Here is a 57,671-nt window from a genome sequence, read left to right as displayed (position 1 = left end):
AGCCTCGAAGCCATCTCGTCGGTAAAAATCTCGGCGCGATTCCGGCCATTCCGTTTGGCGTGGTACAAAGCCAGGTCCGACTGGGAGAGCAGCTTGGCAAAGTCTCCGCTCATGGCGCTGGCAACGCCAATGGAACACTGCACGCTGAGTGCCTGGTCGACACCAGGAAGCGGGCTTTCCAGGCGTCGCTGAATATGATCGAGCACCGCCCTCGTCCTGTCGGGCTCGTCTTCAGTGACGATGACTGCGAACTCATCGCCGCCGAGGCGCGCTGCGACGTCATCTGCGGAAATGGCCTCCAGAAGAATCTCGCTGACATGACACAGAACGAGGTCGCCGACCGCATGCCCGAAGCGATCATTGATCTCCTTGAAATGGTCCACGTCTATATGGAGAAGCGCAACCTTGACGCCCTCCTGCCTGGCAAGCTCGGATAGGGCGAAATCGAAACTACGCCGGTTCAAGAGACCGGTGAGGTGATCGTGATCGGCCGCGAACCGAGCTTCCGCGCGGCTCCTCTCCAGTTCCTTGTTGAGCAGGACGTCGTCGGTCACGTCCCATTCGGCGCCGACAAAGCAGGGGTCGCCGGCCACATCGACGAAATAGCGAGCGCGCGAACGCAGATAGCGGATCGCTCCGTCTGGTCGAACAATGCGAAATTCCGATGCGTAATCCGATCTGGTTTCGATCGCCCGCAGAAATATTTCATTGGTCGCCGCCAGATCATCGGGGTGGACGCTGTCCAGCCAGATAACATCAAGCGGCGCTTTCGGAACGCCATAGATCAGCTTGAGCTGCTCGTCCCAGCGCGTCTGATTTTTTGCGATATTGTGCTGCCAGATGCCAATCCTGGATGCCTCAAGAGCCAAGCCAAGCTGGCGAAGCAGATTTTCAAGTTCGACATTCGTTCTGGATCGTTTGCTGCTCAAGGCAATCTCGCTGTTACGTTCGCCCGAGTGTCGCATTGAATATCTTAAAGAGTGCTAATCGAACGAAGGCCAAAGACCCTGTTGGCCAATCAGTCAGCCGATAAACGGCCAGTGCGATGCACAAATATAACGCTCTTGCGAATGCCACCGCCCTGGTAACAGCACAAATACTAATCACATATTCAGACTGCCCAGGAAATAAGCAAGCTGGAACTGACCTAATTTTGCCTTTCAGCTCATGAAGTTACTGCCGTCGCTTTGGACTTGGCACACCGATTGCAGGCCTTCAATGTGCATCGGTCAACGGCGACCGCTGCAGATGGGCGCGACATAAGCGCTTACGTTAGACATCGACGTCGCAAGGATTGCCATCCGGGATGCACTGATCCCGTGGACGCATTCCGGCGGCGTTTTTTTGCGTCCGAATTCACCAAGCAGAGGGGAACCTGCAGATGAAGAAGATTTCGACGACTGCGATATCGGCAACCGGCATCACCCGCCGGAGCATGCTCAAGACGACTGCAGCGGCCGCCCTCATCGGCGCCGTCAAGACCGCCTTTCCCTCCGGCGCCTTTGCGGCCGGGGCAGGCCCTGAAGTGAACGGCATCAAGCTCGGCTTCATCGCGCTCACGGATTCCGCGCCGCTGATTATCGCCAAGGAAAAAGGCCTGTTCGAAAAATATGGACTTCCGGAAACGGATGTCGCCAAACAGGCGTCCTGGGGTGCGACGAGAGACAATCTTGTGTTGGGCGGCGCAGCCAACGGTATCGACGGCGCTCACATCCTCTCGCCGCTCCCCTATCTCATGCACACCGGCAAGGTGACGCAGAACAACAAGCCGGTGCCGATGGCAGTCCTTGCCCGGCTCAATCTCGACAGCCAGGGCATCTCCGTCGCCAAGGAATATGCCGAAACCGGCGTCCAGCTCGATGCCTCGAAGCTGAAGGCGGCCTTCGAAAAGAAGAAGACCGAAGGCAAGGAGATCAAAGCCGCCATGACCTTCCCGGGCGGCACCCACGACCTCTGGATCCGCTACTGGCTTGCCGCCGGCGGCATCGACCCGAACAAGGACGTTTCGACCATCGTCGTGCCGCCGCCGCAGATGGTGGCCAACATGAAGGTCGGCAACATGGACGTTTTCTGTGTGGGCGAGCCTTGGAACGAGCAGCTCGTCAACCAGGGCATCGGCTTCACGGCAGCCACCACGGGCGAGCTCTGGAAGGGCCATCCCGAAAAGGCGCTGGGGCTCCGCGCCGAATGGATCGAAAAGAACCCGAATGCCGCCAAGGCCCTGCTGATGGCCGTCATGGAAGCGCAGCAATGGTGCGACAGCATGGACAACAAGGCGGAGATGGCGGAGATTCTCGGCAAGCGTCAATGGTTCAACGTTCCGACCAAGGATGTGCTCGGCCGCCTGAAGGGCGATATCAATTATGGCAATGGCCGCGAGGTCAAGGCGACCGATCTCTACATGAAGTTTTGGAAGGACGGCGCCTCATACCCGTTCAAGAGCCACGATGCCTGGTTCATGACGGAAAACATCCGTTGGGGGAACCTGCCGGCGACGACCGATGTGAAGGCGCTGGTCAACCAGGTGAACCGCGAGGATATCTGGCGCGAGGCTGCCAAGGATCTCGGCATCGCTGCTGCCGACATTCCCGCATCGTCGTCCCGCGGCAAGGAAACCTTCTTCGACGGCAAGGTCTTCGATCCTGAAAATCCCTCCGCCTACCTGGAGAGCCTTTCGATCAAGGCCGTCTCCTGATCCCGCCTCCGGCGCGCGAACGGCGCGCCGGCCTTCCATTCCCGTGAGGAGCGCGCTGATGTCCGCCCTGGCAAATAAAGAAAATCCCTCGATCGTCGCCTCTGCAAAGCCGGCGGCGAAGGTTCTGTCATTCTCCGGCAAGCAAGCATCGCGGATCGATTTTCGCCGCGCGGCGCTGACCGCACTTCACAATGTCGTTCCGCCGGCCGTCGTGCTGGCTCTCGCCCTCCTCCTCTGGCAGGCGCTCTGTTCATCGGCGGACGCCTCTCTGCCTTCGCCGCACCAGGTCTGGCAGGATAGCTACGACCTCATCGCCTATCCGTTCTTCAACTACGGCTCCCAGGATATCGGGCTCGGCTGGCGGGTGCTGGTCTCGCTGCAGCGCGTGGCTTATGGCTTCGGCCTTGCCGCAGTCACCGGCGTCATCATCGGGGCGGTCATCGGTCAATCGGTCTGGGCCATGCGCGGCCTCGATCCGATCTTCCAGGTGCTGCGCACGGTGCCGCCGCTCGCTTGGCTGCCGCTGTCGCTCGCCGCATTTCAGGATTCCAGCCCTTCGGCGATCTTCGTCATCTTCATCACCTCGATCTGGCCTGTCATCATCAACACCGCCGTCGGCGTCCGCAATATTCCGCAGGATTATCACAACGTCGCCAAGGTGCTGCGGCTCAACCAGCTCGAATTCTTCTGGAAGATCATGCTGCCGTCGGCGGCCCCTTACATCTTCACCGGCCTCAGGATCGGCGTCGGCCTTTCCTGGCTCGCCATCGTCGCGGCCGAAATGCTGACCGGCGGCGTCGGCATCGGCTTCTTCATCTGGGATGCGTGGAACTCCTCGCGCCTTCCCGACATCATCGTCGCGCTCGCCTATATCGGCATCGTCGGTTTTGCTCTCGACAAGCTGGTGGCCGCGCTCGGCAAACTCGTCACCCGCGGCGCCATGGCCAACTGAGGACCATATCGATGAACGCCTATCTCAAGCTCGATCATATCGACAAGCATTTCGATCGCGGCGGCGTGCGCGCCGAAGTCCTGAAGGACATCAACCTGACGATTTCTCAGGGCGAATTCGTCTCGATCATCGGCCATTCCGGTTGCGGCAAGTCCACCCTGCTCAATCTCATTGCCGGCTTGACTCCGGTTTCGGCAGGCGCCGTGCTTCTGGAAAATCAAGAGGTCAACGAGCCGGGCCCGGAACGCGCCGTCGTTTTTCAGAACCATTCGCTCCTGCCCTGGCTGACGGTCTATGAGAACGTGAATCTCGCCGTCTCCAAGGTCTTCAGCCGAACGAAGACCAAGGCCGAGCGACATGACTGGGTGATGGCCAATCTCGACCTCGTGCAGATGGCCCATGCCAGGGACAAGCGGCCCGCAGAAATCTCGGGCGGCATGAAGCAGCGAGTCGGCATTGCCCGCGCGCTTTCAATGGAGCCGAAGATCCTGCTGCTCGACGAGCCGTTCGGGGCACTCGACGCATTGACCCGCGCCCATCTTCAGGATGCGGTGATGGAGATCCATAGCCGGCTCGGCAACACGATGGTGATGATCACCCATGATGTCGATGAAGCGGTGCTGCTGTCCGACCGCATCGTGATGATGACCAACGGCCCGGCGGCCCGCATCGGCGAAGTGCTCGACGTCACCATGCCCCGCCCCCGCAACCGCATCGAGCTCGCCTCCGACCGGACATATCTCAAATGCCGCGAGGCCGTGCTCAAATTCCTTTACGAACGCCACCGCTTCATCGAAGCCGCGGAGTAAATCCCGCGGAGATTGCCAATCGGGCCGCGTTACGCATACTGGCCTGATGCAGCAATCAGAAAATCAACCGGCCGCCATCGATGTCGTGCTCTGGAAATATCCGAAGAACGACAGCGGCGAGAAGCGCTGGATGCAGTGGCTTTCACCGAATGAGCGGGAGCGCGCCGCGACCTATCGCTTCGAGCGCGACCGGACCTCGTTCATCGCCGGCCGCTGTCTGCTGCGGCAAGTGCTGAGCGCGCATACCGAGACGCAGCCTGACAAGCTGCTGTTGCAGGCGGATGCGTACGGCAGGCTGAGGGCCGAGGGTCGCGACGGGCTGCAGTTCAGCCTTTCCAATGCCGACGGGCTGGTGGCCGTCGCCGTCACTTCAGAATGCGAGCGCGTCGGGATCGACTGCGAACGCGCCGACGCCGAAATCGAAGCGGCGGCGTTGGAGAGCTATTGCAGCCTGGACGAACGGCAGTGGCTCGATCAACTGCCTCCGGGCGAACGATCGCGTGCAGCCGTTGCCCTTTGGGCGCTCAAGGAGAGCCATCTCAAGGCACTCGGGGTAGGCTTGCGTGAAGATCCCCGCAGCGTCGCCTTTTCCTGGCAGGACGGCATCCCTGTCACGGTTCAGAGCGGCGCACCGGACCGGCAATGGCATCACCGCCTGATCGAGAGCGGCAGCCAGCACGTCGCCGCGCTGGCCGTCCACTCACAATTTCGCGCCCCCAGCATTCATGTCCTGACGTTTCAGGATGACAGCATGCCGTCCGAATGGCCGGCCCGGAGCTGATGCGACATGGCAGAAGCTGCCTCCGTCGCCCAGACCAGTTGGGCATTGTCAGGCTCGGCATCGAAATGCTGCCGGCCGAGAAGCGTGTTGACGATCTTGGCGCTACGCCACGCCATGAGGCTGAGCTGCGAGTCGGCTATGCCGTGCGAGTATCGGCCGGCGTTCTGCGCAAACAGGCGGTTGGTCCTCGGGCCTGTCCACTGCATCGTGTAGTCGTCGTTCAGGGTGGGATAGCCGTTTCTGTCGAGGCTGATCCTTTCGCTTAGCGATCCGAGCGCATCCGGCAAACGGAACCTGTAGCCGGTTGCCAGCACCACCGCATCGGCATGCAGCACCTCGATCCCGCCATCGAAATGGTTGCGGACGATGAGCCGATAGGCATTGCCGTTCCGCTCCATCTGGATCACGTCGCGGTTCGGCGACAAAGATGCATTCAGCGTGCTCTGCTCAAGGTAACGCAGCGCATAGAGGCGGCGGTAGATCGAGTGGATCGTCGAAATCGACAGGCCGTCACTCGTCAGGATCGAGTTCTTCAGGGCCGCCTGCTTCTGCTCGCTGCTGAGCTTCAGATAGGCCTGCACATATTCCGGCGAGAAGACCTGGTTCGAAAACGGCGTATCGTTGATGGGCTCGAAATTATGGCGCCGGCTGATCCAGGTCAGTTCCGTCATCGAGCCAGGGTCCCCAAGCAGCGCTTCCACCACCTCGCCGCCGCTCTGGCCGCCGCCGACCACGACAATGCGGGAAGCGCCGAGATCGATGAGGCGCGATTTGGCCTCGCTATTGTGGAAGCAATCCGCACCCAGGAAGGGTTTTGCCCAATCTGGCACGAAGGGCGAGGACCCGGTGCCGATCAGCAGATTGCGCGCTTCCTCCTGGCCGTTGTCGAAGCGCAGGACGAAGCGGTCGTCGCGGTGCTCGACGTCGCGAATTTCAGTCGAAAAGCGCAAACCGTCTACGCCGTTGGCAACCCAGGCGAGATAGCGTGCAAACTCCTGCCGCGGAACGGCCTCGTAATTGGCGTTCAGGAAGGCGTAGAGCCGCTTATGCGCGACCAGATAGGAGATGAAGGACCAGCGGCTGGTCGGCAGGACCGGGGTGACGAGGTCCTTAAGGAAGGACGATTGCAGCTCGACGCCGGGCATCATCATGCCGGGATGCCAGTCGAAGGCGCCGCGCCGCTCGAAGAAGCGGCTGCGGACCTCGGGCACGGATTCGAGCAGGCAGGCAAGGCTCAGATTGGAGGGACCGATGCCGATGCCGGCAAGATCGAGCGACTCGTTCAGGGCATCCCTGCGGGTAAGAGCGACGGTCATGCGTTGTCCTTCTCTGTTTCCTTGAGACGCAGGGCAAGCCTTGAGTGGAAGGCCGGAGACCCGATCATGTGCAGGTGGTTGGTGCCGGTAATGATTTCGGCCGCGTGCGCCCTCGGCGACAGGCGGCGCCAATCGATCAGGTTCAGGCCGCGATTGAGGCTGTCGTCGGCTGCCCAGGGATAGATCGGCACGTCATGGGGAACGAGCCGATGCTTGCGGAAGATCAGGGCATTGTCGATCAGCACCCAGAACGTATGTTCGCGGCTGCTGATATCGGGCCCGTCTGTGGGAAGCGGGTCCTTCTCGTCGCCGACGAAGCGCAGGAACTGCTCGTAGGTATCGGCGTCCATCGTCGAAAGTAGCCGGTCCCATTCCGGGCGCATCGCGGTCTTTTGCAGCCATGCCTGCACGTCCCGGTGAAGCGCGTCGCGCTCGTCCGGCCGGAAGCGCGGCTTGGCGCCGATCGCGAATTCCGATCCGAGATCGCAGACATCGACCATCGCCATCATCCGGACGTCGACCTCGTTGGCGAGAGTGCGGGCAGCCTCATAGGCCAGAAGCCCGCCCCAGGACCAGCCGAGAAAGTAGCAGGGCGCACCTTTACTATGCGTTCTGATGTAATCGACATAGCTCTCGATGATCTCTTCAACGGGCGCGCCGACTTCCTTCTTCTCGGACAGCGAGTGGCAAATGAAGCCAGTCGCCGGCTGGTCGGCGCCGAGATAATCGACGAGTTTCACATATTCGCGGGTGCTGACGAGAAGCCCCGGGAAGCAATAGAGCCGCGGCTTGGCCCCTGAAGCGCGCAGCACGATCACCTCGGAGAGATCTCGCTCCTCCCCCTGTTCCATCACGCCGGCAAAGGCGCGGATGGTCGGGTTGTTGAAGATATCGGCAACGGTGAGCGGAACCTTCGGCCGGCGCTGCCGCAGCTGCGTGAGGATGCGGATCGCGCCCAGCGAATTGCCGCCGATCGCGAAGAAATTGTCCTCGACGCTGATCGCTTCCAGCTTGAGAACCTGGCGCCAGACATCCAGCACCTCCTCTTCGAGCGCAGTCGCCGGCTCGACGATGGCGCGCTTGACGGGCTGGGGCGCGGGCAGCGCGAAGCGGTCGAGCTTGCTGTTCGGATTCGTAGGCATCTTCTCCAACTCGACCACCGCCGCCGGCACCATGTAGGACGGCAGGCTGCGTTCGAGGCCGGCGCGGACCGTCCCGACGTCGAGCCTCTCGTCCTTCTTCCGAACGACATAGGCGACCAGCGCCTTTTCGCCGGCATCGTCGTCGCGCAGCACGACCAGGGCTTCGCCGACGCCGGGCTGCTGGAGGAGTGCTGCTTCGATCTCGCCGAGTTCGATGCGATAACCGCGCAGCTTCACCTGATGATCGACGCGGCCGACGAATTCAACGGTTCCGTCCTCGCGCCAGCGCGTCAGGTCGCCGGAGCGATAGAGCCGGCCGCCTTCCTTGGAGAAGGGGTCGGGAATGAAGCGGTCGGCCGTCGTATCCGGCTTGCCGAGATAGCCGCGGGCGATGCCCTCGCCGCCGATATAGAGCTCGCCGGTCACGCCGATCGGGCACAGGTTGAGATAGGGGTCCAGCACATAGACGCGCCGGAGCCCGACAGCGCGGCCGAGCGGCGCATAGACGCCCTGGAACTTGGTGCCCGCCCTCACCTTCCAGACCATCGGAGTCATGATGGTTTCCGTGGGACCGTAGCCGTTGATCAGCCATTCCGATTTCAGCGCCCGCGACAAGAGGTCGAAGGTCGATTGCGCCAGCCCCTCGCCGCCGAAGGAATAGAGCCGCATCGGCGGGGCGCCGTCGGAAATGTCAGCCCACTCCGCCAGTTGCTGCAGATAGGTCGTGGGAATGCTGGCATTGTTGGCGCCATGCTTGCGCATCGCCGTCAGCGTTTCTTCCGGCGTCCAGAGCGGCTGGTCGGGAAGGATGATGCTGCCGCCTTCCATCAGCGGGTTCATCCAGCGCTCATGGCCGCCGTCCGAACTGAAGGGCAGGAAGGGCAGCTCGCGGGACTCCGAGCTCATGCCATAGACGCGCGAGGTATTCTGCAGATGGTGCGTCAGCGGCCCGTGCTCGACCGCCACACCCTTCGGCAATCCCGTCGATCCCGAGGTGTACATGACATAAGCGAGCTGGTCCTTGTGCGTGGGAACAGAGAGCGGCGTATCCGGCTCGCCGTCGAGATCGAGCTTGTCGAGTTCGAGGACGATGGCGTCGAGCTCTTCCGGCAGGCGATGGCGCAGCCAGCTATGGGTGAGAACGATCTTAACGCCGCCGTCGCGCAAGATGTGATGGTTGCGCACCGGCGGATGATCTGGCTCGACCGGAATATAGGCGCCGCCGGCCTTCAGCGTGGCAAGGATGCCGACGATCGCCTCCGGCGAGCGCTTGATGAAGATCGCGACCGTCACCTCGGCGCGAACGCCGAGCTGCCGCAGCCGATGGCCGAGGCGGTTCGTGCTCGCCTCCAACCAGCCATGGCTCCACTCCTCGTCGCCATAAACGATCGCGGTCTTGTCCGGCGTGCGGCGCGAATGGGCCGAAATCAGTTCGTGCACCGGCCGGTCGTCGTTGACGACATCATCCTCATAGGGGGCCGCCAGCCAGTCGAGCTCGTCGCTGCCCACGAGCTCGATATCCTTGATCCTGAGATCGGGCTTCGCGACGATCTGCTCCAGCACCAGGCAGAAATGCCTGGCGACACGGGCGATCAGGGCGCCATCATAGAGATCCAGGGCGTAATCGATCAGCCCGTACGCGGCGCCGTCTGTGCGAGCCTCGATCACGAGGGAAAGCTCGCTATCGGCGCGGGCGCCCAGCGGTTCCAGGTTCGTCGCCTGCCTCGGAACCGGATAGGGCTCGCGGAATTCGAACAGCGCCTTGACCACGGCTTCCTGTGCGGCCGCTTCGTCGACCACCAATTCCTGCGTGATGCGCTCCAGCGGCACGAGGCGGGCAAGCCCCTCCTCCGTCACTGAGGAGATCGCCGCGACGACATCATCGAGAGAGTGCCGGGAGGTCAGCGAAAGCACGAGAGGAAGCACCTGTTCGGCGCGGCCACGGCTGGCGAAATGCTCGGCGCCGGGGCGGGCGATCAGCAGCCCGGTCAGCAAAGCATAGTTGCCGCTGTAGCGCGCCAGCAGCGCGCAGAAGGCGGCGTGAAGCACGCGCTCGATCTGGTATCTCTTACCCTGTGCATGCCGTTCGAGCTTGGCCCAGAGGTTGGGCTCGATCGCAAACCGATGCTCAGCACGCGCCACGCCGGCAAGCCCGCCGCTGTTGAAGCGGGTGGGAAAGGTCGAGGCCGCGTAGTCGAGACCGATCGTGTCGCGCCAATAGGCAAGCGCTTCGTGCGCTTCATCCGTCTCCAGCCATTCCTCCTCCCGCGTCCCGGCCGAGATTTCCGCCGGCTGCACGTCGCCGGCCGGCGCGCCGTCGAGAATGCGCGCCAGCGAGGCGGCAAGAACGGATTTTTCGCGGTCGTCTGAGATGATCGGATGCAGCACGATCGTCAGCAGCAACTGCCCATCGGCAAGCTGGATGATCTGGATACGCGCGCCCGGCCCGTCCAGCAGATCGAAGCGTATGTCGCGAAAGGCTTTCCGCGCGGCCAAGGCCTCAGCCTCGGAAAGAGCAGCACCTTCCTTGCCGAGGATTTCGATCGGCACCGCGTTCGATGCGCTGCGATATTGCTCGATGCGCCCGCCCGCCAGCCGGCGGAAGCGGGAGGAAAGCGACGGATTCTCAGCCACGAGCGCACGGCAGGCGCCGGCAACCGTCTCGACATCGGTCGCGGCACTCAATCGCAGCCCGATGACCTGATCGGAAAAGACCGTGTAATTGCCGATCTGCTCCAGCGACCAGATGCGCTTCTGCGCGATCGTCAGCGGAAAGCTTTCGAAGTCGGTTTCCATTGCCGCATCGGTCGGGCAGGCATCGGCGAAATTGGTAATCTGCTTGTTCATCTTGCCATCCGGACGTTTTCAGAGACGCGCATCGGCTGCCATGGCCGAGCGCAGGGAAAGCGGGCGCGGGTCGGCCCAGATGTCGCGGATATGGGCGAGGCACTCCTGGCGCGAACCGGCAAAACCCGCCGGCTGCCAGGTCACTGGAATCCGCTTGTCCTGCGGCCAGACCGAGTAGTGATGCTCGGTGTCGTGGACGACGATCCAGAGATCGTCGCGGGGCTCAAGATTGTCCATTCGAAGCTCCTGAGAGATTGACGTCATGCGCAAATGACGGATCCCCACTGCCGGAGTTTAGAAAATTACGGAGAAATTTTTTCTTCGTTTACCCCTAAATCCGCCTAGGGATGGATCGTCATTCTACCAAATCAGCGCAGGAACAGACTTCATGCTCGCAGCATCAAAAGCCCTGCCGATCAAGGAGAACATCATGGATTTCGACGCCGCCAAGCAAGGGCGGGCTCTACAGGCGCGCAGCTATGTCAGGCTCGCCCCCAATATCGTCCATCTCAACACCGTGCACGGGAATCACGAAATCGCCCTCGAAGTCGAAGCCGGCATCGCCTCGCTGACCTTCTACGAGGGAAATCCCGTGCAATCGGCCGAGCTTCTCATGGCAGCCGCCGAAGCGGTGACGGCGCAAGATCGGTCGATCAAATCGGTCGCTTTCGAAGGCCATCAGGCCAGCCTTCCCCGGCACATCTCAGGCACCGATGGACGGCTCGATTCCGCGATCCTCTGGCAATGGCCCTCGCTGTGGCTGCCGCAGCTTTCCTATCCGCTGCCGCCGGTGCAGCAGATGACCGCGGGCCGCTATCATCCGCGCCGGCCGGCAAAGCCGAAGGGCACGGTCTACCAGCGCTTCATTCCGTGGCTGGAGCGGGACATCAGCTTCAGGGTGGCCGATCCCGAGACCGATCTAGCGGCTTTCCATCGCTGGATGAACGACGAGCAGGTCAACACGATCTGGGAGGATGCGGGCCCGATCGACAAGCACCGGGAGATCCTGGAGGAGAGGATCGCCGATCCGCATATGCTCCCGCTGATCGGCAGTTTCGCCGACATCCCCTTCGGCTATTTCGAGGTCTACTGGGCCAAGGAAAACCGGCTCGGTCCCTACTACGATGCCGACGATTACGATCGCGGATGGCATGTCGCGATCGGCGAGCCCGATTATCGCGGCAAGAAATGGATCAGCGCGTGGCTTCCCTCGCTGATGCATTTCATCTTCCTCGACGATCCCCGCACGAAATGCATCGTCGGCGAACCGCGCGCCAGCCACGAGCAGCAGATCCGCAATCTCGACCGCTCGGGCTTTGCCAAGATCAAGCATTTCGATTTTCCGCACAAGCGGGCGCTTCTCGTCATGCTGACGCGCGAGCGTTTCTTCGGCGATCATCTCTGGGTTCCGGCATCATGAACGATATGAGCGAGATGAGCGGCAGCTTGAGGAAACGGCGGCTTGTGCCGGAAGATCTTGCCAGCCCGCAGCTTTTCCGGCTGCTGCTGCGGCTCGGCCTGCCCGCCATGTTCGGCCTGTCGATCAATGCCGCCCATCACACGATCAACATGATCTTCGTCGGCATGATCGGCGAAGATCAGATCGCCGCGATCATGATCGTGCTGCCGATCCTGATGCTCGTCGCCGCTTTCGGCGAAGGCATCGGCGTCGGTGTGGCGACCGAGGTCGGGCGGGCGCTCGGCGCCGGCAATCGATCGCGCGCCAGCACCCTTGCCTCGGTCAGCCTGGCCGCCGGCGTCGCCTTCGGAGCGGCAAGCGCGGTCGCCATCGTCGCGTTCCCATCTTTCCTGCTGTTCGGCGCCACGCCCACGATCGAGCCGCTCGCGCAGCACTATCTCCTCATCATCGCGGTCTCAATCCCGCTGACGATGGCGCAGATCATTCTCGATTTCCTGGCGATCGCCGAAGGCAATGCCCGCTTCAGCATGTGGACGCTGGTCGCCTGCTTTGCGCTGAACATCATTCTCGACCCGATCATGATCTTCGGCTTCCGCCTCGGGCTGCAAGGCGTGGCGATGGCGACCATCCTCTCCCAGCTCGTGGCGCTCTCAATCTACGGCGCCTATCATGCGAGACGGCTCGGCACGATCCGGCTGACGTTCTGCTGGCGGCTCGGCGATGTCAGGCAGCTCGGGCCGGTTCTTGCCGTGGGCGCGCCGACGACGCTGACGAGCCTCGCAACCGCTGGCGCAATCGCCGCGATGCTGTCTGTCGCCGGCACCTATCGTGGCGAGGACGGCATTGCCGGCGTCGGCATCGCCCTGCGGCTGCTTGCGGTCGGCCCACTCCCCGTCATCGGCATTTCGCTGGGCGCGCAGTCCATCCTGAGCTTCGCCTGGGGCCGCGGGGATATATCACGGGTGCTCTCGGCAACCCGCATGCTAACCGCCGTCACGAGCGTGGTCGGCGGCGCCTACGGGTTGACGGCGATCATCTTCTCCGGGCACCTTGCCTCGTTCTTCACCGACAATGCGTCCGTGGCATCGATCGCAGGCCAGGCGATCGTCGCAACCCATCTCCCCTTCCTGCTGTTCGGCCTCCGGCAGACCGTGCTGATCCTCTTCCAAGCACAGGGCAGGCCGAAAGCCGCCCTTGCCGTAGGCTTGGCGCAATATGGATATCTTCTCTTTCCGTTGCTTGCTTTCCTGCCGCCCTTCTTCGGTTTTTCAGGCCTGCTCGCAGCCATGTTTCTGGCCTCGTCGCTCACCGGCCTGCTGTCATGCTTCTGCCTGGCGAGATCACTCAGCGCGCTCCGGCAGAGCTCGGCCGGTGATCTGACCGCACTCCGTCCCTATCCCAGCTTTTGCCCCTGAGAGGATCATCATGAACCTGTCCTTCAGCCCACGCGACCTTGGCGACCAAGCGGCCGACGATCTCTTCACGCCCGTCGATCCCTCGGCCTTCAACGCCGTGTCGCCGCCGATCTTCCAGACCTCGCTCTTCACCTATGACAGTTACGAGGCGATGGAGGATGTCTTCGCCGGCCGGGCGCGCAACTTCATCTATTCGCGCGGCGACAATCCGACTGTCCGTGAATTCGAGCTCTTGGTCGCCCGCCTCGAAGGCGCGGAAGATGGGCGCGCCTTTTCAAGCGGAACGGCCGCCATCACCGCGACCATTCTCAGTCTCGTGGAAGCGGGCGACCGGGTCGTCGCCGTCCGCCACCTCTATAATGACGTCTACCGCCTGCTGGTCAAGCTGCTCGGCAGGCTCGGCGTCACGGTGGATTTCATCGATCCTTCCGACCATGACGAGGTGCGCAAGGCGCTGCCGGGCGCAAGGCTGCTCTATCTCGAAAACCCCTCCTCCTTCGTCTTCGAGCTTCAGGACATCGTGGCGCTGTCGGCCATGGCACAGGAGGCGGGTGTCACAACCGTCATCGACAATTCCTGGGCGACGCCGCTCTTCCAGAAGCCGATCCTGCACGGCGTCGATATCGTCATTCACGCCGCCTCGAAATATCTCGGCGGCCACAGCGATACGGTCGCCGGCGTCGTCGTCGGCACGAAAGAGGCGATCGCCAGGATCAACTCGACCTCCTACCCCTATATCGGCGCCAAGCTCTCGCCCTTCGAGGCCTGGCTCCTGCTGCGCGGCATGCGCACGCTGCGCGTCCGGCTGAAGGAGCATGAGCGCAGCGGACTTCTGCTCGCCGACCGGCTGAAACAGCATCCCGACATCGCCCGCGTTCGCCACCCGGCCTTTCAAGACCATCCCGGCCGGGCGACGCTGTCGGGTTATGCCGGGCTCTTCTCTTTCGACCTCACGCCCGACATAGATGTCGCGCGTTTCGTCAATGCGCTGCGCGAGATCCGCCTCGGCGTCAGCTGGGGAGGGCCGGAAACGCTTGTGGTCCCCGCCAAGGTGGCGCTGCAGATTCCCGACCGGATGACCACCTTCATCCGGTTCGGCGTGAGCGAGCAGACGGTTCGCTTCGCCGTTGGACTGGAAGAACCGGAACTGCTTTGGAGCGACCTGCAGCAGGCGCTGCACGCCGCGCGGCGCTAGGATCCTGCCGATGTTCGTGATCGGCACGAGGGGAGTCGGTGATCGCCGAATGGCAATGCCGCTCCGCCGCCTTGATCATGAAATTAACAAGGGTCCGTGAGACGCCGAGTTCGGCCGCGATGTCCTTCTGCGGCACGCCGTTCAGGCGGTGACGGATGAAGGCGTCGTTGGTGCGCTTCGGCAGCGCCTCGAGCGAAGCCAGCACGTCACGCAGGGTCTCTGCGGCAACGAGCTGGTCAAGCACCGTTGGGACGGGAGCCGTGATCTCCTGGATTTGATATATCGACCTATGGTTGTTCGTCTGATGGCGTTGGCGGCGGCTCTCATCCAGTGCGAGATTATAGACCATCCGGAAGGCATAGCCGATGGGGCAGCGAATACCGTCGACATTGACCCCATAAGCTTTGATGACTCCGTCCTGAAATATGTCCTCGGAGTATGCCCTTGATTTGAGAACGCTTTCGATCGTCTTCAGGAGCTTATCCTTGTTTTCGATCATTGCGTTGACAACCGCATTCCCGTTCACATCACGATGCGATGCTCGCATTGTCCTGTACCTTTTTACGAATGGAAAATCAGGCTCTGTCTTGCTGGTCGGTTCGGCCTTGGCGCTCCTTTTTCAAAGCGGATGTGCACGATGTGATTGCAGTGTCTATTTTAAGGTGATAACAAGAGTCAAGTTTAAATCCACCGGGCTGAAGGCGAGAAAAAATGGGACGAACAGTTGAGATCCTGACCGGCAAGGCGGAACTCTGCCGATCGATCATGAGTGCCTTGCCCGACTGGTTTTCGGAGTCCGAGGTCATCGAAGCGAGCGCCCAGGCGATCGAGAAGTTGCCGGTGTTCGGCTATATCGAAGCGGATGTCGTCACCGCGCTGATGGCCTTGAAGCCGCACCTGCCTGATGCCGTCGAAATTGCGCTGATCGCGACGCGGCCGGAATATCACGGCCAGGGCGCAGGGCGACATCTCCTCGACGCTGCCGAAGGCTTCGCCCAGAAATCGGGCGCCCGGCTGCTGACGGTCAAGACGCTTGCGCCGCGCGGCCGCGACGAGCCGCAATTCGAGGCGACACGCCGCTTCTACGACCGGAACGGCTTCGTCAGGGCGGAGGTGTTTGCCAAACTCTGGCACGAGGACCATCCGTGCCTGTTCATGATCAAGCCGCTCGCCGGAAAACAGCCGAGCGAGGCCGCGCTTTGAGACGACGGGACTTTCTTCTGAGCGCGCTGGCCGTGACGAGCGCACCCGTCATGGCCCGCGCCGGTGATAACGGCGTCGTGTCGCTCGATTACGGATTGGCATCGACGATGCTGGCGCTCGGCAGCGTGCCGCGAGCGATCGCCTCGCTCAGGAACTGGTCGGAATGGGTTGTCGAGCCAACCATGCCGCAAGGCGTCGTCGACATCGGCACCACATCCGAGATCAATCTCGAAGTCCTCACCAGCCTCCGGCCATCGCTCATCCTGAGCACGCCTTTCCTGGCGGCGCTGGATGAAAAACTCTCCCGCATCGCGCCGGTCGCGACCTTCACTGTTTATGCCGAGAACGGCGATGCGCTCGACCGCTCCTACGCCGAAACGCGGCGTCTCGGCGCCATGATCGGGCGACAGAGGCAAGCGGAGGCGTTTCTCGCCCGCGCCGATGCCACGTTCGAGCGGCTGCGCGAGAGGGTGAGGAGCCTGTCCGCGCCTCCTGTCGCCGTTATCAACTTCGTCGACCAGAGGCATGCGCGCATCTACAGCGGCCCGGGGCTTTACGGCGGCACCATGCGGCGCATCGGCCTTGAGAATGCCTGGAAGGGCGAGGCCAGCTACTGGGGATTTCAGACGATCGGACTGGAACAGCTCGCCGAACTCGATGAAGAGGCGCACCTCGTCGTCGTGTCGCCTTTGCTTCCGCCCGATGTCCTGACCCGGCTTTCAGAAAGCCCGCTTTGGGCCAGCCTCCCCTTCGTCCGGCGCCAGCGCATCTCGGTCGTTCCCGGCGTCCTGATGTTTGGAATGGTCCAGGAGGCGCTGCGCTTTTCGACACTGACGGTCGATGTTCTGGAGACTGCCGCCCGATGAAGGCTGAATTTTCCCGCTTCGGCGCGCCGGCACTTGCGGCGCTATTGCTGTTTTCAGGCCTCAGCCTTGCGATGCTCGATCTCCTGCCGGCGCTGCCGCATATCGAAGCCAGAGGCGGATACGACGCCCAGCACCTTCTGCTTCTCTATTCCACGCTGCCGCGCATGGCGACGGCCCTGATCACGGGAGCCGCCCTTGCACTTTCTGGGACGATCCTGCAGCAGGTCCTGCGTAATCCTCTCGCTTCACCAACGACGCTCGGCGTCTCCGCCGGCGCCAATCTGGCATTGGTTTCCGTGATGCTCGCCTTTCCCTCGCTGGCGGGATGGAGCCGCGATGCGGTCGCGCTCGCAGGAAGTGCCGCTGTCGCCTTCGCCCTCTTTTCGATCAGCGCCCGGCACGGCTTCTCGCCTTTTTCCCTCATCCTGTCGGGCATGATCATCGGCCTCTGGTGCGGCGCAGCGGCGGCCATTCTGATCTTGATGAACGATCAATATCTCTCCGGGATCTTCATCTGGGGCGCCGGGTCTCTGTCGCAGCAAAGCTGGGCGATCCCGCTGTCGCTGCTGCCTAAGGTCGCCATCCTCGCCGGCCTCGCCTTCCTCGCCGCGAGACCGCTGGCGCTGAGCCAGCTCGGAGATGCCGGCGCAGCGAGCCTCGGTCTGCCGATCAAATGGGCGCGCGGCTTTATCCTAGCGATTGCGATTGCGCTGAGCGCCCTCGTCACCAGCGCCGTCGGCGTCATCGGCTTCATCGGGCTGGTCGCCCTGCAGATCGTCCGGCTGGCCGGCGCACGCCGGGTCGTCAGCCAGTTGATCTGGTCGCCCATAGCAGGCGCCGGCCTTCTTCTTCTGACGGACGAGACCATCCAGCTCCTTGCTCCCGGCGATTTCGTGCCGACCGGGGCTGTCACCGCATTGCTCGGCGGACCGATCATGATTGCTCTGCTTCCACGCCTTGCAACAGCCTCACGCACGCTCCCCGGCATGACCTCACCACGGCTCGCGATCGGCAGCAAAGGGGCCTCCCTCGTCCTGCTGTTCGCCTCGGTCGTCGCATTGGCGATCGCCGCGATCTTCTTCGGCCGGGCATCAGATGGCGCGTGGACATGGCTGCCCGCCGCCTCATGGAATGAAATCCTCCCCCTCCGCCTGCCGCGGGTCGCCGCCGCCTTCGGCGCCGGAACCGTGCTCGGCGTGACGGGGCTGATCCTGCAGCGGCTGACCGGAAACGAAATGGCGAGCCCCGAGGTGCTCGGCGTTTCGGCCGGGGCGACGCTTGGCGTCGCGACCGCCATGTTCGCCTTCGCCGCACCGAAGCTCACCGTCCAACTTGCCTTTGCCGGCGGCGGCGCGCTTGGCGTGCTGCTGCTGATCTTCCTCCTGAGCGCCCGTTCAGGCTTCGGCCCGAACCGCGTGCTGCTCGCCGGCATCGCCTTCGGCGCGATCCTGGATGCCGGGATCGGCGTGCTGGCGGCAAGCGGCGATCCGCGCGGCCTGGCGCTGATCCGCTGGATGTCGGGCTCGACCTATTTCGTCGACAACAGCGTTGCCGCAAGCGCCATGCTGATCGCGCTTGCCTGTCTCATCGCGGCCTCTCTCGCAAGCCGCTGGCTTGCGCTGCTGCAGCTCGGCTCGGAGACGGCGAGCGAACTCGGCCTCAGGATCGCTCCGGCGCGCGGTGCCCTCTTCGGGCTCTCGGCGATCATGACGGCGGCCGCCACGCTTGTCGTCGGCCCCTTGAGCTTCGTCGGGCTGATGGCGCCGCACCTTGCCCATGGCCTTGGCCTCCGCCGTCCCTCGACCCAGCTGCTCGCCGCAGCGCTGATCGGGGCGACCCTGCTCGTCATCGCCGACTGGGCCGGCCGCATGATCGCCTTCCCCTATCAGGTTCCCGCCGGATTGATTTCGGCCCTGGTCGGAGCCCCGATGCTGCTTTTCGTTCTGCGCCGGCGGCCTTGAGAAGCCGCCTTCATCCCGCCAATGCTTCGGCATCGGCCCCTGCAGGGATGCGCAATGGAGAGGAAGGATCGGTCGCAGCACGCCATACCGCCTCGACGACGTCGACGGGCTGTGTCAAGGCGGTCTCCGACTGCTGCTCCCAAGACGCGAACACTTCTGCGACGACCGACGAATAGGCTTCCGGGAAGCCGCCCTGTCGTTCAATCCGTGCGCGCGCCGTATCGCCGAACCGCGTTTCCGGCGCGCGCCCCGGAAGCACGATCCTCACACGCACATTGAACGGCTCGAGCTCGAGCGCGACAGATTCGGTGAACGCGTTCACCGCGGCTTTGCTCGCCGTATAGACAGAGAGGAGCGGGAGCGGCTTGAGCGTTACGCTTGACGTAACGTTGACAATAACGCCTTCCTGCCGCTCCCGCATCTGCGGCAGAAGCGCTTGCGTCATCGCGATCGTTCCCAGCGTATTCGTCTCGAAAATTTCGCGGGCGATTTCCATCGGCGTTCCCTCAACCGCGTTGAGCCAGCCGATGCCGGCGTTGTTTACCAGCACGTCCACAGGACCTGCGGCGTCAACCGCAGCGCGGATGCTTTCAGGTCTCGTGACATCCAGAGCAACGATCTTGAGTTCGTCTGAAGGCGGCAGCAGGTCTTGGCTCGGCGTTCGCATGGTGGCGATCACCTTCCAGCCCTGCGCGAGAAAGAACCTGGCAATTTCCAGCCCGAACCCCGACGAGCATCCTGTAACGAGAACGGTCTTCATGTCTGTCTCCTATCTATGCTGACAGCTACAGATGTAGACGGGGAAATCGCAACTGAATATCATGCGCGGTCTTTGTTTCATTATCAGGAGTATCGATGAGCGATCCTTTGGCTGATATGGTCACGCTACTGCAGCCAGCGGCGCGCCATTCAAAGCTCGTCAGCGGCGCAGGGATGTGGCGCGTTGAGCGCCAGGAGACCGGACAGCCCTTCTACTGCGTCGTGCTGGAAGGTTCTTCGCGGCTGAGCGCGGAGGACGAGCAGATCACATTGCGCGAAGGCGACTTCGTCCTGATCCCGGCCGTCCATGCCTTCACGATGTCGAGCCTGGGCGACGGATTATCGCCCGGCATCGATCCCCTCACCGTCACGATGCTTCCTGAAGAGACCCGTCATGGCGATCCCGAAGGGACTCCGAATGCACGCCTGCTTGTCGGCCACTTCGCTTTCGGCTCGCCTGATGCGGCGTTGTTGGTTTCCCTGCTGCCGCGGATCATTCATATCCGCGGCGACAGCAGACTGGCGGCGATCGTACAGCTCGTCACGGACGAAGCCCGCACCGAGCGGCCGGGAAAGAATATGATCCTGGCGCGGCTATTGGAAGTCTTGCTTGTCGAGGCGCTGCGCTCGAATGCCGGGGAGAAAGCGCCGCTCGGAATCCTGCGGGGTCTGAGCGATACACGTCTTGCCCTGGCCATCCGTCGGCTGCACGAAAATCCGGCCAGGGAATGGACGGTGGAGCAGCTTGCCCGAGAGGCGGCCCTGTCGCGGTCGGCGTTTTTCAACCGCTTCCGCCGCACTGTGGGTCTGGCGCCAATGGAGTATCTGATATCATGGCGCATGGCGCTCGCCAAAAATCTGCTGAGGCAACGCGATATCGGAATTCAGGAGATCGCCGAGCGCGTCGGCTATGGCTCCGCAAGCGCGTTCAGCACGGCATTCACGCGCTTTGTCGGATTGCCGCCGTCACGATATGCCGAGCAGGCAAAGACCATGTCAAACGCCGCCGCATAATTCTAATCTGCCTCAATGCCGTCCGTCCGGCAGCGGGCAGGCTTCGCCGCAGCCGCCGACGCCAGGCAGGTTATAACGCAGGCAGCAGACCTTGCGGCGGGCGAATTCCAACCCGCATTGCTGGCGCGCCATGCGGATCATGCCGAACATCGGATTGCGCCCGCCGCCCGGCCACTCAGCATCATTCAGCAGCGCCAGACCGCCTTCGACGAGGGCGGGCTCGTGGCGGTGAGCGATCTCTTTCAGGATCCAGGAGAGGTAGGCCGCCGCATTGTTCCAGAGAAGCTTCGGCGCCACGCCGGAATTGGCGGCAATCGCCGAAATGACGGGCTCGGCATGGCCGAGCATCAGCCGGTGAAGCTCGGCAGCCGGATCGACGGCAATCTCGGGACTGCCGGACATTACGAATGCTTCCGGCTCGCCCGTCTGCTCATTGCAGACCAGCGACAGACCGTGGATTTCCATCGGCAGGGCGATGCGGTTCACGAACATATGGACGCTCGGCGCGATCGTCAGCATGCTGAAATAATAGAGCGTCCACATGGAGACGATCGCGCGGCGATCACTGCCCGGAAACTTCTGGGCATATCGGGCGATGATCCCGTCAAAGACGTCTCGGTCGCCGAGATCCCGGCAGGGAACGACGAGGCCCGCCTGCCGGGGAGTACCGATCAGCTTGCCGCGGCAATAGGCGAACGGGCCGTCGCCCACCAGGCCGTCGAGATCGACGGCCTGGTGGGCGACGGAATGATCAGCGATCGGAGGACGCTCTGAGGGCCCGTTCATCTCCACCCCCATGCCTACCACCGATACTTCACGGTGCCGGTCATGTTGCGGCCCTGGCCGAGATAGCAGAAGCCCTCTTCGCAAACCGTTTCGCGCTCGTCGGCGATGTTGCGGATGGCGAAGGCAGCCGTCAGGCCCTCGTATTTCTTGTCGACTGCGCCAAAATCATAGGAGGCGGATGCATCGACGTAGAAAGTTGCGGGATTCTTCGAGGTATTGGCGACATCCGTCCAGGTCTCACTGATGTAGCGCACGCCGGCGCCAACCGACAGACCGTTGAACCGATTGCTTTCCTGGAAAGTGTAGTTCGCCCACAGGCTCGCAACATGGGTCGGGGTGATGGCCGGAGTGTTTCCGACGTTGTTGCCCCCGGTCACTTCGGAGTCGTTGTAGGTGTAGGCAGCAATGATATCGAGACCGTCGGCGATCGCCGCGCGGGCTTCAAGCTCGATACCCTTTCCGGTCACCTCGCCCTGGGAGTCATAGGCGAAGGTCAGCGGGTCGGCGAGCCTCGGCTTATTCTGCTCGACGATGTGATAGGCGACGGCCGACAGCAGGATATCGGAGCCGGGAGGCTGGTACTTAACGCCGACCTCGTATTGCTCGCCCCTCGTCGGCGGAAGAATCGTGTTGGTTGCCGATCGGTTGGTGACCGGATCGAAGGAGGTCGCGTAGGAAACGAACGGCGCGATGCCGTTGTCGAAGAGGTAAAGCGCGCCGGCCTGTACCGAGAAGGCGTTCTTTTCGACATCCTCCGAGCTAACCGAGGGCAAGGTCGAATCTCGCGTCTGGTTCACCCAGGTCTGTCGGCCACCGAGGTTAAAGCGCCAGTTTCCGACCTCGATCTGGTCCATCACGTATATGCCAAGCTGCCGCATGTCGGCATCGGAAGCCAAGAAATTATAGTCCGGCGTGGTGCCTGAGACTCCATAAGTCGGATTGGCGACATCGAAGTCGAATGCCGGATCGGCGGCTCCGAAGCCATAGCCAAAGCTCGACTTGAGATTGGTGTAGTCGAGCCCAAACAGCATTGTATGCGCAAGCGAGCTTGTATCGAACTTCGCCTCGAGCTGATTGTCGACCTGAAAGACGTTCATTTCGTCGCGGATCGCATTCGTGCCGCGATGCGCGACGGTCCCGGTCCAGCTGGTAACGCCGAGGTAACGGGCCTCCAGATCGAGATGCGAATAACGCAGGTTCTGCCGGAAGGTCAGGCCGTTGTCGAATTCATGCTCGAACTGGTAGCCGACCTGCTGCTGCTTGATTTTCTGGTGGTCATAGTCGGGATCGCTCGCCCTCAGATCCAGAATCCTGCCGTCCACAGTGGTGATCGCGCCGACATTGGCGTCGGTTTCGTCAGACTGCGCCAGGCCGTATAGCGTGAAGGTCGTGCCCTCGTCAGGCTTCCAGGTAAACGACGGCGCCAGGAAATAGCGGTCGTCGGCAATATCGAAATTGGTGTCGCCGCGACGGGCGAGGCCGACGATACGATAGAGGAAATCGTCCCTGTCTTCGCTGATCGGCCCGCCGAAATCGAACATCCCCTGCACCCGGTCTTTGGTGCCGTAGGTAATGCCGACTTCACGGATCGGCTCTTCGGTCGGAAGCTTCGAGATCTTGTTGACGAGGCCGCCTGGCGATCCCGAGCCGTAGAGAACGGATACCGGCCCCTTGATCACCTCGACGCGCTGCAGCTGATAGGGATCGGTGCGGAACATGCCGTAATTGATATAGGGCTGGCGCAATCCGTCACGATAATCCCCGACTGTCGTGGCATTGTAGCCGCGAATGTGGATCTGGTCGAAACGCGGATCGAAGCCGTTCGGCCCGGTGGTCACGCCGGCCGTATAACGCACCGCCTCGATGACCGACTGGGCGCTGCGCTGCTCGATCTCCTTCTCCGTCGTCACCGAGATCGAACGCGGCGTCTCGACAAGCGGCGTGTTGATCTTGGTCGCGCCCGCGCTGTTCTTGGCGGTGACCGACGTCCGGTCGGTCTTGCTATCAGAGGCTGCACCTTGAATGACGATCGGCTCCAGAGTCGTCGCGGTGTCACCTGCGGAGGCGCTCTGGGCAGCAGCCGGCGATGCTGCAATGCCGATCAGGACTATCGCGGTCGTCGCACAAAGGCTATCTCTGTAAATTCGCGATACATTATTAGAAACATTCAAAAAAACACGCGCCATTGCTTGGTCCCTACGTCACGGATGCGGGCGGAACCTATGGAGCGAAGTGGAGCTTGTCAACATAAGATGATTATTTTAGTCACCTTTTAATCGATGATCTGCCTATGACGGCCATTCGCGAAGAGGTTGCACGCAGCATCGACACTGGAGCGCTGGCACTGAACACCTGCGACGCAGGCTCCGGCCGCGCCTCCTGTCCTTTGCGGATCCGTGCGCAGTCGGCATAACATTCTCCCGCCCGGAGTAACGACCGAAGCAATACAGCATCAGGCGACCCTAGATTCTCTATCGATCTTGATAGGGAGAGGAGTTTTCTATTGAGGCAAATAAAAAATCTGGTTTACTGCCACTTCGCTTGTTGGCTTTCAGGGGGGATTTAGCCGATGGTGTGGACCCGCAGGAGTATTATGCTCGGTGGATTGGCGTTACTTGGAACCAGCGCCGTCAGCAAACCGGCAGCCGCAGCGGCAGCTTCTTATTTCGACGGCACAGCCGTCGACAACGGCGTGACATTCCGCAGCACCAATTTCGCCAAAATCGACAAGCGCTGGCATCGCCAGGTGGTCAAATATTTCAGCAGCGAGCCGATCGGCACCGTTGTCGTCGATACAAGGCACCATTTTCTCTACCTGATCATGGAGAACAAGACCGCCATTCGCTATGGCGTCGGGGTCGGTCGCGAAGGTTTCAAATGGTTTGGCCGCGCCACCATCGACGCCAAATCGCTCTGGCCGCGCTGGACGCCGCCGCCGGAGATGCGCAAGCGCCATCCCGAACTGCCGGAGTTCGTCTCGGGTGGCTCACCGAAGAACCCGCTTGGCCCCCGCGCCATGTATCTGCATCGCGACGGCGTCGACACCGGCTATCGCTTCCACGGCACGCTGGAACCATGGAGCATCGGCAAGGACGCCTCCAGCGGCTGTATCCGCATGTTCAACGAAGACGCCATCGATCTTTACCAGCGCTGCCCCATTGGCACGGCCGTACAGGTTCTGCCGCATATTGCCGACCAGGCTGAGGGCGCCGCTCAGGTTAGCGAAACAACTCCGGTCGAATGAGGAATATCACCCCTATGTCTGCTATGATCGGATACACCAAGCGCCTTGCCGGCGCAGCCATGCTCTTGGCGCTCGCCGCCTGCTCCACCACCGAGGTCGCCTCCCTGGAAGAACCGGCCGCGGTGCCGATGACCGGCCAGACCAACGACCCCGCCCCCGGTTTCGAAAACGTTGCGGCTGGTAGCGAGGAGGATTTCATTCTCAATGTCGGCCGACGGATCTACTTCAAGCAGGACTCCTCCGCGCTCGATACCGTCGCCATGGCAACCTTGGACAACCAGGCCGCCTGGCTCAACAGGAACCCAACGTGGCTGCTCAAGCTGCAGGGATTTGCCGACGATTCCGGCTCCGCCTCCAATATGCAGACGCTGTCGCAGAAGCGCGCCGATGCGGCGATGGCCTATCTCGCCTCGAAGGGCGTAGACCCCAAGCGCATGTGGGCCAAGGGCTACGGAAACGACCGCGAAGTCCGCGACTGCACGGAGCGCTCCTGCAAGGTGCAGAACCGGCGCGTCGTCACCAATCTGCGCACCCAGCCGGATGCGGTTTGATCGCAGATGAACTTTCCGGGACGGGCCGAACAAAGGTTGCTCAGTACATCTATTGCACGCCCCCGTCGGGATGGTGGATGAGGCCGCGATGGACGGGCCGTCGATCATGAAGCGTCTAGTTCGAGGCATCGAGGACGAAATCTGCATGGGCGGTCCAGCTTGCCATCCTGCCGCCAGACCTTGCCACGCCATAGACCTGGAAGTTCTCATTGAACACCGGCGTATTTCGATCTTCATCCGCGCCCGAACGCCTGTAATTTGACGGTCGTGCGGTTAGACTAAGACCGTCAGCGCTTTAAATTAGCCGTGGAGTAGATTAAAATTAGCCGGGCCTGACTTTAAATTTGCCGAGAACTGGCGTCTTGGTCAGACCGGCGCTTTTCCTTCTCCCACTACCGGACGAGAGATCAAGATGAAGTCGATGTCATCGTCGAGGATCGGCGCGGCCGGGTTGTTGGGATTGAAGTAAAGGCGTCGGCAACGGTGAAGTCTGACGATTTTCGCGGGCTGCGCCAGTTACAAGAGGCGGTAGGCGATCGTTTCGTGCGAGGGCTCGTCTTACACGACCACGACCGAGTGACCCCGTTCGGAGAAAAGCTACAAGCCGCCCCGCTATCACTTCTATGGACAATGTGAACTGCGATCGAAAAGCGCCGGGCGGGTTAGGGGCGGGGCCATTCGTGCCAGTTTGAAGAATGTCGCTCGTCCCAGTTCGATCCGTGATCGTCAGGAGCACCAACACGTCAAGCCCTCACATCGCTAGCGCAACGGCGGCAAAGATGACCTGAAAAGTCATGACATGACCAATCGAAAGCGATGAGGTCGTCACAAATCACTGCAGAGACGGACCGTAGGGAGCGGGCGCGAAACGCAACGATCTCGTCGCGGGTGAGAATTCGAGGAAGAGCAAACTCGGTCCGCATCATTCGTGCACAAGGGCCGGCCACATGGCGCCGGCCCCAGTCGACGCGGAACCCTGTTCAGGATCGCGCTTCAGAAACGGCGTGCGCATTGCGAAGCTTGCCTAACGACCTCGAAAACAGAGGCTTTGCCGCATCTTTAGCGCTGCTTCTGCGACGTTTCCTGATCTCCACGATAAACGGCTTAATTCGGGACTTCATGGAGAGGCTCTCCTTAAGCCACCTGACGCTCGGCTTCGATCTGAAGAGGCGCCTGCTGAAAGGAGCCGTCTCCGATGGCGATCTTGCGCGGCTTCATGGCTTCGGGCACTTCACGCTTCAGCGCAATCGAGAGAATACCGTTCGTCAGCGAGGCGTTCTCGACCCTGACGTGGTCGGCGAGCTCGAAGCGGCGTTCAAATGCGCGCCCGGCGATGCCGCGATGCAGATATTCGCCTTCTTTCCCATCGGGCTTTTGCCCCTTCACCAGAAGGACGTTCCGCTCCTGGGTAATGTCGAGGTCACCTTCGGCAAAGCCGGCCACCGCCATCTGAATGCGATAGTCGTCTTCGCCCGTCTTGACGATGTCATAGGGCGGCCAAGTCTCGATCGCCTGCAGGCGCTGCGCATTGTTCAGGAGATTGAAGACACGGTCGAATCCGATGCTGGACCGGTAAAGGGGGGCGAAATCAAGTTCGTTTCTCATAGCCATATCCTCCGTAAAGCAACATGGGTTGGAGACGCGTCGGAAACCTGCGTCTCCCCTCTGATCATCGGCCCGCTTTTGCGCTGCCGACGACGATGATCTGGTTCCGCATGATTTTCCATTCAAGAGGAGAATCTAAAAAATTTCAGGCTGCTTGATCCGGCAGTCCGGAGCGCCTCTTGCGCACTGTTTTCATTCAGCTCAACCAATGGCGCCTGGCCGTTCGACATCGGAATCATGAGGTCGGCGGCAGCACGTAGCCGGCCGGTGACGGCAGGTGGAGCACGAATCTTGTATCGGCGGCATTCGCCGCCAGGACCAGGTGATAACCACCCGGTTCGGCCCGGAAGGCGCCGGCCTCGATATCGAAATAGGCCAGATCGCGCGGCAGAACCTTCATAACGGCTGTGCCTGTTTCGCCGGGTTGCAGCGAGAGCTTTGCGAAGGCGCGCAGTTCCTTGTCCGGCCGTTCCACTTTGGCTAACGGCGAGCGTACATAGAGCTGGACCAGTTCCGAGCCTGGCCGGTCGCCTGTGTTGGTGACGTCAATGCTGACGGTTATGCCTTCAGGATCCATTTCTCCTGCGGAGAGTCGCGGTTCGCCCCAACGGAAGCGGCTATAGCTAAGGCCGAAGCCGAAGGGGAAGAGAGGTTCGACGGCGCTGATATCGTGATGGCGATAGCCGACGAAGACGCCTTCGGCATAGTGCACATGCCCATTCTTGCCGGGATAAACGGCAGGATCGCCTGTGATGGCGGAATTGTCGGCAAGCGCCTTCGGGAAGGTCTGCGGCAGGCGGCCGCCCGGCTCGGCTTCGCCGAACAACACGTCGGCAACGGCATTGCCGAGTTCCTGTCCGGGATACCACATCTGCAGCACGGCACGGACCTTGCCGAGCCAGGGCATCTCGATGGGACCGCCGGTCTGCAGCACAACGACGGTGTTGGCGTTGGCGGCGGCGACCTTCTCGATCAGTTCCTCCTGCCGCCCCGGTAGCCGCATGTCGGGCAGATCCAGCCCTTCCGTGTCCCACTCGCCGTCGCGACCGACGAAGAGCAGCGCGACATCGGCATTGCGGGCCGTTTCGACGGCGACTTCGATATCGGCCTCGCCGAGCGGTTTTTCGACGCCGAAGCGGACGGCGATGAGGTTGATGCCCTCCTCGTTCGCCGTGGATGGCTCATATTCGACGGCAATTTCGTAAGGCCTGCCCGCTTCGAGCGTCACCGCGCCGCGCTGTTCGTCATTAGCGGTGCCGAAATAATTCTCGCCGCGCACCCAGCCGTCATGGCCGTCGACGATCAACCGGCCGTCGACGAAGAGCCGCGCCAGTCCGGCATTGGTCATGCCGAAGACATGTTGGCCGCTCTCCTCAGGCGCATATTGCATCACCATCCGGGCGGAGAAATCGGCGGGGTCGAGTTCGCCCGACGGCAGTTCGAACCAGAAGAATTCGCCCTTGTCGACGGTCTCGACGTGAAGCGGGGTGCCCTTGCAGCCGCGCCCCTTGAAATATTCGACGGTGATCTTTCCCTTGAACACGTCGATCAGGCGGTTATGGCGGCAGCCGACGGCGTGGCTGATGCTGTTGGCATTGGAAAGAGCGGCGCGAATGCCTTCGAGCGGGCTCACCGTATAATGCGCGTTGATCTGCGCGCTGCCCCCACCCATGACGCGGGCGCTCGCCGCATTCGGTCCGATGACGGCGATCCGATCGAGCGAGGTCTTGGCAAGCGGCAGGATGCCATCATTCTTGAGGAGCACCGCGCCTTCGGCACCGAGGCGCCGGATCAGCGCCCGGTCTTCCGGCAGGTCGACCGCCCGTTCGGTGAGATCGGGCTTGTTCTCGAATGCGCCGACGCGCTCGAGCAGCAGCAGCATGCGCCGCGCCGCCGCCCGCACGGTGGCGGCTTCCACCTTGCCTTCGCGCACGGCCGCAACCAGCTTCTCACCGCGGTCGCGCGCCGGGCCTGGCATTTCGAGATCGAGGCCGGCATCGATCGTCTCGGCCGTGGAATGCGAGCCGAACCAGTCGGACATGACGATGCCGTCGAAGCCCCATTCCTCGCGCAGCACCTTGGTCAGCAACCATTGATGCTCGCTCGTATAGGTGCCGTTGAGGCGGTTATAGGAGGACATGACCGCCATGACGCCGGCGCGGCGCACCGCCTGCTCGAAGGGCGGAAGATATATTTCGCGCAGCGTCCGCTCGTCGATATCGGACGACATGGTCTGCCGCTCGATCTCGGATTCATTGCCGGCGAAGTGTTTTATGGTCGCCGCAATCCCCTCGCTCTGCACGCCCTCTATATAGGCGACCGCGAGTTCTGATGTCAGCATCGGATCTTCGGAGTAACATTCGAAATTGCGGCCGTTGAGGCCGGAGCGATGAATATTCACTGTCGGCGCGAGCAGCACGGCCGCTCCCTTGCTCTTTGCCTGGCGCGCAAGGGCAACCCCCATCTGCCTGACGAGATCGGGATTCCAGCTGGCGCCGAGCGCAATGGCGACAGGAAAGCAGGTCGCCTTGACGCCGGCGACCAGCGAGCCCGCGCCGCGAGCGCCATTCGGTCCGTCCGTCACCTTGATCATCGGCACGCCAAGCCGCTCGACGGGCACGGTCGTCCAGAAATCGGCGCCCGACAGCAACGAGACCTGTTCTTCGAGCGTCATCTCGTCGAGAATGGAATCGATCATGCAAACCTCCCGTTCAAAGACTGCGAGCACCGTCTGTTAAACCTACCGATTACTCGGTATTTTTAATATGTCAAGCTGACGGAGCTGATGTAAGAAGAAGAGGATATATCGGCCGGAGCATTGCGGATCGGCGCATCGCCGTTAAAAGAGGCCGACGGGAGAAATAATGGCAGAACGGAAGACGGGACAGGACGAGAAAAGACGGCGTCGATCCCCCAAAGGAGAGGAGCGCCGCGCGGAAATCCTGGCCGCGGCGATGCGGCGCTTTGCCGAAGACGGCTATCAGAATGCCGCGATCGGAGATATCGCCCGGGACGTCGGCCTGTCGCTGCCCGGCCTGCTGCACCATTTCCCCACCAAGGTCGATCTGCTGCTCGCGATCCTCGCCAAGCGCGATCTCGATAGCGCCGATTTCATCGGGCACTATCGCTCCGATGTCAGCGGCCTGCTCAAGGGCATGGTCGAGATCTTCCGCCGCAATGCCGAAATGATCGAGGTCGTCAGAGCCTTTGCGATTCTGAATGCCGAAAGCCTGATGAAGGATCACCCCGCCAAGGCGTGGTTTCTCGCTCGCACTGCGGAGATGCAGAAGGACATCGCCGCGACTTTCGAGCGGGCGATCGCCGATGGCTCGGTCGACAAGAGGATCGACAGCAAGGTGATCGCGGCCGAACTGATCGCCGTGATGGATGGCCTGCAGATGCTCTGGCTGCGCGACCCCGATCGCTTCGATATGGTCGGCGGTCTGGAAGCTTATGTCGACCGCCTGCTGGCGAGCCTCGCGCCAGAGGGATGAACTCTCTTTTCATCGAAGCGCGTGAGCCAGATCATGATGCGGCTGACGGCTTCGTGGTACCTTTGGCCGACCAGCAAACCCGTATGCGTCGTGCCCCGGAGACCGAGATACTCGCCGCCGATGTGCCGTGCCATCGCCTGCCCTCGCCGGTCGGCGGCTGCGTCGTTGACAGCTGAGATGACCAGGCTGGGGCAGGTGATCTTGCTGCCGTCGATGGAAATCCCCTCGGCTCCGAAATGGAAGGAAAAGACACCGAAGGCTCTGGCGGATTCCATCGACAGGTACTTCCGCTGGAAGGCAATATCGTCGGGCGTCTCGTCAGGGCTGGACTGCTCGTCACGCGCCGGCGCGGGAATGACGACCCCAGGTATCTCAGGCGCAAGATCCTGGTAGGGCACCTCGTCGTACACCTGCCTGGAGATGCTGGAATCGATCAATACCAGCCCGGCAATGCCAACGCTTTCCGCCAGCTTCTGGCTGAGGATTCCGCCCATGCTGAAACCGATCACAACAGGAGGAACAACACATTCCCCAGCGATTGCGGAAATCGCCTCACGAATGTCTTCAAGATAGTTCTCGAATTCCACCTTCGTGAAATCCACCGACCTGCTTTTGTAGTGACCTCGCAGATTGATGCAGTAAGAATCCCAACCGGCCGCCATGAAGTGCGGAATGTACTTGCTCCACATCCAGCTGCCGGTGAAGGCGCCATGGACAAAGAGCAGAGGCGGTCGATCGGCCTCATCCGAACGATCGTTCCCGCGAAAGATTTCCAGGAAAAGGTCATTCTCGCCAATATATATGCCCATGTGCTCCGGCAACTCTCTCGCGTAGTCCCGCATGCCATCCACTCCCTTTATCTTGGCAGGCCTATCCGGTCCCGCTGTCGAACAAAGGATATTTGCTACGCAATATTGATCAACTGCCACGGGCGGCCTTACATAAAGGACAAAATATCTCTAATCGGATCTTGCCGTGGATAGTCTCGCGAACCTCTTCGCCTTCGTTCATGCAGCCGAACAGCAGAGTTATGTCGCAGCCGCGCGCGTTGCCGGCGTTTCGCCGTCGGCGATCGGCAAGGCCGTGGCGCGTCTTGAAAGCCGGCTCGGTGTGCGGCTCTTCAATCGGACGACGCGCAGCATCAGCCTGACCGACGCAGGGGCGGTCCTTTACGAGCGCTACAAGCGCATCATCGACGATATGCAGGATGCAGAGGCAAGCGTCCTGCATAGCCGGGAACGCCCAAGAGGCCGCCTGCGCGTCAGCGTTCCGCACATCGTCGGACACCATCTGCTGATGCCGATGCTGCCGGCCTTTGCCGAGTGCTTCCCGGAGATCGAACTGGATGTGGATTTCGAAGACAGGGTCATAGACCTGGTTCAAGAGGGTCTGGATGTCGTGGTGCGGAGCGGCGAGCTTGCCGATACGCGGCTGATCGCCCGCCACCTTGGCGATCAGCATTTCGTCGTGTGCGGCAGCCCCGACTATTTCGAGCGCCATGGACGACCGGAGACACCTGCCGATCTCTGCGGGCATGCCTGTATTCATTTCAAATACCCATCCAGCGGCCGTATCGCGTCATGGGCCTTCAAGGCGCCGTACGAGCGGCTGCTTCTGCCCAGAAGCCTGACGTTCAACAATACGGACGCGGGGCTGCGGGCAGCGCAGGATGGTCTTGGCCTTGCCCACCTGCCCGTCTACGTCGCGGAATCGCATATGCGAGCGGGAAGCCTGATCCCCGTCCTCACCTCCTTCATGGTGCCCTTCGGCTCGCTCTCGCTGGTCTGGCCGTCCAATCGCCAGCTTTCGCCCAAAGTCCGCGCTTTCGTGGATTTCGTCGTCGAGAATTGCGCCGCCCGAGCCGACGCTTTTCGACCGGCAGCCAGCCTGTCGCGCTGATCCGCTGTCGCGCCATATCCGAGGCGGGGACACTTTCCCTACTCACAAGGCTGGGGGCTTTGACGCTCAGCCGCAGTTCCGGCTCGGTTTTGAATCGGAGCCGGCACCTGCTCCGCCATTGAGTGCCATCGGCTGATCTGAACGCGCCATTGCGATCGATGCGGATGATGTCCGCGGGATGCGCGGATCCGTCGTGGCCAGCCAGCGGTCTGCCGAAAAATACGCCCTGGTTCTTGCCTGCGAACCTGGAGCTGCCTTGAGGCCTAGAGCAAAACTAAATCTGTTTTCGCTGCCGGCTTCGCGCGTGAAGCTGAGATAAGAGCCGAATCGTTCGGCCTCGACATCGCGAAGTCTTTGGATCGACGCAAGCGCATCTTCAAAATCTCGCCAGCATGCCTGCTTCACAATGATCTCGAAAATGCGCAGCACTTCAGGGGCGAGAAGTCCCTCAGCATCAATCTTCGGTCCGACGATCTTGGCGCGGATCTCAACAATATTACCCGTCTCATCTCCACGAATCCTGAGGAAGGTCGAGCTCAGTGGCCTCACCTCGTCCCGTTCGTAGATGCGCTGAAAATAACATTCATAATCGCGATTGCGCATCGATGCGGCTTTCCATTCGCTCACCTCTATGCCGGCCTCTCGAAGAGCGCTGCAAATATTGGCGCCCGAGACCAGCCACATGCGCAGAAACTGACTTGCCAGGTCGAGCTTTGGGACCTCCATCAGATGCCGCGATATGGATATCGTCGGACGAAGAAAAGAAGCAGCCGAATCAGAGTGGACGGTTGGGCGTGGCGAAGGGGCAGCCTTGTTGAGCGCTCCCTTTTCCAAGTCCTCGGTCGGAGATTCGGATTGGCGGATGTCAAGGTAAGAAACCGCAATCGTTGCGACAAGCAGGGCGAGTAGCAACAGCGCTGGCCGACGTAACGGGCGGCGGTTGCTCAGCAACGGGAACTTCCAGCGCTTGGATGGGCTGTCGCGAGAAGAACCGGCTGCTGAGAACAATTTATTCACTGCGTTGCCTCGCAAGCTTGCGACCAAGCGGTGTCGGTCGCCGCCTGGTCAATCCCCGTGGCCAAACCTTTTGAGGCGAGCGACGATGTGAAAGCGGTACAGCCGGCTCACCTTCGAAACCGCGATTTTGATGTCGAGTGTATCGAGCGTCAAGCGGCAGCCTTGAAACGGCTGCGCCCAAAAGAAAAGCTCGCTTATGTCGCCGATCCTTCGGGAAATTACTTTCCATCAAGCCATTCCTGCAGCTCCGCCTCAGCGCGTTCCAGAGCGCTGTAATTCAGTAGTTTACGCAGGAAAGCAATCGTGACGGCGCGGGCGCGGAGATTGAAGCGGCCGTCCTCGTGGTCGTCGACAGCCGTCTGATAGACGTCGAGCTTGTCGTAGAGCTGCTGCAGGCGGTTTTGCACGCTGCGCAGCGACAGGCTCCGGCGTTTGGCGATGGCCCGGTCAGTCAGACCGAGGGCTATGTCAACGAGGATCTCGTATTCGGAATCGGTGAAGCCGTTGGTCTGGCCAAGGCTCTTCTGCTGCAGACCACGCACCTCGCGGTCGATGACACACTGGCTCTCGATGAAGATCGAGCGCAGCGCAAGCTTCAATCGCTCGTCAGAGGCGGATTTCAGCACATAGCCATAGGCGGCGCCATCCGGCACGATGCGCGAGACGCCGCGCACATAAGCCTCATCCGAATAATTCGACCAGAACAGGATGCGGGTTTCCGGCCGCTCCTTCCAGATCGTGCGCGCCGCCTCGATGCCATTGCGGCTCGCCATCTGCAGGTCCATGACGATATGCGCCGACTTGTGGTCGCGGGCGAGCTTCTCACCGATGGTTCCGTTCTCCGCCTCGATCACCGTGTCGCATTCCGGCAGGGCGGCGTTAACAGCCTCATGCAGGTAGGACCGGTGCAGCGGGTCGTCCTCGACGATCAGAACCTTCATCTTTTCTTTCTCCTCAGTCCGGCTCGCCCGCCGGGCCGCTCGGCGCCAGCGGCAGCACGACGCGCACCGCGGTCCCGCGATTATTATTGCCGGGGCCGATCGTGAAGCGCGCCGAGATCAGCCGGGCGCGGGTCTTCATATTGTCGATGCCGCCGCCGATCCGTCCCCGCGTCTTGGCAAGCCCGGTTCCGTCGTCGGAGATTTCGATCGCCAGCTGTTCGTCGTCGGCTTCGAGCCGCACCATGATCGCCAGCGGAGCGGCATGGCGCACGGCATTGTTGATCGCCTCCTGCGCTATGCGAAACAAGGCGACGCTGACGGTCGGCTCCAGCCTTTCGAGCGCCCCATTCGTCTCGTCGACGAGGCCCCATTCGATGCCCGACCCGGTGTCGCGGGTCGATCGGTCGAGATGATGCTCGATCGCCTGAGCGAGGCCGAAGAGCTGGAGCACGGAGGGTTTTGCCTGCTCGATGATCTGCCGCAGATCCTGCATGCAATGCTGCAGCGATCGCGAAACGGGTTCGAGCGCCTCGGGGGTCACCTCGCCGTTGCGCGACAGCCGGTCGATTCGCCGGGCAAGCCGCGTCAGGTCGGCAAGCGTCTGGTCGTGAAGGTCCATGCCGATTCGCTGGCGTTCCTGCTCCAGGGCTTCGGTCAGCTTCAGCGCGCCCTGACGCAGCCCCTCCTCGCGGGCGCGTGCCTCCGCCTCCACGATCGCCGAGCGTTGCGCCTGCTCGGCCGCCTGCAGCGCAAAGAAATAGGGCGTCAGCAGATCGGCGATGATGCGGGCGCGTTCGACGTCCTCCATCGTATAGACGCCCGCCCTGTGAGACGAACAGGAAAGGGCCGCGATGATCGTGCCCTGCACCTTCATCGGCACATGCAACCGGCTCCTCAGCGATTGTTCGACGATCGGCCGCTTGAACGCGCCCTCGAAATGGAAACGCGGGTCTGTCATGGCATCGTCCGTGAGCAGAAAATCGACCTCACCTCGCAGCAGCGAACGGATGGGGCTGTTGACGACAGGCGCGCCGGCGATCTCGCCCCAGGCAGTCTCGATGCCCGTCTCATAGGCCGTGTGATAGTTGCCGCCTTCGAGCAGCACGCAGACGTCGAGATGGTCGTGGGGGATGATGTGGGCGACCTCGGCAGCAACCGACCGGATCGCCGAGCGGAAGTCGAGCTGGCCCGCGAGCAGCCGGGAAATGCCGAGATAGTGGTCGAACAGGGCTGCCGGTGCGAGATGCAGCATTGTCAGTTCCTCCCCCGTCACGACAGGCTCCTCAACCCGGCGTGATCGTTTCCCAGTAAGCGCCCGCAAATGGGCCGCCGTCTTGCGTAAACCCGCAGCTTGTTGCGCAAAACCCGCAAACGAGTTGCCGCCTTGCCCCTGTACAGGCCGGCCGATCTCCCGCATCCTGCCCTTACTGAGAGGAGGAAGCTCAGTGCAAGAACAATTTTCACTCGGGTCCGGTAAGGCCGGCAGGAGTGAAGCGATCCGCCGACCGGCGCGATCATGAGGGAGGAAGACATGACAATCCGTAAGATGCTTCTGGCATCGGCCGCTATTGCTTGCGCCGCCATGCCCGTATCCGCCTTTGCCGACACGTCGGCCAAGAAGATCGCTCTTTCCAACAATTATGCCGGGAACTCCTGGCGCCAGGCCATGCTGACGAGCTGGAGCAAGGTGACGGGCGAAGCCGTAAAATCAGGCGTCGTTGCCGCGGCCGATCCTTTCACCACTGCCGAGAACCAGGCGACGGAACAGGCGGCGCAGATCCAAAACATGATCCTGCAGGGCTATGACGCGATCGTGCTGAACGCCGCCTCGCCGACGGCGCTGAACGGCGCGGTCAAAGAAGCCTGCGACGCCGGCATTACCGTCGTTTCCTTCGACGGCATCGTGACCGAACCGTGCGCCTGGCGCATCGCTGTCAATTTCAAGGAAATGGGCCGCAGCGAGGTAGAATATCTGTCGAAGAAACTCCCACAGGGCGGCAATCTGCTCGAGATCCGTGGCCTTGCCGGCGTCTTCGTCGATGACGAGATCTCGGCCGGCATCCACGAAGGCGTCAAGCAGTTCCCGCAGTTCAAGATCGTCGGCTCCGTGCACGGCGACTGGGCGCAGGACGTGGCGCAGAAGGCCGTCGCCGGCATCCTGCCGAGCCTGCCTGACATCGTCGGCGTTGTGACGCAGGGCGGCGACGGTTATGGGGCCGCACAAGCGATCGCCGCGACCGACCGGAAGATGCCGATCATCATCATGGGCAACCGCGAAGACGAGCTGAAGTGGTGGAAGGAACAGAAGGACGCCAAGGGCTACGAGACGATGTCGGTGTCCATCGCGCCTGGCGTCTCCACCCTCGCCTTCTGGGTCGCCCAGCAGATCCTCGACGGCAAGCAGGTCAAGAAGGATCTCGTCGTGCCGTTCCTGCGCATCGACCAGGACAATCTCGAAACGAACCTCGCCAATACCCAGGCCGGCGGCGTCGCCAATGTGGAATACACGCAGGCAGACGCGATCAAGGTCATCGAGTCGGCAAAGTAACTCTCCCGGCGATTGCCGCGCGCGCCGAAAATGGCCGCGCGGCAGTCCTTCCGAGCAGATGTGGCGGGCAGCATGGATGAGGTTTTGAAGGCGGTGATCGCCGTCGATGGCGCCAAGGTGAGTTTCGGCGCGGTCAGGGCGCTTGACGGCGTCACGCTCCGCGTCATGTCAGGCGAGTGCGTCGGGCTGGTCGGGCACAATGGAGCCGGCAAGTCCACCATTGTCAGCGTCATCAATGGCGGCCTCACCCCCCATGAGGGAAGTGTGTCGAGTGATGGCGAGCGGCTGGAGCGTTACGGCATCAACGCGGCACGAGCCCGCGGCGTGCGCTGCGTTTTCCAGGAGCTTTCGCTCTGCCCCAACCTCTCCATCGTCGAGAACACGCGCATCATGCACCGCGATCTCGGCGGCTTCGGCTGGCGCAGGCGCGCCGCAGAAATCATCGAAAAGAGCCTCGATGCGGTCTTCCCCGGCCACGGCATCGACAGCGGTCGGGCAGTGGGAGACCTTTCGATCGCCGAGCGACAGATGGTCGAGATCGCGATGGCCTTTTCCGACGCCGGCACCCCGCCGCGGCTGGTGATCCTCGATGAACCGACCTCCTCGCTCGACGCGAGCCTCGCCCGCCAGATGCTCGACCATGTCCGCCGCTTCGTCGCGGCCGGTGGCTCCGTCATTTTTATCTCGCATATCCTCCACGAGGTCCTCGAAACCTCCGACCGCATCGTTGTCATGAAGGACGGCCGCGTCGTTGCCGAACGCCCCGCCCACGGCTTCGACCATCATGGTCTGGTCGAGGCCATGGGCAGCGTTGCGAAGGAGGAGACGGGGCAGCGCCCGGCGCGCGAGCAATCCGCCGCTCCGCTCGTTCTCTCCCATCAGACGGCGGGCCGTCCCTTTTCGGCCCGCAAGGGCGAGATCATCGGATTGGCAGGTCTTGCCGGCCACGGTCAGACCGAGCTTCTGCTTGCCCTGCACGCCGCCAAGTCCGGCAACTGGCTGCCCGAGCGCGATCCGCTTGTCACCTTCGTCGCCGGCGACCGACGCCTCAACGGCATCTTCGAACTCTGGAGCATCCTGCGCAACTTTTCCGTCGCCTCGCTCAGTGACCTGTCGCGGCGTGGCCTCATTGCCGCTGATAAAGAGGAGGCCAAGGGCGCCGACTGGAGGCGGCGGATCGAAATCCGTACGCCCGACATGGCCAACCGCATTTTGTCGCTTTCCGGCGGCAATCAGCAGAAGGTGCTCTTTGCCCGGGCCCTTGCTACGCACGCGCCGGTCGTCCTGATGGATGATCCGATGCGTGGCGTCGATGTCGGAACCAAGCAGGAGGTCTACGCCATCATTCGCGACGAAGCTTCGCGCGGCCGCACCTTCATCTGGTATTCGACTGAGATGGACGAAGTGCGTCTCTGCGACCGCGTCTACGTCTTTCGCGAAGGCCGCATCACTGCCGAACTTGCCGGCGACGCCGTCAACGAGACGAACATCATCGCCGCATCCTTCGAGGGGGTCGCCGCATGATGGTCCGGCTGTCATCCGACGCCTTGCGTCTTGCCATTCCCGCCCTTTCGCTGACACTGCTGCTCGCCGCCGTATTCTGGCTGCAGCCGCGCGCCATGAGCTATGTCGGCCTCAACCTGCTGTTCAATCTCGCTGTGCCGATCGCGCTTGCGACGATCGCCCAGATGCTTGTGATGACGGTGAACGATCTCGATCTGTCGATGGGCACCTTCGTCAGCTTCGTCGCCTGTGTGAGCGCGACCTTTCTGCGCGACGACCCGGTAACCGGCATCCTGATCCTTGCGGGAGCGATCGCGGCCTATGCGGCCCTCGGCGTCGTCATCTACCTGCGCGACCTGCCGTCCATTGTCGTCACGCTCGGCATGAGCTTCGTCTGGGGTGGACTTGCCGTATTGCTGCTGCCGGCGCCGGGCGGGCAGGCGCCAGATTGGGTGCGCTCTCTGATGACCGTCAAGCCGCCGCTGGCGCCGATGGCGATCGTCGCCAGCGTCATCATAGCCGCCGTCGCCCATCTTCTCATCATGCGGTCTTCGCTCGGGGTGCTGATCCGCGGCATCGGCGGCAACCAGCGCTCGGTCGAGCGGGCCGGCTGGTCGATTGTCGGGGCGCGGGCGATCGCCTATGGACTTGCCGGCTTCTTCGCGGTGCTTGCCGGCATCGCCCTCGTCGGCCTCACCACCTCGGCCGATGCCAATATCGCGCTGCGTTATACGCTGCTGTCGATCGCCGGCGTGATCCTCGGCGGCGGCGAGTTCATCGGCGGCCGCGTCTCCCCTGTCGGCGCCGTTATCGGCGCGCTGACGCTGACGCTCGCCGGCTCGTTCCTATCCTTCCTGCGCATCTCGCCGGATTGGCAGATCGGAGCCCAGGGCGCGATCCTGATCATCGTGCTCGCGCTTCGCCTCATGCTGAACCGGCTGGAAAAACGGGAGAAACGCCGCCGATGACGCCTCTCCTCAGCCTTTTCGGCAAACCCTGGATCTGGTCATGGCTTGCCGCCTTCATCGTCTGGTTCCTGACAATCATGGTGACCCTTGGCGCCAGTACGCTAGGCCTGTCGCAGGCGGCACTCACCTTCGCCGCCTTCTCGGCGATCGTCGGCATCGGCCAGATGTTCGTCATCACGCTCGGTCCCGGCAATATCGATCTGTCGGTTCCCGCCACCATGACACTTGCCGGTACGGTGGCGCTGAAACTGATGAATGTCGAAAACGGCTTGATCCTGCCTGGGCTTCTTGTCGCCATCCTCATCGGCCTCGTCGTCGGCCTCGGCAACTATGCGCTCATCAAGGCGCTGCGCATTCCGCCGATCATCGCCACGCTTTCCATGAGCTTCATCGTGCAGTCCGCGGCGATCTGGACGAACCGTGGCTTGCGCATCAAGCCGCCCAGCGTGCTTGCCGAATTCACCACCACGAACACGCTTGGCGTACCGAACGTGGCGATCGTCGCGTTCCTCATCTCGCTGCTAGCCTGGTTCCTGCTCGAGAAGACGATCTACGGGCGCTGGATCTCGGCGATCGGCCAGAGCATGCCCGCCTCACGCATGGCCGGCATTCCGGTCGACGGCACGCGCTTCGTCACCTACCTCTTTTGCGCCGTGCTCGCATCCGTCGCGGGCTATCTGCTCGCCTGCTTCTCCGGCGGCGCAGCACTCAATATGGGCTCGGAATATCTGCTGACCTCGATCGCCGTCGTTGTGATCGGCGGCACAGCGGTTGCCGGCGGCGATTCCAACGTGCCGGGCATCTGGGGCGCGTCGCTCTTCATGTTCCTGGTCGTCTCCATGCTCAACACCTATGGGCTCGGCGCGGGCATCCGCCTCATCATGACCGGCCTCATCATCATCAGCGTGATCATGCTCGCCGGCGGTCGCCGGGCCGGCATGCGATAATCAGGAAGACCACCATGGCCCAGGCCAGCATCTACGAAATCCATGACCCGCGCTTCCGGCAGTTGATCGTCACCAGCGCTGGCCTCGACGAACTCTATTCAGGCTGCCGCTGGGCGGAGGGTCCTGTCTGGTTCAACGATGCGAACCAGCTTCTGTGGAGCGACATTCCAAACCAGCGCATGCTGCGATGGACGCCCGAGGGCGGCGTGTCCATCTACCGGCAGCCATCCAACTTCACCAACGGCCACACGCGCGATCGCCAGGGCCGGCTCGTCTCCTGCGAACATGGCGGGCGCCGCGTCACGCGCACCGAGATCGACGGCTCGATCACCGTGCTTGCCGACCGTTTCGAGGGCGCTCGCCTCAATTCGCCGAACGACGTGGTGGTGAAATCGGACGGCACGATCTGGTTTACCGATCCGACCTACGGCATCATGTCGAATTATGAAGGCTATCAGGCTGAGCCCGAGCAGGCGACGCGCAACGTCTACCGGCTCGACCCGGCGACCGGCCAGCTAACCGCCGTCATCACGGATTTCATCCAGCCGAACGGCCTCGCCTTCTCGCCTGATGAGACGATCCTCTACGTCGCGGACTCGGCAGCAAGCCACGACGAAAGCCTGCCGCGACACATCCGCGCCTTCGATGTGGTCGAGGGCAGCAGGCTCGCGAATGGTCGCGTCTTCTGCCACATTGACACCGGCATTCCGGACGGCATCCGGACCGACGTGAACGGCAACCTTTGGTCCAGTGCCGGTGACGGCGTGCACTGCTTCGATCCGGCAGGCAAGCTGATCGGCAAGATCCGCGTCCCTCAGACCGTCGCCAACCTGACCTTCGGCGGCCCCGGACGCAACCGTCTGTTCATAGCCGCAACGCGCTCACTCTATTCCGTCTACATTGCCGCGACGGGCGCCCAAAGACCGTAAGCCGGAGAATGCCAGATTCGGCGGCGGCGAGTTCATTAACGCCCAATGCGAACTGATTGAGATCCTCGTAGCCGTATTCCGCGGCGGCGCGTCGCGTGAAGTCGCCGGTGACCGCTGCCGTGATGACCACATCGACGTTCCTCTGCATTTCAATGACCTTCGCGCGGCGGCGTCGTTCTGCTTAAAGACTTAGACGGCGCGGGCCATCCGGCCGATTTCGTCACGCCGGTTGGCGAATGGGATGTCGGCATCGAGATTGCCTTCAGCTAGACCGCTCATGCTTGCGGTGATCTCGCCGATCGGCTTTACGATCACGCGGGCGCCAAAAACAGCGGCGCCGATCAACGTGATAATGGTCAACAGACCGACACCGAGTGACGTATAGGACGAGGGCAGCGGAGGCATCGGCCTCTTCCTCAGCCTTCGTCGCCATCGCCTTGGCCGAGTCCGCACCTTCGATTGGGATAGCGAGCGCAGGATATGAATATGACAGCTGGCTCGCTCTGTGTCGCATCCGCCGAGTGCGGAACGTCTTCTCGACGACCGGGATTATTCCCTTGATATGACGGTGACCTGCAGCGCATCGAGGATGAGGCCGAGCGCCGACAGGCGGGGCAGATCCAATGCGGGGCTATCCGCCTCGGGCCGGCGGTGGCGCGGTCATAAACGGCAACGCATTGCTTGTTGGTGATCCGCGACATGTAGAGAATGCCGTCGAAATCGGTGCGATCGTAGATGTTTTGGCTGAGCCGGCGTCCGCTCGCCTGCGCCCGTGCCCGAACGGCATCCGTCGAGACACCGAGCAGGTTTGCGCCTTCGTAGCGCAGGTCGAGTAGAAAAAGCGGGCCCGGGTTTCGGACGGCGGCGATCGAATAGCGGTCGAACTCCTCCTGGAATATCACTCGCTCGGCCCTACCTTGAAAGCGGTCGCGAACAATCGTTTCCGCGACCGCGGTCATGGGGTCCTGAGCGAGGTAGAGCAGCCGGAACTTGTCCTTGGGGCTCAAAAACCGCGACTTGCCGAAACCCATGCCGAGCGGCGTTCCGGCATGGGCGCGCGCGATGATCCTGACATAGTCGGTGACATCAGCCCGGACGGCGAGGCGCTGAAGGATAGTTTTGTCGAGTCTCATTGCACGGCGAAATAGGTCTGAGCCGCGTCGATGACCTCGTCAGCGCGATCCTGTTTCAGGAGGTCGATAGGCCTGCGCCCGCCCAACATGGGATTCGGCTGGCAAAGCCACAGCCATACCACCCGCTGATTGGACACGAGAGCGGCGACCGTTGCTATGCCCCTTGCGGGACGCCCGTCGATGAATTGTTCGATCGGATAGACGTGCTTTCTCGTCCCCTTCAACAGTGCGATCACCTCGCCGGCATGCTGCCAGCGATTGAGCGTGGAGCGCGCAATTCCAAAATCGCGCTGGAGTTCGCTGGCGCCGGCAACCGGCCCGGCCCAATCCTCAAGCCTGCGGGCGACCGCAAGCTCGCCCAGCAACCGCGCGCCCTCCTCGGCCGTAACGATCTTCCCCAGTCCTTCGCCGGCGGAAGGCTCCACGGTTTTCGGAATCTCGAGCACGATCTTGCCGCTGGCAGGCGCATCGCCGAACGTCTCCACCAGGCCACGAATACGGCGGGCAAGTTCGCCCTGGCGCTTGCTAAGCTCGCGCCTTACGCTGACGGGAAGATCGACGATGGCCGCAGCCGCCGCGCCCGCAATACTGGCAGACAGGGCCACCGAGCCGGACTCGAATGCGGCGTCGGCTTTCAGCACGTCGGCAACTTTGGCGGCGACGCGGTCGGCGACCCTTGCCTGACGGGCACGACGCAGCCGGACCTCAGAACCAGCCATGAGACTATCTCCATTCTTAGATGAACTGATATAGTATCAAATGACCAATTTGTCTAGTTTGTCCCGCACATACCGCGCGTCGCGGATGGTTGATCAGCCCTTTCGCAGCCTCCAGGTCCGAATCTCGAAGGGCATGATGTCGGCGGGGCCTTTACGCTCCATAGGCTCTTCGAGAATATTGAGCGGCTGCGACGCCGCCCATCCGGAAGGCAGGGCGAGGGAAAGTCGGCCACGCCGGCCGGCCGGTTCATAAAGGCGCAGGATCAGGCCTTCGCCCTCCTCCGCCGGCTTCAGGCCCGAAAGTGCGACCGGAGTGCCCTCGACGCCAAGCGGCGCGAAATTGCCGGCGGAAAGGCCTTTTGCCTCGGCCGTCACCAGCGGCTGGTTGAGATCGAGCGCCTCGTCGAGGACGCCGCCTTCATGCCAGGCGCCCTCATGCGGCATCAGCGCGTAGGTGAAGCTCTGCTCGCCTTCGTCGGCGAGCGGATCGGGATAAATCGGCCCGCGCACCAGGCTCATGCCGATCACATTGGCGCGGGCGCTGTGGCCGTATTTGGCATTGTTGAGGAGTGCCACGCCGAAGCCGGGCTCGCTGAGATCGACGAAGCGATGGGCGGCGGCCTCGAACATCGCCTGCTCCCAGGAGGTATTCGTGTGTGTCGCCCGCTCGACCACGCCGAAGGCGCATTCGAAGGTCGCCTTGCGAGCCTGCACGTCGACCGGGTTCAGCGTGCGCAGCAGGGTCCGGCGGTCGTGCCAGTCGATGGTCGTTTCGATGTCGAGCCGTTTAGCGTTGGCGGTCAGCACATAAGTCTGCGTGACGCTCGAATTGCGGTAGCGGTGGACGACGCGGATCGCCGCGCGGTGCGGGCCGCTTTCGACGAGGCCGATGCTTTCGGGGGCTTCGAGCCGGACGCCCTTTTCGGCATAATCGGCGTCGACATCCCAGGCATCCCAGTTGCGCGGCTTATCGGCCGGATAGACCCAGAGCTGGTTGGCGGAGCCATCGACCGCTTCGCGGCCGCTCGCCTTGTGGATGAGGCTGGCAACGGCTCCATCGTTGCCGATGACCACCGAGAGATGATCGTTTTCCAGGCGATCGGAGCCGGCCTTCAGCCCACCCGCCGGCTTCAGCGCCTGCCTGTCGAAGACTGCGACCGATAAGGGAGCGACGATATCGGCGGCCGAAAGTACCGTGCCGTCGGCAAGCGTGGCGCTCACCGGCCGCGGCGCAAGCGAGGGATTGACGAAAATGAGGGCATCAGCGACCCCGCCCTTCGGCAAATTGGCCGAAAGGGTCTGCAAAGCCTTGGCCTGCTCGGCCTTGGCGTGGTCGATGACGCCGCCGAGTTCCTGCTCCGCATCCTGATAGACTTCGCGGATGCTCGAACCCGGCAGGATGTCGTGGAACTCGTTCTTCAACACCACGCGCCAATCCGCCTCGAGGCTTTTCGGCTTTTCTGCCCCGAGCATATGGGCGAGCGAAGCGAGGGTCTCGGCGGTGATCAGCGCGCGTTCGGCCTGGCGGTGCTTGCGCTTGACGCCGCTTTGTGTCGTCAGCGTCGCGCGATGCAGTTCGAGATAGATTTCGCCGTCCCAGACGGGGAGCTTCTTCTCCGATGCGCTGCGATGCGCCTGCTCGTAGAAGCCCTTGACCGTGCCCCAGCGCGCTTGCGGAATGGCGGGAAAATCGCGCAGCTGCACTTCGCGCTCCACCATTTCAGGCGTCACCCCGCCGCCGCCGTCGCCATAGCCGACGGCGAGAAGCGAGGCGTGATGCTGCGCCTTGCCGCGGAAATTCTTCCATGTCGGCAGGTAGCAATCGGGTTGCACGAAGCCGTTGTAGCCCTGCATCGGATTGTCGAAGGTGTGGGTCAGCACCTGGCTGCCGTCGAGGCCCTTCCACCAGAAGAGATCGGAGGGGATGTGGTTGGTCTCGCTCCAATTGACCTTGATGGTGAAGAAGCTGTCGATGCCGCCCTGCCTCAAGATCTGCGGCAGCGCGCCGGAGAAGCCGAAGCAATCCGGCAGCCAGCAGACCGTGTGGCGCGCGCCGAAGGTTTTTTCGAAATAACGCTGACCGTAGAGCACCTGGCGCACGAGGCTTTCGCCGGTCGGCATATTGGTATCGGGCTCGACCCACATGCCGCCGACGGTTTCCCACTTTCCTTCCGCGACCTTCTTCTTGATGCGCTCGAGAAGCTCGGGATCTTCCTCTTCCATCTGCGCGTAATAATGGGCGGTCGACTGGTTGAAGCGGAAATCCTCGGAGCGTTCCATCAGCGAAAGCGCCGTATTGAAGGTGCGCCGCATCTTCCGCCGCGTCTCGCGGTAGGGCCAGAGCCAGGCGAGATCGATATGCGCGTGGCCCGTCAGCACCAGTTCTCCATTCGGGGGGAAGCGCTTCTGCAGCTCCTTCAGCCGCGCCGTCAGCGCCTCGAAGGCGGCAGCCGCCGAAGCGCTCTGCTCTTCGGAGAGACCCGCCGGATCGGATACAAGCTCCGGCAGTTCCCAAATCTTCTGTTGCATGACGGCATCAGCGGTGCGGGAGATGTAAGCCGCCGTATCCGACGGCCAGTCGAGACTGCGCAGCGTCCGCTCGGCGGCGTCCACCAGATGCGGCACGACCTCATGATCGCCGAGCGCGCCGACCGCCTCGGCGATCTGCTTCAGGAGAAGATGCAGGCGGTGGACGGGACCGTCGAGCCAGATCAGCCGGGCCTTGTTGAGCCTCGGCGCCCGGTTCGGCTCGCCGAAAGGAAAGCGGGCGACGCTTTCCGCCGCGATCGAAAAGCGCCGGCCCTTCACCGGGAATTCCTGGTGATAGGGATCGAGGCCGAATGTTTCGCTCTGGCCATCGGGATAGCTAAGCGTGAGCAGGCTCTCGCCGCCGAGATCCAGCTGCAGGCGAATATCTTCGAGCGGCCAGTTCGCCGGCGCTTCAGCACTCGCAGCAAAATACACCACGCCCTGCCGATGCGGCCAGTCCTGGTGATGGGCGATCGGCTCGCCCTCGAAGGTCCAGCCATCGATCGGGCTGCTATGCCGGTCCCGCCAGTGCGCGAGCTCGGCGATACGGACCTTCAGACTGTCGAGGCGTTGGGCGATGGTGAGCGGCATGGCTTGTCCTGTTCAAAAATCGGCGGCGCGCGATCGGGAATCATGGCTTTGGGAGATGAAGATGATGCGATACGGATCGCGAATGCAGGCCCCTCCTCCCAGCGGGGCCCTGCAGATGCTTAGATTAAGTAACTTTGATTTGCCGTCAAGCCGCAAAAGATCTTCTGTCCGAGATCGTGCTTGTCCTGATTCAGTTTACCGCGACCCGTGGAGCGGCGGCGGTCGGCGGTACCTGGTTGTTGCCCACGCCTCGCCCTGCAGGATCGCAATTACCTCGTCGGGGGATCGCGCCAGCCGAAGTTCCGCTCGGAAGAGAGGCACCCGCACGAGACGAAACAGTTGCGACAGCGCCGGCAGAAACGTGTGGACCTCCGAGCGCGGCCAAAGGATTGTGAAGACAAGATCGACGGGGTCGAGGTCGGGACTTTTGAAATTTATCGGAGGAGCCAATCGCGTAAACCAAGTCACAGGCGACGAGATCGGTTGCACGAACGCGTGTGGGACAGCGATTCCGCGGCCAATCGTGGTTGAGCCGAGCCTCTCTCGCTGCCAGATGCCGCGAAGAACCATCCGCGGGTCAAGTGCGGTTCGCCGCGCAATTTTTGCAGCGATCTTGGAGAGCGCGGAATGCTTGCCCTTGGTCACAAGGTCAAGACTGACATTTTCTGCCGGAAGGTTTCTGAACATCGTCATGGTCGCCTCTTAGCCGAGCGTGCGAGCACGATCGCAGTGCATTCACTGCATTCGCGTCTCGCATTTTGATTGAAAACTGGCTGCCCGGACGCAACGCCAGTGGAGCTCGCGTCCGGGTCAGAGGCCTGCTTTGAGGCGTTGGGGCTCTCGCCGTGTCACGACAATATTCATGATAAGTTGTACATGGGGATTGAATCGTGGAATCAAGCTCGGCCCCGGAATGCCTTGGCCCCGCCATAGCATTCTGACAGATTACTCAGCGGATCCGGCGGGCTGCTTCTCTTTGCCGCCTATCGCATCGAAGTTCGACGGCGACTTCTAAGGCGCACCCCTCGCCCGCCTCTGCATCATCGTGTCGGCTGCTTCTCGACGAATCTTGGTATCCATAGAGACAAATGGCCGCTGCCAGCAGCATGAGGATCATTCCCAACATCCCCGCCGCAGACAAGGCCTCGCCAGCGATCATAGCGCCGACGGCTACAGCAACGATGGGCGACACGAACGCAAAGCTGCCCGCCCGGGCGGGCCCGATGTCACGAATAAGCTGAAGATAGATGCTGTAACCGATCAGCGATCCGAAGAGGACGAGGAACAGCCAACTCGCGACTGCCTGCCAGTTCCACGGTGTCTGCAGACTTGCGGTTGCTTCGGGCTCGAAAACCAGTGAACTCAAAAACAGGCCTCCACCTCCGATGAGTGTCGTGCAGCCGGATATGAAGGTGCTGCCGTAACGGGCGATTAGCGGCCTGGCCAAGACAGATCCCCAGGCCGACGATACTGCACTCCAGCTGATCGCAAGAAGTCCAACAATGCCGGCGGTGCCGGAGAGGCTGGTAAATTCGAGTGTGGGTAAAAACAGGAATGACAGGCCGATCATGCCGATGATCATCGCAAAAGCTCGGGGGCCACTCCATCGTTCCTCCCCCAGCAATATTCCGAACCCGAGCAGAGCCAAGGGCGTAAGCGACATTTCGATCACGGCAGCTGTCCCGGAGGCAACGAACTGCATACCCCAAAACAGCGGACCGTAGCAGAGTGTGATCATCAACAGGCTTGCAATGACAAGCCTGACCAAATCTTCACCGGCCGCAAACGATATGCGACAGGACCGCAGCGACCAGCCTGAGAGGAGAAGGCCGGCGCAAAGAAACCTTGTCGCCGCGAACATCATCGGCGGCACGGTTTCGATACCGGTCTTGACGGCGATCCACGTCAGACCCCAGACGAGGCAAAGAATGAGGAACTTGATCACGTTCTTGCGAGGAGACATAGAGGGGCCCTTGCTCTGTAACGAGTAAACATTATTTATATCGTTACAATCTGGCGACCTGCTCTTTGTTCCGCACTATGGCCTCATCAATATTCGACATGCGTCTGAGCGGCGGCCATCCTGCCCTTGAACTGGTAAACACCCTCGACAGCCGCCGCGGCCGTTGGGGGCCCGATTTCCTGCGGTCGTTCGATGACGTGCTGGCGTTCGTTGAAAGGCTTCATCTCATCGATGCAAGGGGATTGGCAAGTTTGAGGGAACGCGCGGCGGTCGATCCCGGCAAGGCAGAAGACGCCCTGGCGAATTTGATAAGGCTTAGAGAAACTATCTACATCCTATTCATTGCCGAGGATACCGATGCTCCTTATCCCGAGCCAGCATTGAGCACAGTGGTAGAAATGGCGAGAGCAGGCCGCGCAAGACAGACCCTCCTAAAGTCAAATCAGAACTTCGTCTGGGCACTCCCCTTTGACGATCTGTCCGATATTTTTCATCTATTCGCTATCGCTGCTACTGATCTATTGACCAACCGGAGCGGCCGCCGTCGCGTGCGTGAGTGTAAGGGCGATAACTGCGGTTGGCTCTTCCTTGATCGTTCAAAGGGTGGCCGGCGGCGATGGTGCTCGGAGGCAAGTTGCGGGGTACACAGCCGAGTGAAGCGTTTTCGCGCGCACGGCGACGACCGTTGATGATGCGGTGAGTTCATCAGTATAGGAAGCCTTGAGCGCCCCGGAGATCGGCAGATTGACGGAGGCGCGAGTGATAAGAATTGAGCTAGCACCAGGAATATGCTGCGGCGCCTTCCCCCGACGCGTTCGAGCATATTGCGCGCCATCTGAAGCGCGTTGAGCTCCCGTTCGGCCGGCCGACGGCGGTATCCATGGCTCCATGGCTGTAGGCAGGCAAACGCCTTCTCACCGCCACTCTCCGGTTCCACGGCGTCGGGCCGGCGACCGCGAAGAAGATGTCAAAACTCGGGATCGAGACGGTGCTGCTCTCAAGGCAGGCGCGATCTGATACTTCCGGCATAATTGGTCTGGTTTAGGAAATCGTGCGAAAAGGCTAAACAAGTATACTTTGGCATAATGGCGAGGGTGCTCCAGGCAGAGTTACTGTTGCAACGGCCCTAAAAGAAACGCCCTCCCATCACGGGCCGACTTGCCGCGCCGGCGTTTTGCTTGACCGTAAGACCTTCACCCCTGCCGGCGCGGCGCCTCTTGTAGCATGAAACCGCATTGCCGCAGCTTTGCTCTTCGCGGAACTGGCTTAACAACATGCACTGGCAACCTGAGTCGCGAAGATCAGCAGAGCTGCGACCGCCTCATAGTCCGAAGCATAGGCTCGTTGACATGAGAGGAAAGTCGGTGAAGCTTGATTGGATCTGCGATGCCTGCACCTCATGGTATGCGGGCAGCATCGAAGCGAGCGGTGTGCCATGGACGACACGGTCAAAGATGCGCAGAAGGCCAGGAAGAACATGTTCGGACGGAAGCGCGCTCTCGCTTCCATCGGCCAGCAGACTTCGACCGACCTTAGGTACCACGAACCACAATCCTCCTGGAGTGACGGCGATCGCATCTTTACACGAGAGCTGATCCGGAGCGGCAACGGCGCATCAAAAGCGGTTCTGAGGGTGCAGCTTGCAGCCGAACATCCCAATCGAACCAGCCTCGACAGACTGGCCCACGAGTATCGCCTGAAAGACGAACTCGACCGGGAGTGGGCAGCCAAACCGCTGGATTTCACCACGGAAAATGGTCGTGGCGTGCTCGTCCTCGAAGATTGCGGCGGCGTGCCCCTCCCGCAGTTGATGGGACGGCACAGCCATGGCATGGCAGGCGAACTCACTGTCTTTCTGCGCCTTGCCAGGGGCATTGCGGCGGCAGTCGGCAAGGCTCACGGATGCGGCCTCATTCACAGGGACATCAAGCCGGCGAATATACTGGCGGACGAGGCGGATGGACGGGTTCGTCTCACGGGCTTCGGAGTGGCATCGCATCTTTCTCGTGAGCGCCAGGCCGCCGAGCCCCCTGAGGTCATTGCTGGCAGCCTCGCATATATGTCGCCCGAACAGACCGGCCGCATGAACCGATCGGTTGACTCGCGTAGTGACCTCTACGCCGTCGGCATCACTCTCTACGAAATGATCACCGGCCAGTTGCCGTTCACTGCTTCGGAGCCGATGGAATGGGTGCACTGCCACGTTGCCAGGCGGCCGGTGCCGCCGTCCGAGCGTGCAAGAGAGCTACCAGGCGTTATCTCGGCAATCGTGATGAAGCTGCTCGCCAAGAACGCAGAGGAACGCTACCAGACGGCCGCCGGGCTAGAGGCGGATCTGCGACGTGCCCTCGTCGAGAGCGAGAAGTATGGGCGGATCTCAGAATTTCCGCTCGGGACGCGCGATGTGCCGGACAGACTGGTGATCCCCGAGCGGCCCTACGGTCGCGAACGTGAGATCGCCGCCCTGACCTCCGCATTCGACCGGGTCGTGGCGGGCTCTGGGCCGACGCTGGTGCTGGTTTCGGGCCATGCCGGCGTGGGCAAATCCATGGTCGTGAATGAGCTCCACCGCGCGCTCGTGCCGTCACGTGGGCTGTTTGCTTCCGGCAAATTCGACCAGAACCAGCGTCACATTCCTTATGCGAGCCTAGCGCAGGCCCTGCAAGGCCTCGTCCGAGTGCTGCTGGGCAAGAGTGAAGCGGAACTCGCGCCATGGCGCGCTGCTTTAAGCGAAGAGCTGGGCGCGGGCGGTCGGCTGCTGGTAACGCTCATTCCGGAACTTGAATCTCTCATCGGCCGGCTTCCGGCGGTTGCGGATCTGCCGCCTCAGGATGCCAAACGCCGCTTCCATTTGAACATCAGGCGCCTGCTGCGCGTGTTTGCCACAGCAGAACATCCGCTTACGCTATTTCTGGACGATCTCCAATGGTTGGACGCAGCAACGCTCGATCTGGTTGAAGATTTGTGCACCCAGCAGGATATGCGTCACCTGCTGCTCATTGGCGCCTATCGCGACAACGAAGTATCGTCCACCCATCCGCTGATCCGCCGGCTGACAGCGATCCGGGAGGCCGGTGGCCAAGTGCATGAAATCGTACTGACACCGCTCAGGCTGGAAGATCTGACCCGGATGCTGGCCGACGCTCTTCATTGCGGAAGCAAGCGTGTCCAGCCGCTTGCGCGGCTAGTGCATAAGAAGAGCGGAGGCAATCCCTTCTTCGCGCTCCAGTTCCTGAGCACGCTGCCGGACGAAGGCCTGCTCGAATTCAATCACGAACAGGCGCACTGGGATTGGGATCTCGATCGCATAAGAGCGAAAGGCTATACCGATAACGTCGTGGATCTTATGCTAAGCAAGCTGCGGCGCCTGCCCGATACCACACAGGCTGCCCTGAACATGCTGGCGTGTCTCGGCAATCACGCGGCGGTTGATACCCTGGCTCTGATCAGGAGCGAAAATCACGACGCGGTTCATGCAGCCTTTTGGGCCGCGGCGCGGGCCGGACTCGTGCTGCTTGAAGAGGGGTCATCTTACCGCTTCCTGCATGATCGTGTTCAGGAGGCCGCGTATGGGCTGATCCCTGAAGATGAGCGTGCGGCAGCACATCTTTCCATTGGCCGCCTCCTGCTGAAGCATAGACCGCCGCAGGCACTCGAGGAGAATATTTTCGAGATTGTCGGCCAACTCAACTGCGGCGGCGCGCTCATCGCGCCCGGTGAAGAGCGCGAGCGTCTCGCGGACTTGAACCTTCTTGCCACTCGCCGCGCCAAGGCGTCGGCTGCATACGAATCGGCGCTGGCTTATGCCGGCACGGGTGCGGCTTACCTGCCACACGATGCCTGGGAGCGCCGATACGAACTCGCTTTCGCCCTCGAACTCCACAGGGCCGAATGCGAATTCTTGACGGGGGCACCGGCGGAGGCGCAGGCCCGCCTCGCGGAATTGGCAAGCCGAGCCACCAGCCTCGCCGATCTGGCCCGCGTCACGCGCCTGCGCGTCGACCTTTTCATGAGCCTGGGTCGGAGCGATCAGGCCATCATATTCGGCCTCGACTACCTGCGCCGGGTCGACATTTCGTGGTCGTCCCACCCGACCAGGAGCCAGGTGCGCCAGGAATACGCGCGGCTTTGGCGACAACTTGGGGGCCGCCCTATCGAAGCGCTGCTTAACTCGCCCCCAATGGCGGACCCTGTCGCGCTCGCGACCATGGACGTTCTGACTTCACTTGTTACTCCGGCCCTGTTTACCAACGAGAATCTGCGCTGCCTCGTTATCGGGCGAATGGGCAACATCAGCCTCAAGCACGGCAACAGCGACACATCGCCTTATGCCTTCACTGCTGTGGGCACGGTGCTCGGGCCCTATTTTGGCAACTATGAAGCCGGTTTTCGGTTCGGCCTGCTCGGTCTGGACCTGACGGAACAGCCTGGAATGGAACGCCTGAAGGCACGAGTCTACCTCGCCTTCGGTAACCTTGCGAAATCATCGTCGCGTCATGTCCGCACCGGCCGTGCGCTTGCGCAGCGCGTATTCGAAACGGCACAGCAGGTCGGCGATCTCACCTACGCCGTCTTAAGCCGGAATAACCTTGTGACCTATCTTCTAGCCGCTGGCGAGCCCCTCTCGCAGGTCCAGCGCGATGCGGAAGCCGGCCTGGACTTCGCGCGTCAGGCCGGCTTCGGCGTCGCCGTCGGTTTCATCAGCGGGCAGCTCCAACTCATCCGAACGCTTCGCGGGCTGACGCCGATCTTCGGATGCTTCAACGATGAAGGGTTCGACGAGCAGCAATTCGAACTTAAGACCAACGGCAAGCCGGGCAGTTGCCTGTACTGGATCCGCAAGCTACAGGCATCTGTATTTGCCGGGGATACCCTCACAGCACTTTCGGCAGCGGCGAAAGCAGAAAGCCTCCTCTGGATGACTCCCGCTATTTTCGAGCGGGCGGAATATCACTTTTACACCGGCCTTTCATTGGCCTCTGCTTTGCAAGCATCGACGACTGAAACAGCTCTTTATCGCAAGGCCCTACGCGCTCATCGCCGGCAGCTCGACACTTGGGCCGCGCACAGCCCGGAGAATTTCGCAAGCCGCGCAACATTGCTCGGTGCAGAGATCGCCCGCTTGGGAAGCCGTGAGTTGCAAGCCGAGCGCCTCTATGAACAGGCGATTCAGTTGGCGCGTGCGCATGCGCTCCCACACGACGAAGCGATCGCCTATGAGCGCGCTTCCGCCTTTTACCGGGCGCGCGGCTTCGATCAGATTGCTCGCCTGTATCTTGAAAGCGCCCGTCGCTGTTATCTCAGTTGGGGAGCCGACGGCAAGGTCCGGCAGCTTGAAGAAGCCTATACCCAACTGCGGGATGGACAACCGGCACCGGCTGCAACAAGCACGATCGAAGCGCCGCTCGAGCATCTCGACCTCGCCACCGTTATCAAGGTGTCGCAAGCAGTCTCCAGCGAAATCGTTGTCGAGAAGCTGATCGATACGGTGCTGCGAATGGCCGTCGAGCAGGCGGGAGCCGAACGTGGCCTTCTGATCCTGTCGCGCGGCGGTGAACCGCGGATTGCCGCTGAGGCGACGATCCGCGGCGAAGCGGTTCTCATCGAGTTGCGTAATGAGGCCGTCGCCGGCGTGATGCCGGAATCAGTTCTCAATTACGTCCTGCGTATGCGGGAAATCGTCAGCCTCGACGATGCGTCGGCTGAAAACGCCTTTGCGGCCGATCCCTATATCCGCCATCGTGCGGCCAGATCCATTCTATGTTTGCCGCTGATCAATCACGCGAAGCTGATCGGTGCGCTGTATCTGGAAAATACTCTGGCGGGCCGTGTCTTCGCGCCGGGGCGCATTCCGGTGTTGAAGCTCATCGCCTCGCAAGCCGCCAGCACGCTCGAAATCACCGGACTTTACCACGACCTGGCAGAGCGTGAAGCGCGAATAGGCCGGCTTGTCGAAGCGAACATCATCGGAATTTTTATCCGGGACATCGAAGGTCGGATAATCGAGGCCAACGAGGCGTTCCTGCAAATGGTGGGCTACAGCCGTGACGAACTGTTGGCGGGCCAGCTCCTCGATAAAGAGCTGACACCGCCGGAATGGCGCGAACGTGACGCCGAGGCCGAGGCCGAGCTCAGAGTGACCGGCAGCGTCCGCCCCTTTGAAAAGGTGTACCAGCGAAAGGACGGCGGTCACGTACCCGTGATGATTGGTGAGGCAAGTTTCGAAGGGGCCGGGAGCCAGGCCGTGGCCTTCGTGCTCGACCTGTCCGAGAGCAAGCGAGCAGAGGAGAGACTGCGAGCAAGCGAAACTCGTTTTCGGACCTTCGTCGACCATGCCACCGATGCCTTTTTCCTCCATACCGACGATCTGACCGTCATAGACGTCAACCGCCAAGCCTGTGAAAGCCTCGGTTACAGCCGGGAGGAATTGATTGGCATGCACCCGCGCGACTTTGACGGAGCTATCGACGAAAAGGCACTTGCGACATTGGTGGATCGCGTCGACGCAGGACATCCAATGACTTTCGAAACACTCCACCGGCGGAAGGACGGAACAACTTTTCCGGTCGAGGTTCGCGTCGGTAAATTCCGACAGGAAGAGCAATGGTTTCGTCTTTCGCTGGCGCGTGACATCACCGACCGCAGGCAGGCCGAGGATGCCATTCAGCTTGCGCGAGCAGAACTTGCCCATGTAAGCAGGCTGACCACTATGGGGGAACTTGTAGCCTCCATCGCCCACGAGGTCAGACAACCGCTCACCGGGCTGGTCAGCAGCGGCAATGCCTGCCTTCGCTATCTCGACGCGGATCCCCGTGACATCGTCTCCGCCCGTCGCGCCATCGAGCGCATGATCAGCGACGCTTTTCGTGCATCCGAGGTCATCGACCGGATTCGGGCAATGGCGAAGAAATCACCCGAACGCAGGGATCGGCTGAACATCAACGATATCGTGTCCGAGACGATAGCCCTGGTATCCACGGACCTCGAACGCAGTGCGGTGTCGCTTCGTACAAACCTCTCCGACGGCTTGCCCCCCATCGTAGGGGACCAGGTGCAAATCCAGCAGGTGATCCTGAACCTTATCATGAACGCCAACGACGCGATGGCAGCGATGCCAAAAGGAGCGCGCGAACTCATCGTAAGCACTGAAAAGGCAGCACCCAATGCCGTTTTGGTGGCAGTCCGCGATAGCGGCCCTATCCTCGACCCGGCGAAGATCGGCGATATATTCGAGGCGTTCTTCAGTACCAAACCCAAGGGTATGGGCATGGGCCTGACGATCAGCCGTTCGATCATAGAGGCTCACAAAGGCCAACTCTGGGCCACGCCAAACGCGCCCCACGGTGCCATTTTTCAGTTTACATTACCAACCGAGGAGAAATAATGGATCCATGTCCGGGGCGCCGCCTGACCGGCGCAAAACTTGGGGACATGGATGAAGGAGATTGTCTACATCATTGATGATGACGCATCCGTCCGCGAAGGCCTCGGCGATCTGCTGCGTTCGGTTGGACTTGAGGTACTGACATTCGCTTCCAGCCAGGAGTTTTTGGATAGTAAGCGCCCCGACGTTCCGGGCTGCATCATTCTCGATGTAAGGCTGCCGGGGCGGAGCGGCCTGGAATTTCAGAGCATGCTCACTTCCCTTGGAATTGAGCTTCCGGTCATTTTTATCAGTGCCCACAGCGACATTCCGATCTCTGTGCGGGCGATGAAAGCCGGCGCTATCGAATTCCTGACGAAGCCGCTGCGCGAGCAGGAATTGCTCGATGCCGCCTATGCCGGGATCGAGCGCGATTGCGCTCGCAGGCAGGAAGTCGCGCTCATTGCCGAGCTTCGGTCCCGCTATGATTCCTTGACGCCGCGCGAGCGCGAGATCATGAACCTGGTGGTCGCGGGTAGCGTCAACAAGCAAATCGCTGCTCAAGTGGGCCTGAGCGAGGTGACCGTCAAGGTTCATCGCGGCCACGTCATGCAGAAGATGCAGGCGAGATCTCTCGTTGACCTGGTCCGGATGGCGGACAGCCTCGGATCGACGACGAAGCCGGCGTGGGTCAAGTAAACTCACCATCTAGACCAAAGTATCGGTCGTCTGCCACCGGTGGATAGTCGGGGCGCCAATTCGGCTGGTCGCTTATCTCATTCGGCAATACGTTCCGAAGCCCGTCGGCTCTATCCTCTTACCAGCTGAAAAAACATGCAGCGACAGGACGGACGTTATCGCGTCTCGTTGCAAGAATCTGCGTCGGGTCCGCGCCTCCCTACCATTGGACGGACGTGATCGATGTTGATGCAACGCGAGTAACCGAAAGATCGAGGAAAGGTATCATCGATGCAAAACCAGAGATACGCCCTGCAGAAGAACCTCAACATCTACTGGACGGTAATCGATACGGTTTCAGACCGGAAAGCTCTCGTCCACGGCTTCGTTATGGACATGCTTACCGCCGATGAGGGCGAAGAATTGGTCAACATGCTGAACCGTGCAGAATCCCATGCTATCCTTGCGCCTGCCCACGGGGAGCACCGCGATCGAAGACGACAGTAACTGTTCGATCGCCATCGAGCCTACCGCTCGTCCTATAGACTGTGACGAGAAGACGATAGAGGGCGCTGACACACTAGAGGGCATCAGCGGTGGTCGGAATAAAAGCCCAAAAGCATGTGCAGCTATGCTCGACGATCAGTGGCCTGAGGGAGAAGGTTCGCGCCGATAAAGCAGTGGTTGCCGATTGAGCAGCATAGAATCGCCGAATTCATGCGCGCGATAGCGGCATCCCGCGAGATCTGCGGAGGCGCTGGCGAGCAGGCCGTCGTCAGCAAAGGCGCGCAACAGCTCGAAATGGAGCCGAAGGCAATCGCCATGAAGCGGACTGGAGCGGAAGCTGACAGCCAGCCGGCCAAGCGGATCTCGATCGCCTTTCCGCATTGGAGATGCGTGCCGTGTAGGCTGGCAGGCAAGGTCGCGGCGTCGTTGGCGACAACCAGATCGCCAGGATCGAATAACGTCCCGAGGTGAGCCCGCGGCAGGTCGCGCATCGTGCCGTCCGCCCCAACGGCGAACAGCCTGGCCGATTGCCGATCGAGGCGATCAGCGGCGATCACGCCTGGGCTCCAGCGGTAAGCGCAGCGTGAGCCGACAACGCCTCGATCATCGTTTCGAGGATCTCGGCAGCGGCCAGTTCCGGGTCTTTCAAGCTCGAAGGATCGGCGGCCGGGAGCGCCAACGCGTGCAGCCGGGTGTCCATATCGACCTGTGCGCCTCGCTGACGGCCTCGACGGTGACACTGCGGGGCATTTTGGTTCTGAGATATCGGGAGAGGGAATTGCCCGCAAGGCTGCGGGGCTTTTTCGTTAACTAATTAGCAACCAGATTGCATCTTGCGGTTGGTCTGCTCGTTTGCTCAGGGGTATATATTAATCTCCTAAATTGCATCACAGATGGACCGGTGTTCAATGATGGACAAAATCTCTGTCTATGCGACAACTCCGTGCACGGTTCATAGCTGGTTAATCCACACTCCGAACAAGACCTTCGATTCTCTCAGGCAAGCTATAGAATATGCGAGCGAGCACGCTGACCAGCTCGACGCCCTGGAGGTCTTTGTTCACGGCAACAACAAATCTTATGACATTATTTCTGGTGATGAGCTTGCATTGCTGATCGCGCGGGTTTGCAGCCGCGCTTGAGGATTCATTTCGACCGAACGGCAATGCGATATGCTATAATCTTCGACCGTGAGAGATGGCTTTATCAAATATCAAACAGGGGCGAAGATGGGTTTGGGTGATCGAGAAAAACCGGCTACCGCCGAGCCTGCATCGCCTGCTTATGATGCGGCGGCCTTTCTTGCGGCCATTATCGAATCGTCAGACGATGCCATTGTCAGCAAGAGCTTGTCCGGCATTGTCACGACATGGAACAAAGG

48 protein-coding genes and 1 pseudogene (1 of these 49 running past the window's edge) are annotated in these 57,671 nt (G+C 61.6%); 27 read left to right on the top strand and 22 right to left on the bottom strand.

Annotated elements, in window-relative coordinates:
• Nucleotides 1-929: the 5' portion of an EAL domain-containing protein gene (locus tag CO660_RS26135; RefSeq protein ID WP_245421383.1), read on the bottom strand. The gene continues 799 nt to the left of window position 1, outside the view; only the first 929 of its 1,728 coding nucleotides appear in the window; its start codon is at nt 927-929; its stop codon lies off the left edge, out of view.
• 452 nt (nt 930-1,381) lie between these two features.
• Here CO660_RS26135 and CO660_RS26130 point away from each other — a divergent pair, with 452 nt between their 5' ends.
• The 4 genes from CO660_RS26130 to CO660_RS26115 are packed head-to-tail and all read left to right on the top strand — an operon-like array spanning nt 1,382 to nt 5,237.
• Entirely contained in the window at nt 1,382-2,695 is a 1,314-nt protein-coding gene (locus CO660_RS26130) for a CmpA/NrtA family ABC transporter substrate-binding protein (RefSeq protein ID WP_097601190.1), read from the top strand.
• Between the two features lie 58 nt (nt 2,696-2,753).
• The gene (gene ntrB / locus CO660_RS26125; RefSeq protein WP_097601189.1) at nt 2,754-3,647 is read left to right on the top strand and encodes a nitrate ABC transporter permease; all 894 of its coding nucleotides are present in this window, start codon (nt 2,754-2,756) and stop codon (nt 3,645-3,647) included.
• An 11-nt stretch (nt 3,648-3,658) separates the two neighbouring features.
• A complete protein-coding gene (locus tag CO660_RS26120; RefSeq protein ID WP_085781813.1) occupies nt 3,659-4,456 on the top strand; it encodes an ABC transporter ATP-binding protein in 798 nt (265 codons plus the stop codon).
• A 46-nt stretch (nt 4,457-4,502) separates the two neighbouring features.
• Nucleotides 4,503-5,237 (top strand): 4'-phosphopantetheinyl transferase superfamily protein, encoded by a 735-nt coding sequence (locus tag CO660_RS26115; RefSeq protein WP_097601188.1) that lies wholly within the window; start codon nt 4,503-4,505, stop codon nt 5,235-5,237.
• Here the strand turns inward: CO660_RS26115 and CO660_RS26110 are convergent.
• Genes CO660_RS26110 through CO660_RS26100 form a run of 3 tightly spaced genes read right to left on the bottom strand, consistent with a single transcriptional unit; the run spans nt 5,195 to nt 10,779 of the window.
• Nucleotides 5,195-6,553, bottom strand: coding sequence for a SidA/IucD/PvdA family monooxygenase (locus CO660_RS26110; RefSeq protein WP_097601187.1), 1,359 nt, complete (start codon nt 6,551-6,553; stop codon nt 5,195-5,197). The genes CO660_RS26115 and CO660_RS26110 overlap by 43 nt on opposite strands.
• Nucleotides 6,550-10,542: a non-ribosomal peptide synthetase gene (locus CO660_RS26105; RefSeq protein ID WP_097601186.1), complete on the bottom strand. Its 3,993-nt coding sequence runs from the start codon at nt 10,540-10,542 to the stop codon at nt 6,550-6,552. Before CO660_RS26105 ends, CO660_RS26110 begins: the two co-directional genes overlap by 4 nt.
• 18 nt (nt 10,543-10,560) lie before the next feature.
• The gene (locus CO660_RS26100) at nt 10,561-10,779 is read right to left on the bottom strand and encodes an MbtH family NRPS accessory protein (protein WP_085781817.1); all 219 of its coding nucleotides are present in this window, start codon (nt 10,777-10,779) and stop codon (nt 10,561-10,563) included.
• Between the two features lie 193 nt (nt 10,780-10,972).
• Between CO660_RS26100 and CO660_RS26095 the strand changes: the two genes are divergently transcribed.
• The 3 genes from CO660_RS26095 to CO660_RS26085 are packed head-to-tail and all read left to right on the top strand — an operon-like array spanning nt 10,973 to nt 14,572.
• On the top strand, nt 10,973-11,962 hold the full coding sequence (locus CO660_RS26095) for a GNAT family N-acetyltransferase (RefSeq protein WP_176536385.1): 990 nt from the start codon (nt 10,973-10,975) through the stop codon (nt 11,960-11,962).
• Nucleotides 11,959-13,377 carry an MATE family efflux transporter gene (locus CO660_RS26090; protein ID WP_097601184.1) on the top strand — a complete coding sequence of 473 codons (1,419 nt, stop codon included), beginning with the start codon at nt 11,959-11,961 and terminating at the stop codon, nt 13,375-13,377. The genes CO660_RS26095 and CO660_RS26090 overlap by 4 nt, the downstream gene beginning before the upstream one ends.
• A gap of 10 nt (nt 13,378-13,387) precedes the next feature.
• On the top strand, nt 13,388-14,572 hold the full coding sequence (locus CO660_RS26085) for a PLP-dependent transferase (RefSeq protein WP_097601183.1): 1,185 nt from the start codon (nt 13,388-13,390) through the stop codon (nt 14,570-14,572).
• Here CO660_RS26085 and CO660_RS26080 read toward each other — a convergent pair.
• On the bottom strand, nt 14,463-15,119 hold the full coding sequence (locus CO660_RS26080) for a sigma-70 family RNA polymerase sigma factor (protein WP_097601182.1): 657 nt from the start codon (nt 15,117-15,119) through the stop codon (nt 14,463-14,465). The two genes, CO660_RS26085 and CO660_RS26080, sit on opposite strands and share 110 nt — an antisense overlap.
• A gap of 164 nt (nt 15,120-15,283) precedes the next feature.
• On the opposite strand from CO660_RS26080, the gene CO660_RS26075 reads away from it, so the two are divergent.
• From CO660_RS26075 to fhuB, 3 genes are read left to right on the top strand one after another with little or no spacing between them, the layout of a single operon-like run.
• Entirely contained in the window at nt 15,284-15,775 is a 492-nt protein-coding gene (locus tag CO660_RS26075) for a GNAT family N-acetyltransferase (RefSeq protein WP_097601181.1), read from the top strand.
• Nucleotides 15,776-15,807: 32 nt separating this feature from the next.
• On the top strand, nt 15,808-16,641 hold the full coding sequence (locus CO660_RS26070) for an iron-siderophore ABC transporter substrate-binding protein (protein ID WP_097601216.1): 834 nt from the start codon (nt 15,808-15,810) through the stop codon (nt 16,639-16,641).
• Complete coding sequence (fhuB, locus tag CO660_RS26065; protein ID WP_097601180.1) at nt 16,638-18,602, top strand: Fe(3+)-hydroxamate ABC transporter permease FhuB; 1,965 nt, start codon at nt 16,638-16,640, stop codon at nt 18,600-18,602. The genes CO660_RS26070 and fhuB overlap by 4 nt, the downstream gene beginning before the upstream one ends.
• 10 nt (nt 18,603-18,612) lie before the next feature.
• On the opposite strand, the gene CO660_RS26060 is transcribed toward fhuB, so the two are convergent.
• Nucleotides 18,613-19,362 (bottom strand): SDR family oxidoreductase, encoded by a 750-nt coding sequence (locus CO660_RS26060; protein WP_097601179.1) that lies wholly within the window; start codon nt 19,360-19,362, stop codon nt 18,613-18,615.
• A 95-nt stretch (nt 19,363-19,457) separates the two neighbouring features.
• Here CO660_RS26060 and CO660_RS26055 point away from each other — a divergent pair, with 95 nt between their 5' ends.
• On the top strand, nt 19,458-20,375 hold the full coding sequence (locus CO660_RS26055) for an AraC family transcriptional regulator (RefSeq protein ID WP_097601178.1): 918 nt from the start codon (nt 19,458-19,460) through the stop codon (nt 20,373-20,375).
• Nucleotides 20,376-20,387: 12 nt separating this feature from the next.
• Here CO660_RS26055 and fhuF read toward each other — a convergent pair whose 3' ends face one another.
• Both fhuF and CO660_RS26045 read right to left on the bottom strand, forming a co-directional pair.
• Nucleotides 20,388-21,161 carry a siderophore-iron reductase FhuF gene (gene fhuF / locus CO660_RS26050; protein WP_097601215.1) on the bottom strand — a complete coding sequence of 258 codons (774 nt, stop codon included), beginning with the start codon at nt 21,159-21,161 and terminating at the stop codon, nt 20,388-20,390.
• Nucleotides 21,162-21,175: 14 nt separating this feature from the next.
• On the bottom strand, nt 21,176-23,347 hold the full coding sequence (locus CO660_RS26045) for a TonB-dependent siderophore receptor (protein ID WP_097601177.1): 2,172 nt from the start codon (nt 23,345-23,347) through the stop codon (nt 21,176-21,178).
• Nucleotides 23,348-23,730: 383 nt separating this feature from the next.
• On the opposite strand from CO660_RS26045, the gene CO660_RS26040 reads away from it, so the two are divergent.
• From CO660_RS26040 to CO660_RS34360, 3 genes are all read left to right on the top strand, one after another.
• The gene (locus CO660_RS26040; RefSeq protein WP_097601176.1) at nt 23,731-24,405 is read left to right on the top strand and encodes a L,D-transpeptidase; all 675 of its coding nucleotides are present in this window, start codon (nt 23,731-23,733) and stop codon (nt 24,403-24,405) included.
• Nucleotides 24,406-24,419: 14 nt separating this feature from the next.
• Nucleotides 24,420-24,956, top strand: coding sequence for an OmpA family protein (locus CO660_RS26035; RefSeq protein WP_097601175.1), 537 nt, complete (start codon nt 24,420-24,422; stop codon nt 24,954-24,956).
• Between the two features lie 342 nt (nt 24,957-25,298).
• Nucleotides 25,299-25,592, top strand: coding sequence for a DUF4143 domain-containing protein (locus tag CO660_RS34360; RefSeq protein WP_348627656.1), 294 nt, complete (start codon nt 25,299-25,301; stop codon nt 25,590-25,592).
• Nucleotides 25,593-26,090: 498 nt separating this feature from the next.
• Here the strand turns inward: CO660_RS34360 and CO660_RS26025 are convergent, their stop codons facing one another.
• A complete protein-coding gene (locus CO660_RS26025; RefSeq protein WP_085781829.1) occupies nt 26,091-26,561 on the bottom strand; it encodes an Hsp20 family protein in 471 nt (156 codons plus the stop codon).
• 235 nt (nt 26,562-26,796) lie between these two features.
• The gene (locus CO660_RS26020) at nt 26,797-29,259 is read right to left on the bottom strand and encodes a glycoside hydrolase family 3 C-terminal domain-containing protein (RefSeq protein ID WP_097601174.1); all 2,463 of its coding nucleotides are present in this window, start codon (nt 29,257-29,259) and stop codon (nt 26,797-26,799) included.
• Between the two features lie 166 nt (nt 29,260-29,425).
• On the opposite strand from CO660_RS26020, the gene CO660_RS26015 reads away from it, so the two are divergent.
• Entirely contained in the window at nt 29,426-30,055 is a 630-nt protein-coding gene (locus CO660_RS26015) for a TetR/AcrR family transcriptional regulator (protein WP_097601173.1), read from the top strand.
• On the opposite strand, the gene CO660_RS26010 is transcribed toward CO660_RS26015, so the two are convergent.
• On the bottom strand, nt 30,013-30,897 hold the full coding sequence (locus CO660_RS26010; RefSeq protein ID WP_097601172.1) for an alpha/beta fold hydrolase: 885 nt from the start codon (nt 30,895-30,897) through the stop codon (nt 30,013-30,015). The two genes, CO660_RS26015 and CO660_RS26010, sit on opposite strands and share 43 nt — an antisense overlap.
• 133 nt (nt 30,898-31,030) lie before the next feature.
• Between CO660_RS26010 and CO660_RS26005 the strand changes: the two genes are divergently transcribed.
• Entirely contained in the window at nt 31,031-31,954 is a 924-nt protein-coding gene (locus tag CO660_RS26005; protein ID WP_097601171.1) for a LysR family transcriptional regulator, read from the top strand.
• Nucleotides 31,955-32,020: 66 nt separating this feature from the next.
• Here CO660_RS26005 and CO660_RS26000 read toward each other — a convergent pair whose 3' ends face one another.
• The 3 genes from CO660_RS26000 to CO660_RS25985 all read right to left on the bottom strand — a co-directional run bounded on the left by CO660_RS26000 (nt 32,021) and on the right by CO660_RS25985 (nt 35,164).
• On the bottom strand, nt 32,021-32,905 hold the full coding sequence (locus CO660_RS26000) for a DUF6030 family protein (protein ID WP_097601170.1): 885 nt from the start codon (nt 32,903-32,905) through the stop codon (nt 32,021-32,023).
• 284 nt (nt 32,906-33,189) lie between these two features.
• Nucleotides 33,190-33,912 (bottom strand): response regulator transcription factor, encoded by a 723-nt coding sequence (locus CO660_RS25990; RefSeq protein ID WP_097601168.1) that lies wholly within the window; start codon nt 33,910-33,912, stop codon nt 33,190-33,192.
• A 13-nt stretch (nt 33,913-33,925) separates the two neighbouring features.
• On the bottom strand, nt 33,926-35,164 hold the full coding sequence (locus CO660_RS25985; protein ID WP_097601167.1) for a sensor histidine kinase: 1,239 nt from the start codon (nt 35,162-35,164) through the stop codon (nt 33,926-33,928).
• Nucleotides 35,165-35,443: 279 nt separating this feature from the next.
• On the opposite strand from CO660_RS25985, the gene CO660_RS25980 reads away from it, so the two are divergent.
• The 5 genes from CO660_RS25980 to CO660_RS25960 all read left to right on the top strand — a co-directional run bounded on the left by CO660_RS25980 (nt 35,444) and on the right by CO660_RS25960 (nt 40,807).
• Nucleotides 35,444-36,460, top strand: coding sequence for an ABC transporter substrate-binding protein (locus CO660_RS25980; protein WP_085781836.1), 1,017 nt, complete (start codon nt 35,444-35,446; stop codon nt 36,458-36,460).
• Between the two features lie 72 nt (nt 36,461-36,532).
• Nucleotides 36,533-37,984, top strand: a complete 1,452-nt coding sequence (locus tag CO660_RS25975; protein WP_097601214.1) for a sugar ABC transporter ATP-binding protein — start codon at nt 36,533-36,535, stop codon at nt 37,982-37,984.
• Nucleotides 37,981-38,931: an ABC transporter permease gene (locus tag CO660_RS25970; RefSeq protein ID WP_097601166.1), complete on the top strand. Its 951-nt coding sequence runs from the start codon at nt 37,981-37,983 to the stop codon at nt 38,929-38,931. Before CO660_RS25975 ends, CO660_RS25970 begins: the two co-directional genes overlap by 4 nt.
• Nucleotides 38,928-39,878, top strand: coding sequence for an ABC transporter permease (locus CO660_RS25965; RefSeq protein ID WP_097601165.1), 951 nt, complete (start codon nt 38,928-38,930; stop codon nt 39,876-39,878). Before CO660_RS25970 ends, CO660_RS25965 begins: the two co-directional genes overlap by 4 nt.
• 14 nt (nt 39,879-39,892) lie before the next feature.
• On the top strand, nt 39,893-40,807 hold the full coding sequence (locus CO660_RS25960; protein WP_097601164.1) for an SMP-30/gluconolactonase/LRE family protein: 915 nt from the start codon (nt 39,893-39,895) through the stop codon (nt 40,805-40,807).
• 189 nt (nt 40,808-40,996) lie between these two features.
• Here CO660_RS25960 and CO660_RS33990 read toward each other — a convergent pair whose 3' ends face one another.
• From CO660_RS33990 to CO660_RS25930, 6 genes are all read right to left on the bottom strand, one after another.
• Complete coding sequence (locus CO660_RS33990; protein WP_245421382.1) at nt 40,997-41,212, bottom strand: HAMP domain-containing protein; 216 nt, start codon at nt 41,210-41,212, stop codon at nt 40,997-40,999.
• Between the two features lie 11 nt (nt 41,213-41,223).
• Nucleotides 41,224-41,940: an RES family NAD+ phosphorylase gene (locus CO660_RS25950; protein ID WP_245421381.1), complete on the bottom strand. Its 717-nt coding sequence runs from the start codon at nt 41,938-41,940 to the stop codon at nt 41,224-41,226.
• The gene (locus tag CO660_RS25945; protein WP_097601163.1) at nt 41,937-42,659 is read right to left on the bottom strand and encodes an antitoxin Xre/MbcA/ParS toxin-binding domain-containing protein; all 723 of its coding nucleotides are present in this window, start codon (nt 42,657-42,659) and stop codon (nt 41,937-41,939) included. The genes CO660_RS25950 and CO660_RS25945 overlap by 4 nt, the downstream gene beginning before the upstream one ends.
• A gap of 93 nt (nt 42,660-42,752) precedes the next feature.
• The gene (locus CO660_RS25940; RefSeq protein ID WP_097601162.1) at nt 42,753-45,779 is read right to left on the bottom strand and encodes a glycoside hydrolase family 38 C-terminal domain-containing protein; all 3,027 of its coding nucleotides are present in this window, start codon (nt 45,777-45,779) and stop codon (nt 42,753-42,755) included.
• Nucleotides 45,780-45,974: 195 nt separating this feature from the next.
• Nucleotides 45,975-46,472, bottom strand: coding sequence for a PTS sugar transporter subunit IIA (locus tag CO660_RS25935; RefSeq protein ID WP_245421380.1), 498 nt, complete (start codon nt 46,470-46,472; stop codon nt 45,975-45,977).
• Nucleotides 46,473-46,728: 256 nt separating this feature from the next.
• Nucleotides 46,729-47,742, bottom strand: a complete 1,014-nt coding sequence (locus CO660_RS25930; protein ID WP_097601161.1) for an EamA family transporter — start codon at nt 47,740-47,742, stop codon at nt 46,729-46,731.
• Between the two features lie 65 nt (nt 47,743-47,807).
• Here CO660_RS25930 and CO660_RS25925 point away from each other — a divergent pair, with 65 nt between their 5' ends.
• From CO660_RS25925 to CO660_RS25905, 4 genes are all read left to right on the top strand, one after another.
• Nucleotides 47,808-48,431 carry a CGNR zinc finger domain-containing protein gene (locus tag CO660_RS25925; protein WP_245421379.1) on the top strand — a complete coding sequence of 208 codons (624 nt, stop codon included), beginning with the start codon at nt 47,808-47,810 and terminating at the stop codon, nt 48,429-48,431.
• A gap of 746 nt (nt 48,432-49,177) precedes the next feature.
• The gene (locus tag CO660_RS25915) at nt 49,178-55,126 is read left to right on the top strand and encodes an AAA family ATPase (RefSeq protein ID WP_097601159.1); all 5,949 of its coding nucleotides are present in this window, start codon (nt 49,178-49,180) and stop codon (nt 55,124-55,126) included.
• Between the two features lie 51 nt (nt 55,127-55,177).
• Nucleotides 55,178-55,804 (top strand): response regulator transcription factor, encoded by a 627-nt coding sequence (locus CO660_RS25910; protein ID WP_097601158.1) that lies wholly within the window; start codon nt 55,178-55,180, stop codon nt 55,802-55,804.
• A 270-nt stretch (nt 55,805-56,074) separates the two neighbouring features.
• Nucleotides 56,075-56,290 carry a hypothetical protein gene (locus tag CO660_RS25905; protein ID WP_097601157.1) on the top strand — a complete coding sequence of 72 codons (216 nt, stop codon included), beginning with the start codon at nt 56,075-56,077 and terminating at the stop codon, nt 56,288-56,290.
• 122 nt (nt 56,291-56,412) lie between these two features.
• Here the strand turns inward: CO660_RS25905 and CO660_RS33985 are convergent, their stop codons facing one another.
• Both CO660_RS33985 and CO660_RS25895 read right to left on the bottom strand, forming a co-directional pair.
• Nucleotides 56,413-56,847: an S-adenosylmethionine:tRNA ribosyltransferase-isomerase gene (locus CO660_RS33985; RefSeq protein WP_245421378.1), complete on the bottom strand. Its 435-nt coding sequence runs from the start codon at nt 56,845-56,847 to the stop codon at nt 56,413-56,415.
• Nucleotides 56,844-56,990, bottom strand: coding sequence for a hypothetical protein (locus tag CO660_RS25895; protein ID WP_176536382.1), 147 nt, complete (start codon nt 56,988-56,990; stop codon nt 56,844-56,846). The genes CO660_RS33985 and CO660_RS25895 overlap by 4 nt, the downstream gene beginning before the upstream one ends.
• A 208-nt stretch (nt 56,991-57,198) precedes the next feature.
• Between CO660_RS25895 and CO660_RS25890 the strand changes: the two genes are divergently transcribed.
• Together CO660_RS25890 and CO660_RS33980 are read left to right on the top strand one after the other, a co-directional pair.
• A complete protein-coding gene (locus CO660_RS25890) occupies nt 57,199-57,432 on the top strand; it encodes a hypothetical protein (protein ID WP_245421377.1) in 234 nt (77 codons plus the stop codon).
• Nucleotides 57,433-57,519: 87 nt separating this feature from the next.
• Nucleotides 57,520-57,671: pseudogene (locus CO660_RS33980) on the top strand (histidine kinase); the annotation flags it as partial.

The sequence above is a fragment of the Rhizobium sp. L9 genome, from assembly GCF_002531885.1.
Taxonomy (GTDB): domain Bacteria; phylum Pseudomonadota; class Alphaproteobacteria; order Rhizobiales; family Rhizobiaceae; genus Rhizobium.
The sequence above is the reverse complement of the archived record's forward strand: the minus strand, read 5'-3'. Positions and strand labels throughout refer to the sequence as shown.

Excerpts from the sequence above, each read along its gene's own strand:
- CO660_RS26130 (WP_097601190.1), top strand. The coding sequence starts at position 1,382 with ATGAAGAAGATTTCGACGACTGCGATATCGGCAACCGGCATCACCCGC.
- ntrB (WP_097601189.1), top strand. The coding sequence starts at position 2,754 with ATGTCCGCCCTGGCAAATAAAGAAAATCCCTCGATCGTCGCCTCTGCA.
- CO660_RS26120 (WP_085781813.1), top strand. The coding sequence starts at position 3,659 with ATGAACGCCTATCTCAAGCTCGATCATATCGACAAGCATTTCGATCGC.
- CO660_RS26115 (WP_097601188.1), top strand. The coding sequence starts at position 4,503 with ATGCAGCAATCAGAAAATCAACCGGCCGCCATCGATGTCGTGCTCTGG.
- CO660_RS26110 (WP_097601187.1), bottom strand. The coding sequence starts at position 6,553 with ATGACCGTCGCTCTTACCCGCAGGGATGCCCTGAACGAGTCGCTCGAT.
- CO660_RS26105 (WP_097601186.1), bottom strand. The coding sequence starts at position 10,542 with ATGAACAAGCAGATTACCAATTTCGCCGATGCCTGCCCGACCGATGCG.
- CO660_RS26100 (WP_085781817.1), bottom strand. The coding sequence starts at position 10,779 with ATGGACAATCTTGAGCCCCGCGACGATCTCTGGATCGTCGTCCACGAC.
- CO660_RS26095 (WP_176536385.1), top strand. The coding sequence starts at position 10,973 with ATGGATTTCGACGCCGCCAAGCAAGGGCGGGCTCTACAGGCGCGCAGC.
- CO660_RS26090 (WP_097601184.1), top strand. The coding sequence starts at position 11,959 with ATGAACGATATGAGCGAGATGAGCGGCAGCTTGAGGAAACGGCGGCTT.
- CO660_RS26085 (WP_097601183.1), top strand. The coding sequence starts at position 13,388 with ATGAACCTGTCCTTCAGCCCACGCGACCTTGGCGACCAAGCGGCCGAC.
- CO660_RS26080 (WP_097601182.1), bottom strand. The coding sequence starts at position 15,119 with ATGCGAGCATCGCATCGTGATGTGAACGGGAATGCGGTTGTCAACGCA.
- CO660_RS26075 (WP_097601181.1), top strand. The coding sequence starts at position 15,284 with ATGGGACGAACAGTTGAGATCCTGACCGGCAAGGCGGAACTCTGCCGA.
- fhuB (WP_097601180.1), top strand. The coding sequence starts at position 16,638 with ATGAAGGCTGAATTTTCCCGCTTCGGCGCGCCGGCACTTGCGGCGCTA.
- CO660_RS26060 (WP_097601179.1), bottom strand. The coding sequence starts at position 19,362 with ATGAAGACCGTTCTCGTTACAGGATGCTCGTCGGGGTTCGGGCTGGAA.
- CO660_RS26055 (WP_097601178.1), top strand. The coding sequence starts at position 19,458 with ATGAGCGATCCTTTGGCTGATATGGTCACGCTACTGCAGCCAGCGGCG.
- fhuF (WP_097601215.1), bottom strand. The coding sequence starts at position 21,161 with ATGAACGGGCCCTCAGAGCGTCCTCCGATCGCTGATCATTCCGTCGCC.
- CO660_RS26045 (WP_097601177.1), bottom strand. The coding sequence starts at position 23,347 with ATGGCGCGTGTTTTTTTGAATGTTTCTAATAATGTATCGCGAATTTAC.
- CO660_RS26040 (WP_097601176.1), top strand. The coding sequence starts at position 23,731 with ATGGTGTGGACCCGCAGGAGTATTATGCTCGGTGGATTGGCGTTACTT.
- CO660_RS26035 (WP_097601175.1), top strand. The coding sequence starts at position 24,420 with ATGTCTGCTATGATCGGATACACCAAGCGCCTTGCCGGCGCAGCCATG.
- CO660_RS26025 (WP_085781829.1), bottom strand. The coding sequence starts at position 26,561 with ATGAGAAACGAACTTGATTTCGCCCCCCTTTACCGGTCCAGCATCGGA.
- CO660_RS26020 (WP_097601174.1), bottom strand. The coding sequence starts at position 29,259 with ATGATCGATTCCATTCTCGACGAGATGACGCTCGAAGAACAGGTCTCG.
- CO660_RS26015 (WP_097601173.1), top strand. The coding sequence starts at position 29,426 with ATGGCAGAACGGAAGACGGGACAGGACGAGAAAAGACGGCGTCGATCC.
- CO660_RS26010 (WP_097601172.1), bottom strand. The coding sequence starts at position 30,897 with ATGCGGGACTACGCGAGAGAGTTGCCGGAGCACATGGGCATATATATT.
- CO660_RS25990 (WP_097601168.1), bottom strand. The coding sequence starts at position 33,912 with ATGAAGGTTCTGATCGTCGAGGACGACCCGCTGCACCGGTCCTACCTG.
- CO660_RS25985 (WP_097601167.1), bottom strand. The coding sequence starts at position 35,164 with ATGCTGCATCTCGCACCGGCAGCCCTGTTCGACCACTATCTCGGCATT.
- CO660_RS25980 (WP_085781836.1), top strand. The coding sequence starts at position 35,444 with ATGACAATCCGTAAGATGCTTCTGGCATCGGCCGCTATTGCTTGCGCC.
- CO660_RS25975 (WP_097601214.1), top strand. The coding sequence starts at position 36,533 with ATGGATGAGGTTTTGAAGGCGGTGATCGCCGTCGATGGCGCCAAGGTG.
- CO660_RS25970 (WP_097601166.1), top strand. The coding sequence starts at position 37,981 with ATGATGGTCCGGCTGTCATCCGACGCCTTGCGTCTTGCCATTCCCGCC.
- CO660_RS25965 (WP_097601165.1), top strand. The coding sequence starts at position 38,928 with ATGACGCCTCTCCTCAGCCTTTTCGGCAAACCCTGGATCTGGTCATGG.
- CO660_RS25960 (WP_097601164.1), top strand. The coding sequence starts at position 39,893 with ATGGCCCAGGCCAGCATCTACGAAATCCATGACCCGCGCTTCCGGCAG.
- CO660_RS33990 (WP_245421382.1), bottom strand. The coding sequence starts at position 41,212 with ATGCCTCCGCTGCCCTCGTCCTATACGTCACTCGGTGTCGGTCTGTTG.
- CO660_RS25950 (WP_245421381.1), bottom strand. The coding sequence starts at position 41,940 with ATGAGACTCGACAAAACTATCCTTCAGCGCCTCGCCGTCCGGGCTGAT.
- CO660_RS25945 (WP_097601163.1), bottom strand. The coding sequence starts at position 42,659 with ATGGCTGGTTCTGAGGTCCGGCTGCGTCGTGCCCGTCAGGCAAGGGTC.
- CO660_RS25940 (WP_097601162.1), bottom strand. The coding sequence starts at position 45,779 with ATGCCGCTCACCATCGCCCAACGCCTCGACAGTCTGAAGGTCCGTATC.
- CO660_RS25935 (WP_245421380.1), bottom strand. The coding sequence starts at position 46,472 with ATGACGATGTTCAGAAACCTTCCGGCAGAAAATGTCAGTCTTGACCTT.
- CO660_RS25930 (WP_097601161.1), bottom strand. The coding sequence starts at position 47,742 with ATGTCTCCTCGCAAGAACGTGATCAAGTTCCTCATTCTTTGCCTCGTC.
- CO660_RS25915 (WP_097601159.1), top strand. The coding sequence starts at position 49,178 with ATGGACGACACGGTCAAAGATGCGCAGAAGGCCAGGAAGAACATGTTC.
- CO660_RS25910 (WP_097601158.1), top strand. The coding sequence starts at position 55,178 with ATGAAGGAGATTGTCTACATCATTGATGATGACGCATCCGTCCGCGAA.
- CO660_RS25905 (WP_097601157.1), top strand. The coding sequence starts at position 56,075 with ATGCAAAACCAGAGATACGCCCTGCAGAAGAACCTCAACATCTACTGG.
- CO660_RS25895 (WP_176536382.1), bottom strand. The coding sequence starts at position 56,990 with ATGGACACCCGGCTGCACGCGTTGGCGCTCCCGGCCGCCGATCCTTCG.
- CO660_RS25890 (WP_245421377.1), top strand. The coding sequence starts at position 57,199 with ATGATGGACAAAATCTCTGTCTATGCGACAACTCCGTGCACGGTTCAT.